Source organism: Melioribacter sulfuriphilus, assembly GCF_052656625.1.
In genome coordinates this window covers 184,174-241,844 of sequence record NZ_JBQXXK010000004.1, presented here as the reverse complement: position 1 = coordinate 241,844, position 57,671 = coordinate 184,174, and the positions used below count along the sequence as shown (strand labels likewise).

48 protein-coding genes and 1 pseudogene (1 of these 49 running past the window's edge) are annotated in these 57,671 nt (G+C 36.2%); 39 read left to right on the top strand and 10 right to left on the bottom strand.

All coding sequences use genetic code 11. From position 1 onward, the window contains the following. The 5 genes and pseudogenes from ACUN8G_RS06675 to ACUN8G_RS06655 form a co-directional block, all read left to right on the top strand. A protein-coding gene (locus tag ACUN8G_RS06675) for an AMP nucleosidase (RefSeq protein ID WP_437347644.1) crosses the window boundary here: on the top strand, nt 1-3 show its 3' portion. The gene continues 789 nt to the left of window position 1, outside the view; 3 of the gene's 792 nt are visible here — the last part of the coding sequence; its start codon lies off the left edge, out of view; its stop codon occupies nt 1-3. Between the two features lie 59 nt (nt 4-62). Continuing rightward, complete coding sequence (locus tag ACUN8G_RS06670; RefSeq protein ID WP_437347645.1) at nt 63-515, top strand: hypothetical protein; 453 nt, start codon at nt 63-65, stop codon at nt 513-515. A gap of 773 nt (nt 516-1,288) precedes the next feature. Further along, on the top strand, nt 1,289-2,356 hold the full coding sequence (speD, locus tag ACUN8G_RS06665) for an adenosylmethionine decarboxylase (protein WP_437347646.1): 1,068 nt from the start codon (nt 1,289-1,291) through the stop codon (nt 2,354-2,356). A gap of 52 nt (nt 2,357-2,408) precedes the next feature. Beyond that, nucleotides 2,409-3,712, top strand: a pseudogene (locus tag ACUN8G_RS06660) (NCS2 family permease). A 280-nt stretch (nt 3,713-3,992) separates the two neighbouring features. Continuing rightward, nucleotides 3,993-4,253: a DinB family protein gene (locus tag ACUN8G_RS06655; RefSeq protein WP_437347689.1), complete on the top strand. Its 261-nt coding sequence runs from the start codon at nt 3,993-3,995 to the stop codon at nt 4,251-4,253. A gap of 35 nt (nt 4,254-4,288) precedes the next feature. Here the strand turns inward: ACUN8G_RS06655 and ACUN8G_RS06650 are convergent, their stop codons facing one another. Beyond that, nucleotides 4,289-4,684: a phosphoribosyltransferase gene (locus tag ACUN8G_RS06650; protein ID WP_437347647.1), complete on the bottom strand. Its 396-nt coding sequence runs from the start codon at nt 4,682-4,684 to the stop codon at nt 4,289-4,291. A gap of 10 nt (nt 4,685-4,694) precedes the next feature. Continuing rightward, entirely contained in the window at nt 4,695-5,225 is a 531-nt protein-coding gene (locus ACUN8G_RS06645; protein WP_437347648.1) for a hypothetical protein, read from the bottom strand. 147 nt (nt 5,226-5,372) lie between these two features. Between ACUN8G_RS06645 and ACUN8G_RS06640 the strand changes: the two genes are divergently transcribed. Further along, nucleotides 5,373-6,266: a hypothetical protein gene (locus tag ACUN8G_RS06640; RefSeq protein ID WP_437347649.1), complete on the top strand. Its 894-nt coding sequence runs from the start codon at nt 5,373-5,375 to the stop codon at nt 6,264-6,266. Further along, nucleotides 6,256-7,161 (top strand): DNA-methyltransferase, encoded by a 906-nt coding sequence (locus ACUN8G_RS06635; protein ID WP_437347650.1) that lies wholly within the window; start codon nt 6,256-6,258, stop codon nt 7,159-7,161. Before ACUN8G_RS06640 ends, ACUN8G_RS06635 begins: the two co-directional genes overlap by 11 nt. A 3-nt stretch (nt 7,162-7,164) precedes the next feature. Here the strand turns inward: ACUN8G_RS06635 and ACUN8G_RS06630 are convergent, their stop codons facing one another. From ACUN8G_RS06630 to rfaD, 3 genes are read right to left on the bottom strand one after another with little or no spacing between them, the layout of a single operon-like run. Further along, nucleotides 7,165-7,623, bottom strand: coding sequence for an NUDIX hydrolase (locus ACUN8G_RS06630; RefSeq protein ID WP_437347690.1), 459 nt, complete (start codon nt 7,621-7,623; stop codon nt 7,165-7,167). A 16-nt stretch (nt 7,624-7,639) separates the two neighbouring features. Beyond that, nucleotides 7,640-7,990 (bottom strand): four helix bundle protein, encoded by a 351-nt coding sequence (locus tag ACUN8G_RS06625; RefSeq protein ID WP_437347651.1) that lies wholly within the window; start codon nt 7,988-7,990, stop codon nt 7,640-7,642. Between the two features lie 16 nt (nt 7,991-8,006). After that, nucleotides 8,007-8,981: an ADP-glyceromanno-heptose 6-epimerase gene (rfaD, locus tag ACUN8G_RS06620; protein ID WP_437347652.1), complete on the bottom strand. Its 975-nt coding sequence runs from the start codon at nt 8,979-8,981 to the stop codon at nt 8,007-8,009. Between the two features lie 120 nt (nt 8,982-9,101). Between rfaD and metH the strand changes: the two genes are divergently transcribed. From metH to ACUN8G_RS06590, 6 genes are read left to right on the top strand one after another with little or no spacing between them, the layout of a single operon-like run. Further along, complete coding sequence (gene metH / locus ACUN8G_RS06615; RefSeq protein ID WP_437347653.1) at nt 9,102-12,773, top strand: methionine synthase; 3,672 nt, start codon at nt 9,102-9,104, stop codon at nt 12,771-12,773. Nucleotides 12,774-12,782: 9 nt separating this feature from the next. Further along, the gene (locus ACUN8G_RS06610; RefSeq protein WP_437347654.1) at nt 12,783-14,210 is read left to right on the top strand and encodes a RapZ C-terminal domain-containing protein; all 1,428 of its coding nucleotides are present in this window, start codon (nt 12,783-12,785) and stop codon (nt 14,208-14,210) included. Then, nucleotides 14,210-14,944: a nucleotidyltransferase family protein gene (locus ACUN8G_RS06605; protein WP_437347655.1), complete on the top strand. Its 735-nt coding sequence runs from the start codon at nt 14,210-14,212 to the stop codon at nt 14,942-14,944. Before ACUN8G_RS06610 ends, ACUN8G_RS06605 begins: the two co-directional genes overlap by 1 nt. Before the next feature lie 16 nt (nt 14,945-14,960). Further along, nucleotides 14,961-16,823 carry a CocE/NonD family hydrolase gene (locus tag ACUN8G_RS06600; protein WP_437347656.1) on the top strand — a complete coding sequence of 621 codons (1,863 nt, stop codon included), beginning with the start codon at nt 14,961-14,963 and terminating at the stop codon, nt 16,821-16,823. Between the two features lie 10 nt (nt 16,824-16,833). Beyond that, on the top strand, nt 16,834-17,370 hold the full coding sequence (locus ACUN8G_RS06595; RefSeq protein ID WP_437347657.1) for an outer membrane protein: 537 nt from the start codon (nt 16,834-16,836) through the stop codon (nt 17,368-17,370). A 26-nt stretch (nt 17,371-17,396) separates the two neighbouring features. Continuing rightward, on the top strand, nt 17,397-17,852 hold the full coding sequence (locus tag ACUN8G_RS06590) for a NanQ anomerase/TabA/YiaL family protein (RefSeq protein WP_437347658.1): 456 nt from the start codon (nt 17,397-17,399) through the stop codon (nt 17,850-17,852). Between the two features lie 112 nt (nt 17,853-17,964). Here ACUN8G_RS06590 and ACUN8G_RS06585 read toward each other — a convergent pair whose 3' ends face one another. Next, nucleotides 17,965-19,011, bottom strand: coding sequence for a 1,9-bis(guanidino)-5-aza-nonane synthase (locus ACUN8G_RS06585; RefSeq protein ID WP_437347659.1), 1,047 nt, complete (start codon nt 19,009-19,011; stop codon nt 17,965-17,967). Between the two features lie 258 nt (nt 19,012-19,269). On the opposite strand from ACUN8G_RS06585, the gene rplM reads away from it, so the two are divergent. The 16 genes from rplM to ACUN8G_RS06505 all read left to right on the top strand — a co-directional run bounded on the left by rplM (nt 19,270) and on the right by ACUN8G_RS06505 (nt 36,217). Then, on the top strand, nt 19,270-19,710 hold the full coding sequence (gene rplM, locus ACUN8G_RS06580; protein ID WP_437347660.1) for a 50S ribosomal protein L13: 441 nt from the start codon (nt 19,270-19,272) through the stop codon (nt 19,708-19,710). 12 nt (nt 19,711-19,722) lie between these two features. Beyond that, nucleotides 19,723-20,109 (top strand): 30S ribosomal protein S9, encoded by a 387-nt coding sequence (gene rpsI, locus ACUN8G_RS06575; protein ID WP_437347661.1) that lies wholly within the window; start codon nt 19,723-19,725, stop codon nt 20,107-20,109. Between the two features lie 116 nt (nt 20,110-20,225). Further along, a complete protein-coding gene (gene rpsB / locus ACUN8G_RS06570) occupies nt 20,226-21,137 on the top strand; it encodes a 30S ribosomal protein S2 (RefSeq protein WP_437347662.1) in 912 nt (303 codons plus the stop codon). A gap of 60 nt (nt 21,138-21,197) precedes the next feature. Continuing rightward, entirely contained in the window at nt 21,198-22,067 is an 870-nt protein-coding gene (tsf, locus tag ACUN8G_RS06565) for a translation elongation factor Ts (protein WP_437347663.1), read from the top strand. Between the two features lie 81 nt (nt 22,068-22,148). Then, nucleotides 22,149-22,868: a UMP kinase gene (gene pyrH, locus ACUN8G_RS06560; RefSeq protein ID WP_437347664.1), complete on the top strand. Its 720-nt coding sequence runs from the start codon at nt 22,149-22,151 to the stop codon at nt 22,866-22,868. Between the two features lie 24 nt (nt 22,869-22,892). Continuing rightward, the gene (frr, locus tag ACUN8G_RS06555) at nt 22,893-23,453 is read left to right on the top strand and encodes a ribosome recycling factor (RefSeq protein ID WP_437347665.1); all 561 of its coding nucleotides are present in this window, start codon (nt 22,893-22,895) and stop codon (nt 23,451-23,453) included. 158 nt (nt 23,454-23,611) lie between these two features. After that, complete coding sequence (gene pta, locus ACUN8G_RS06550) at nt 23,612-25,864, top strand: phosphate acetyltransferase (RefSeq protein WP_437347666.1); 2,253 nt, start codon at nt 23,612-23,614, stop codon at nt 25,862-25,864. Nucleotides 25,865-25,996: 132 nt separating this feature from the next. Beyond that, the gene (locus tag ACUN8G_RS06545) at nt 25,997-26,542 is read left to right on the top strand and encodes a L,D-transpeptidase family protein (RefSeq protein WP_445480917.1); all 546 of its coding nucleotides are present in this window, start codon (nt 25,997-25,999) and stop codon (nt 26,540-26,542) included. Nucleotides 26,543-26,550: 8 nt separating this feature from the next. Continuing rightward, the gene (locus tag ACUN8G_RS06540) at nt 26,551-28,671 is read left to right on the top strand and encodes a BamA/OMP85 family outer membrane protein (protein ID WP_437347668.1); all 2,121 of its coding nucleotides are present in this window, start codon (nt 26,551-26,553) and stop codon (nt 28,669-28,671) included. A 140-nt stretch (nt 28,672-28,811) separates the two neighbouring features. Continuing rightward, nucleotides 28,812-30,983, top strand: a complete 2,172-nt coding sequence (locus ACUN8G_RS06535) for an Ig-like domain-containing protein (protein WP_437347669.1) — start codon at nt 28,812-28,814, stop codon at nt 30,981-30,983. A 366-nt stretch (nt 30,984-31,349) separates the two neighbouring features. Then, complete coding sequence (locus tag ACUN8G_RS06530) at nt 31,350-32,225, top strand: YicC/YloC family endoribonuclease (RefSeq protein ID WP_437347670.1); 876 nt, start codon at nt 31,350-31,352, stop codon at nt 32,223-32,225. A gap of 7 nt (nt 32,226-32,232) precedes the next feature. Then, nucleotides 32,233-32,823, top strand: coding sequence for a guanylate kinase (gmk, locus tag ACUN8G_RS06525; protein ID WP_437347671.1), 591 nt, complete (start codon nt 32,233-32,235; stop codon nt 32,821-32,823). Continuing rightward, nucleotides 32,804-33,094, top strand: a complete 291-nt coding sequence (gene rpoZ / locus ACUN8G_RS06520; protein ID WP_437347672.1) for a DNA-directed RNA polymerase subunit omega — start codon at nt 32,804-32,806, stop codon at nt 33,092-33,094. Before gmk ends, rpoZ begins: the two co-directional genes overlap by 20 nt. A 78-nt stretch (nt 33,095-33,172) precedes the next feature. Next, on the top strand, nt 33,173-33,898 hold the full coding sequence (locus ACUN8G_RS06515; protein WP_437347673.1) for a uracil-DNA glycosylase: 726 nt from the start codon (nt 33,173-33,175) through the stop codon (nt 33,896-33,898). 4 nt (nt 33,899-33,902) lie between these two features. Continuing rightward, nucleotides 33,903-35,345 (top strand): replicative DNA helicase, encoded by a 1,443-nt coding sequence (gene dnaB / locus ACUN8G_RS06510; protein WP_437347674.1) that lies wholly within the window; start codon nt 33,903-33,905, stop codon nt 35,343-35,345. Nucleotides 35,346-35,362: 17 nt separating this feature from the next. After that, nucleotides 35,363-36,217 (top strand): N-acetylmuramoyl-L-alanine amidase-like domain-containing protein, encoded by an 855-nt coding sequence (locus ACUN8G_RS06505; protein WP_437347675.1) that lies wholly within the window; start codon nt 35,363-35,365, stop codon nt 36,215-36,217. Between the two features lies 1 nt (nt 36,218). On the opposite strand, the gene ACUN8G_RS06500 is transcribed toward ACUN8G_RS06505, so the two are convergent. Further along, nucleotides 36,219-37,070: a deoxyribonuclease IV gene (locus tag ACUN8G_RS06500; protein ID WP_437347676.1), complete on the bottom strand. Its 852-nt coding sequence runs from the start codon at nt 37,068-37,070 to the stop codon at nt 36,219-36,221. A 74-nt stretch (nt 37,071-37,144) separates the two neighbouring features. Between ACUN8G_RS06500 and ACUN8G_RS06495 the strand changes: the two genes are divergently transcribed. After that, a complete protein-coding gene (locus ACUN8G_RS06495; RefSeq protein WP_437347677.1) occupies nt 37,145-38,026 on the top strand; it encodes an SDR family oxidoreductase in 882 nt (293 codons plus the stop codon). A gap of 6 nt (nt 38,027-38,032) precedes the next feature. Here the strand turns inward: ACUN8G_RS06495 and gatB are convergent, their stop codons facing one another. Continuing rightward, nucleotides 38,033-39,475 (bottom strand): Asp-tRNA(Asn)/Glu-tRNA(Gln) amidotransferase subunit GatB, encoded by a 1,443-nt coding sequence (gatB, locus tag ACUN8G_RS06490; RefSeq protein WP_437347678.1) that lies wholly within the window; start codon nt 39,473-39,475, stop codon nt 38,033-38,035. A gap of 114 nt (nt 39,476-39,589) precedes the next feature. Between gatB and bshB1 the strand changes: the two genes are divergently transcribed. From bshB1 to ACUN8G_RS06460, 6 genes are read left to right on the top strand one after another with little or no spacing between them, the layout of a single operon-like run. Next, nucleotides 39,590-40,291, top strand: a complete 702-nt coding sequence (bshB1, locus tag ACUN8G_RS06485) for a bacillithiol biosynthesis deacetylase BshB1 (RefSeq protein ID WP_445480916.1) — start codon at nt 39,590-39,592, stop codon at nt 40,289-40,291. An 11-nt stretch (nt 40,292-40,302) separates the two neighbouring features. Further along, nucleotides 40,303-41,163, top strand: a complete 861-nt coding sequence (locus ACUN8G_RS06480; protein ID WP_437347680.1) for an NAD(P)-dependent oxidoreductase — start codon at nt 40,303-40,305, stop codon at nt 41,161-41,163. Between the two features lie 9 nt (nt 41,164-41,172). After that, nucleotides 41,173-42,651, top strand: a complete 1,479-nt coding sequence (locus ACUN8G_RS06475) for an SLC13 family permease (RefSeq protein WP_437347681.1) — start codon at nt 41,173-41,175, stop codon at nt 42,649-42,651. Between the two features lie 11 nt (nt 42,652-42,662). Continuing rightward, nucleotides 42,663-43,049, top strand: coding sequence for a DUF302 domain-containing protein (locus tag ACUN8G_RS06470; RefSeq protein WP_437347682.1), 387 nt, complete (start codon nt 42,663-42,665; stop codon nt 43,047-43,049). Between the two features lie 59 nt (nt 43,050-43,108). Continuing rightward, nucleotides 43,109-44,113 (top strand): J domain-containing protein, encoded by a 1,005-nt coding sequence (locus ACUN8G_RS06465; protein ID WP_437347683.1) that lies wholly within the window; start codon nt 43,109-43,111, stop codon nt 44,111-44,113. A gap of 21 nt (nt 44,114-44,134) precedes the next feature. Further along, nucleotides 44,135-45,664, top strand: coding sequence for an alpha-N-arabinofuranosidase (locus ACUN8G_RS06460; RefSeq protein WP_437347684.1), 1,530 nt, complete (start codon nt 44,135-44,137; stop codon nt 45,662-45,664). A gap of 71 nt (nt 45,665-45,735) precedes the next feature. On the opposite strand, the gene ACUN8G_RS06455 is transcribed toward ACUN8G_RS06460, so the two are convergent. Beyond that, nucleotides 45,736-46,431, bottom strand: a complete 696-nt coding sequence (locus ACUN8G_RS06455) for a GW dipeptide domain-containing protein (protein ID WP_437347685.1) — start codon at nt 46,429-46,431, stop codon at nt 45,736-45,738. A 101-nt stretch (nt 46,432-46,532) separates the two neighbouring features. Here ACUN8G_RS06455 and ACUN8G_RS06450 point away from each other — a divergent pair, with 101 nt between their 5' ends. After that, nucleotides 46,533-47,702, top strand: a complete 1,170-nt coding sequence (locus tag ACUN8G_RS06450) for a class I SAM-dependent rRNA methyltransferase (RefSeq protein WP_437347686.1) — start codon at nt 46,533-46,535, stop codon at nt 47,700-47,702. Here the strand turns inward: ACUN8G_RS06450 and ACUN8G_RS06445 are convergent. Beyond that, on the bottom strand, nt 47,689-48,849 hold the full coding sequence (locus ACUN8G_RS06445; RefSeq protein ID WP_437347687.1) for an MFS transporter: 1,161 nt from the start codon (nt 48,847-48,849) through the stop codon (nt 47,689-47,691). The genes ACUN8G_RS06450 and ACUN8G_RS06445 overlap by 14 nt on opposite strands. A gap of 563 nt (nt 48,850-49,412) precedes the next feature. On the opposite strand from ACUN8G_RS06445, the gene ACUN8G_RS06440 reads away from it, so the two are divergent. Then, nucleotides 49,413-51,854, top strand: a complete 2,442-nt coding sequence (locus tag ACUN8G_RS06440) for a glycoside hydrolase family 94 protein (protein ID WP_437347688.1) — start codon at nt 49,413-49,415, stop codon at nt 51,852-51,854. A gap of 4,290 nt (nt 51,855-56,144) precedes the next feature. Continuing rightward, nucleotides 56,145-56,918 carry an ADP-ribosylglycohydrolase family protein gene (locus ACUN8G_RS06435; RefSeq protein ID WP_437347691.1) on the top strand — a complete coding sequence of 258 codons (774 nt, stop codon included), beginning with the start codon at nt 56,145-56,147 and terminating at the stop codon, nt 56,916-56,918. Nucleotides 56,919-57,671: the final 753 nt, after the last annotated feature.

The following is a 57,671-nucleotide window of genomic DNA, read 5'->3' as shown; positions in this document are numbered from 1 at the left end:
TAAGGTAAGAACACTATTTTGTCATTGATGTTTAACTTTCGTTTATAGATGTGGAGGGAAATATGAAATCGATCTATAATATTATATTGACGATTTTGTTGCTTGTTCTGATGACTGTTTTTGTTATTCCGCAAAAAAACATTGTACCACCACAGGAAGAGAATAAAATACATAACACCGTAGAAGAACTCTTTAAACTCAGTAAACAAAAAAATTATGAAAGAGCCGCCGCCTTAATTGTTTACAATGGTGAAGATTCAAACAGAAAACTCAAGTCGGTATTAAATCCAAATAATGAAGATGAATTAAACACAGCCAGAAGGATATGCAAAAAAATTTCAGCTCTTCTGAATGTAAGTGAAAAATACACAATTAAAGAAATTGTAGATGATAATATGCAGGATAACAAAATTACCAAAGTTACAGTTTCGTTTTTAAATGCTGGACAGGAGCTCCTCGTTACACTTAAATTTATAAAATTACCTTCCGGATATGCATTACTGGAAATGAATTAATCTAATCTCATACAAAATCTGTTGTATTTTTTTCAATACTCGATAACAAATCAATAATATTGATGTTAAGAAATATTTTAAAGAACAAAAAAGTAGTTAGGTGATTTTTTCGAGTATTTATACTTTAGTGACTTTGTCGATTAAGTCCGATTTTACCTTATTTGAAAAAAGCACGATTACCTAGAGATTCAACCTATCGACAATTGTGAGTTTGATTTTATGATTTAGCATTAGATTTAACGAATGTAGCTCTGCATGAAAGATTTCTAAAGATTATTAAAATGTAGTATGCCCGGTGAATGGTATTTGTTCTTGCCATCATTCGGATTCTGGGAAACTTATTTATTGTGTTTACTATCAAATCACTTCGAATTATATGGAGTGGTTAAGTACAATAACAATGGAGAGCGTTAAGTTACCAAATTAAACAATGAACTCAGAAAATTGCTCAAAGGCGAAATAATCAATTAGAGCAAGCAGTAACTTGCTTTAATTACTTCTTATCAGCTTCGTCCAATTTCAATTCTTTCGCAAGCTATCATTCTTAATTAAAATGACGAGTGTAGTTTACTCATTTTAAAAGGATTCTGATCTGCTTAAAACAACATAAGTTTTTCCTGGAGTATTACTTAAAGCGACATACAAAGCGAATTCTGCTATTATCTAGAAGCAATATGTATTCAGATGGACTATTATATACAATTCTTAACACTCGGTAATGAATTTTTTCCATAAATGTTTATATTTGCTTGAAAAAATGCGGGAGAGGTTTATTGAACCCGTTAGGAACCCAGCATATTGCGGAATTTATTGACTGCGATAAAACCTATCTCAATAACGAAAGAAAGTTAAAATCATTTCTGAAAAAAAGTATTGAAGAATCCGGTCTTCACTCTGTAGGAATAGTAAGTCACAAGCTTGAATCACTCGGCGTTCCAGTAATTGCAATTATTAATGAATCTCATATCGGTTTGCATTCTTATCCAGAAGCGGGTCATGTATCTCTCGATGTTTTTACCTGTTCAGATCCGAATAAGCATATTAAGCTAATTGACTATCTGCGAAAAGCTCTCAAACCGAAAAAAGTTCGACTTGGATATTTGAAAAGAGGAAACATAATCGAATTTCACGAGCCGGACTGGATTCCTTCTGTCTCCGGCTACGGATTCGAAGTAAGCTACCATGCCAGCAAAATTCTCTATTCCAAAAATTCGAAATATCAAATGATAGAAATAATTGAGAACGAGCATTTCGGTAGAATGCTTTTTCTCGACAATGAACTGCAGATTTCCGAATATGATGCTGATATATATAACAGAGCATTAGTCGATCCGATTAGAAAGTCGAATATTAAAATAAACAAAGCGGTGATTTTGGGCGGTGGCGATGGTGGAGTGCTCAACGAATTATTGAAAATTAAACCGCGTAAAGTTACTCTGGTAGATATCGATCCTAAAGTAATTGAAGTAAGTAGCAAGTATCTCCTCAAAATCTCTCAAAAGTCTTTTATCGATAAGAATGACGAAATAGTCTATCAGGACGCACTCCATTATTTAAAGAATAACAGCGGCTTCGATGTTGTAGTTTATGATCTGACAATGCACCCTGAGGCTTTCTCGAAAATTCCGCGTGAAAAATTTCTCGATAATTTCTTTAATGATATTTATAAAAGCATGAATCCTGGCGGAATCCTCACGCTTCAATGTTGCTCACATTTCGACTCAGAAACGCATGCTCTTGTTGATTCCATTCTGAATAAATATTACAAAGGTATAAAGTACTACACTGTTTATATTCCCTCTTTCTGCGAAAAATGGATTTTCGCTTCCGCACGTAAATGATAGAGACTGGCGGAAGTAATTTATTACTTATAATAAAAGAGAGAAAATAATTATGTCGATAGTCAAGTATTTCAACTTCGATCAACTCCACACAAATTATCGTAATGAAATAATAGGAGGACTTACAACTTTTGTAACTATGGCTTACATAGTTATCGTAAATCCTAAAATTCTTGAAGCAGCTGGAATACCGTTCGGCCCTTCAATGGTGGCAACAGTTTTGACTTCATTTTTCGGTACTTTATTATGGGTGTCTATGCCAGACGTCCATTCGCAATTGCTCCATATATGGGTGAAAATGCATTTATAGCTTATACTGTAGTGAAAGTACTCGGCTATAGCTGGCAAACAGCATTGGGTGCAATCTTTATCAGCGGTGTTTTGTTTACCATTCTGACATTAACAAAAATGAGAAGCTGGCTTGCAAATGAAATCCCCGAATCACTAAAAATTTCCTTCGCTGTGGGTATAGGTCTGTTTTTAACTTTTATTGGACTTAACGATACTGGTATTGTAAGTCTTGGAGTGCCAGAAGCTCCGGTAAAAGTAGGTAATTTATCGGATATAAAAATTCTACTGGCGGTGCTGGGTTTTATTATTATTGCTGCATTGATGATTAAAAAGGTGCATGGTGCAATAATTATAGGCATATTGAGCGTTACAGTCCTCGGATTTTTATTGGGCGCTGCACCTCTGCCAAATAAAATCATTGATATGCCACCTTCAATCGAACCGGTATTTCTAAAAATCGATTGGGTAGGAGCTCTTACGTGGGGATTTATCGCAGTGATACTCGTTATATTTATAACAGATTTAATCGATACTCTGGGAACTTTACTTGGACTGGCCTATAAAGCCGAGATGCTGGACGAAAATGGGAATTTACCAGACATCGAGAAACCGATGCTATGCGATGCATTATCGACAGTTGTAGCTTCTTTACTCGGTACTACTACAGCCGGAGTTTATATTGAATCGGCAGCAGGAATTGAAGCAGGAGGACGTTCCGGTTTTTCTGCAGTTATAACGGCGCTCCTATTTTTGGGTACATTATTCCTTTCACCTTTCTTTACATCAATTCCTCCGTTTGCATACGGCGCCGCTTTGATCATTGTAGGATTTCTTATGATGTCGCCAATTAAAAATATCAATTTTGGAAATCTCTCGGAAGCAATTCCGGCGTTCGTAACGATCGTAATGATGTGCTTCACCTATAATCTCGGCGTTGGAATGACGGCTGGTTTTGTAATCTACCCGCTTACGATGACTCTTGGTGGAAATTTCAAGAAGATCTCAACTGGTATGTGGATCTTATTCGTATTCTCTCTTTTGTTCTACATTTTTTATCCATATTGATAAGTACAAATAATTTCTAACAATTTTCGGTAGGAGATAATATCTATAGTGTAATAAACGACTTTTTCAAAGACTGAAAATAGGAAACGAAAGCAACAATTAAAGATTTTTACGACTAAGTGATGAAAGTCTTAACAAGAAATTTCATGACGATATAAGGTCTAGTGGAAGAATTGTATGGCATATGGTACTAACTATCGTTGAAATGGCTCAATTAATGGAACTAAACGTCAGAGCAATTGGAAAGGATGCTTAATTGCTGTCAAATGTTCATGAGTAAATCGATAAGTTCAAGAAAGTAGCATCTGGACTTTATAACGAAATTGAGAAACAGTGGACTGACGAGACGTTACTTCGCGAAGACATTCTATACGGAGAAACCTGGAAACGAGGCAAAAGTCTTTCTGTAATGATGGCTCATCATATTCATCATCTTGGACAGTTAACGGTTTTTATGAGACTTGCGAGACTGAAAGTCCCTGGCGTATACGGCCTTGCTAAAGAAGAATGGGTTGTTTATGGTATGGAGCCGCAGGAGTAGTTAACTGATTGATTGATGTGTCGTGTAATTTTGAATCACTTCCATGGCCAGATTACGCATGTGTCAATTTCAGGAAAGATAACGTAATCGGCTTTCCCTTTCATAACAAGTGTGTCAGCTTCGGGAAGTTTCAAATACGATTTTGCTGTAACCAGTGTTTTGCCTGTAACAGATACATCGTCTACAATCAAAATTTTTTTGCCCTCTAAATTTTTATTTATCTCAGATAATATTTTCGGTGTTTCGTAAATAGGTTGATTGTTATTGTCTCTAAAGTTGATCTTTAATGTAATCAATTCAGCATTCAACTTATAAGCAATTAAAGAGGCTGGTACAACGCCCCCTTCTCGAATACCGACGACGGTATCATAAGCCGGAAGTTTGAACAATTTTATTCTCTCAGAGATTTCACTGAAACTAAGTTCTCTCATCGAGATTTTCTTAAGCCTCTTTTCTTTTAATCAAAATAATATTCAGTATTGTAAGCATAACTATTCCTGGAATCGCTGTAGAAAATGAATTAAATAAATAACCGTTACTTAATTGCAGTCCAGAAATATTTAAAAATGCAAAGAAATAAACGAACATAACTGATATGAAGTAACTTAATGGTGCAATGACGTATTTAAAACGACTTACATGCTTGAGCAAATATGCAGCTGTAACAAATATAACTAACTCGAGAGTGATTAATTGAACAATCTCAAAAGCTGGCTTGCCAGTTATAAGATAATTAGTAACTGGAGCTAAAAGAGATGCGGCAAATGCTACATGAAATCTGAAATACAATACGGCTATTAACGGTGCATAATAAACTGGGAGAACGTATTTCCCGAGCGGTATTCCATTTATATCAGGCAGAAGATGAAAAACTATTGGAAGGATAACAGCCAGGACAAATATAGCAAGAGTTTCTCTAATTTGTAGTTTTTCTGATAATCTTGCAGCTAATAATGTACTTGAATTTCCCATGAGTGGTTTCCCCCTTTTTTAAAAATTACTGCAAATATAAGCGATTCTTATAAATATGCCAAAAAAACTGCTTAATTTTTGTTCATCAATAGAAGAAGAGTCCCAGTTATTAATCTTGATTTTTTTTATATTAAATAAAAAAAATGTGTGAATATTGTAGACATGCATTTATGGGATAAAAAATGCGAAAGAATGTTCTTTAAAAAGTTTCTTTTAGAGCATTCTCCAGATGAACTTTTTTACTATACAAAAGATAATCATTATTATGCATATTGGCCTAAATCATATAAAGGAAGGAAGTATACACTGCAATCGAGAAATGCTTTCATCGGTGATTATACAGAAAAGTTTGTTCATGATTTGTTAAGTGAATATGCAAGAAGTATTAATTGTTACGCAGTAAGAAAGGTCATATGTAAAGAAATTGAACTCAGTAAAGATTCTCCTGCAGATGTTGCTATTTGTAAAGAAAATAAACAAGAACAGAAGCCAGAGGATATTAAAATAATAATAGAAGTAAAAATGTCATTAGTTTGGAATTGGAAATTAACTACATCACAAAAAATTAGATATGTAGGCGATTACACTACACATAAAGGTACTCCGAGCTTTTTAAGATCAGATACAATGCTTAAAGCTATCGGAAAAGCAATTAACATTAGAATTTCTTCAAATAAAGCGAATTATATACCAATAATCATTATTGGTAATACACCGATAACTGAAACGTACAGGACTAAAGTTGATAATCTTCGTGAATATGGAATTGTGCAAGGTTTTTGGTCTATTAACCCATCTCCTTTGGATAACAATGGAGAGAATATTAAAGATACCATTAAAAAAGGATTTATTAGGATAGATAATTATGATGAATTAGTTGAAAATATTAATAGATTATTAAGTGAAGATAGAAAATTTTTTTCTGGCATGAAATCAAACAGGGAGTTGGGACGTTTAATCGAGAGTGCTAATAAAGAAGTTGATATCGAGAAAAAAGCCGAGCGATTTTTAGAATTACTAAGAGAGAGTCATGAGTCCTAATAATAGAAGAAACGGTACTAAAACAAGTTCATTTGGTACTCCAGGTAAAATCAATCATGATTCATCGCAATTTTACAATTCTAAGTTATACGATGGTATTAATAAAGAACAAAAAGTAAAGTATATTGAGAATAGTATTCCACAAAATGTTTTAGACAGGCATTTTTGCCATAGCAGTGAGAGTATGCATGAATTACCTGACAATTCTGTACATTTAATGATAACATCTCCTCCATATAATGCTACTAAAGAGTATGATGAAAACTTAAGTTTAGATGAATATCTTACCTTATTGAGAAGAGTATGGAAGGAAACTTACAGAGTGCTTGTTCCTGGTGGTAGAGCATGTATCAATATTGCTAATCTTGGTAGAAAACCATACATACCGTTGCACAGCTATATAATTAAAGATATGCTGGAAATAGGATACTTGATGCGTGGAGAAATTATCTGGAATAAAAGTTCAAGTGCCAGTCCTTCGACAGCTTGGGGAAGTTGGTTATCCGCTGCTAATCCTGTATTGAGAGATATTCATGAATATATATTAGTATTTAGTAAAGGTACTTTTTCGTTGAAAAGCAACGGCAAAGAAAGTACAATAACTAAAGAAGAATTTCTGGAATGGACAAAAAGTGTCTGGACGTTCCCTGCGGTATCTGCCAGAATAATTGGTCATCCAGCTCCTTTCCCCGAAGAATTACCTGAAAGATTGATAAAAATGTATTCATTTAAGAATGACGTTATTTTAGATCCATTTCTAGGAAGTGGAACAACAAGCCTTGCAGCTCTTAAAAACAATCGTCATTATATTGGCTATGATACCGACAGAAAATACATTGAACTGGCAAATCGAAGGATCAGTGAATATAAAAATCAGATGAAATTGTTCGACTAACATTTAATAAAACACAACTGAATAGTCGACAAGTTTCTTCTCTTTGTAAACGAATTTTGCGCTGAAGAATTTTTCCTGAAAAAGCCACGGTATGAAAATTTTATCTCCCTCCCATAAATTCAATTTGCCGAATTCTTCATATGGAATCCACTCTAAATTACCTTCTGATGAATTAATCAGATTGCCATTGAATTTACTTGCTGTATAGACAAATACATACCAATCTTTTTCACCGTCGAACAAAGGAAATGTTATAAAACCTCTTAATCTGGGATTAGTAATGATTAATCCCGACTCTTCTCTAACTTCTCTAATAACACACTCTTCGGGAGTTTCACCTGCCTCGAACTTCCCGCCGAGGCCATTCCATTTCCCTTCATGCATATCGTTTTCTTTTTTGACGCGATGCATCATCAATATTTTATTGTTCTCAATAACGTAACAAAGAGTTGCAAGCTGCATCAATTATTTCTTCCTTTTATTTTTTAATCGAATCTGCTAAAATTTTGGAAATATCGTCGAGCTCGTCGAGGAACCATTTCACTTTTTCTGGTTTGGCGCGTTTGCTGTCTCTAACGAGTGCTAACCATAATTTACATTCATTGGCATATTTAAGAGAGGCAATTGTATGGATATTAATTTCCTTTGTTGTAGTAGCGGCGCTGGCTTCGATATAACTACTTATAACGCTTGTGCCGCTGCCAAAGAGTTCGTCTCCAATTCTCTGGGAAACATTGTCTTTCGGTAGCTGATCGATAAATTCAATCAGTTTTAATGTAAAAAAGTAGAGACGCTTTCTAAATTCACCTCTCGATGGCTCTTTTACCAATTTTTACTCCGTTAAATTATAAAGCGAGATATTCTTTTTTCATTAAGTAATTTTGAACGTAGTCACTTACGCCTTCTTCCAGACTCATGATTTTATTTTTGTAACCGGCGGCGCGTATCTTATCGAGATTTGCCTCCGTAAAATATTGGTATTTGTCTTTGATCTCCTCGGGCATATCGATAAATTCAATATTAACTGGTTTGTCGAGGGCTTTGAATATTGCTGTTACAAGTTCAATCCATGTTTGTGCTTTTCCTGTGCCTATGTTATATATTCCATTTTTGTCTTTATGCTCAATGAAAAATAGAGTCATATCCACAGCATCTTTAACATAAACGAAGTCTCTCTTTTGTTCACCATCTTTATAGTTCGGATGATAAGATTTGAATAACTTAACTTTTCCTTCTGATTTTATTTGTTGAAATGCTTTGTGAACTACGCTTCTCATATCGCCTTTATGATATTCGTTTGGTCCGTATACATTGAAATATTTCAATCCGACTACTTTATTGAGTAAACCATTCCTTTTGACCCAGAGGTCAAAGAGATGTTTTGAATATCCGTACATGTTCAAGGGTCTCAAATCTTCCAGATGGGATTCGTCGTCGTCGTAACCTTTTGAACCATCCCCATATGTGGCTGCTGAAGATGCATAGATAAAACGAGCGTTGTTTCTAAGAGCATATTTTGCCAATTCCTGAGAGTAATGTACATTGTTGTCCATCAGATAGTCGGCGTCTTTCTCCGTTGTTGAAGAACAAGCGCCGAGATGAATAATTGTTTCCGTATCGAAGGGGAGACTGTCGTTGATGATATAACTAATGAAATCTTCTTTGTGATAGAAATCTTCAAATGAAAGTCCGTTTAAGTTTTTCCATTTGCTATCTGTGCCGAGTTCGTCGACGATAATAATATCGTCTCTTCCTAATTGATTTAGTTTCCAGACAACAGCGCTGCCTATAAAGCCCGCGCCACCAGTTACAACTATCATATTCTTCCCATTTATTTATTATATTTTGAAATAAAATTAATTATACTAAACAATAAATAAAATAAAAGCTGACATCAAAACTAAGAATTTTTCTGTTCATATTATCACGGACATAATATTATGAATAAATTTAACTTATTAAAAGAAATATTAACGCAGCGTATAATGATACTCGACGGCGCAATGGGAACAATGATTCAGCGCCATAAATTGAGTGAGGAGGATTTTAGAGGCGAAAAATTCCGTGACCATAAATCGCCTTTGAAGGGCAATAACGATATACTGGTTATAACTCAGCCGGAAATAATAAAGTCGATTCACTATCAATATCTCGATGCGGGTGCTGACATTATTGAAACCAACACTTTTAATTCTACTTCGATTTCTCAAGCTGACTACGGCACGGAAAGTTTCGTTTATGAATTAAATTATCGAGCGGCTATGATTGCAAGAGAAGTGGCCGACGACTTCACAGCAAGAACCCCTTCCAAACCGAGATTTGTTGCTGGCGCTCTGGGACCAACAAATAAAACCCTTTCCATTTCACCCGATGTAAACGATCCGGGTTTTCGTGCAATCACATTTGATGATATGAAAGTCGCTTATAAAGAACAAGCAAAGGGATTGATCGACGGTGGAGTCGATATTCTTTTGCTCGAGACGGTCTTCGATACTCTGAACGCAAAAGCTGCACTATTTGGAATTATGGAGCTTTTCGAAGAAATGGGTGTGGAATTGCCGATAATGATTTCCGGTACAATTATCGATATGAGTGGAAGAACTTTGTCCGGGCAAACTACGGAAGCATTCTGGATTTCGATTTCGCACACAAAAAATTTACTTAGTGTTGGATTAAACTGCTCACTCGGTCCTGCTCAAATGCGTCCCTTCATTTCTGAGTTATCCGAAATTGCCGACGTTTTTGTAAGTCTTTATCCAAATGCGGGTTTGCCAAATGAATTCGGTGGATACGACGAATCGCCAGAAGCAATGCTGAAAATCTTAGAAGAGTACGCAGCCGAAGGATTTTTAAACATAGTGGGCGGATGTTGTGGCACTACTCCAGAACATATAAAATCATTTGCAACGATCGCCGAACGGTATCAACCACGAAAAATACCCAGAGTGGAACCCTTTCTTCGCTTAAGTGGTCTGGAACCGCTAATATTCAGACCCGATACAAATTTTGTCAATATTGGTGAAAGAACAAATGTTGCCGGCTCTAAAAAATTTGCACGTTTAATAAAAGAAGGAAAATATGAAGAGGCATTATCGGTAGCCAGAGAACAGGTGGAAAACGGTGCACAGATTATCGACGTGAATATGGACGAGGCGATGATCAATTCTGAAGAAGCAATGACTAAGTTTTTGAATTTAATCTCTTCAGAGCCGGATATAGCACGCGTGCCCATTATGGTCGACTCCTCTAAATGGAGCGTTATTGAAGCAGGGCTCAAATGCTTGCAGGGGAAAGGTATTATCAATTCGATTTCGCTCAAGGAAGGCGAGGATAAATTTAAAGAGCAAGCAAAAAAAATTATGAAATACGGTGCCGCCGTTGTTGTTATGGCTTTCGACGAAGAAGGTCAGGCAGATACATACGAAAGGAAAATAGCTATTTGCAAAAGGGCTTATGATATATTGACCAAAGAAGTAGGATTCCCACCACAGGATATTATACTTGACCCGAATATTTTTGCAATTGCTACGGGAATTGAAGAACACAATCAATATGCACTGGCGTATATTGAAGCCGTAAGGTGGATTAAAAATAACCTGCCACTGGCTAAAGTGAGCGGAGGAGTTAGCAATGTTTCGTTTTCATTCCGCGGCAATGATATGGTAAGAGAAGCTATGCACTCGGTTTTCCTTTATCACGCTATTGAAGCCGGTATGGACATGGGAATAGTTAACGCAGGACAGCTTGCAGTTTATGAAGAAATTGAACCTCAGTTGCTTAAGCTCGTCGAAGACGTCGTGTTGAACAGAAGACCCGATGCTACTGAAAGGTTAATCGAGTATGCAAACAGTATCGATAAAACCAGGCAAAAAGAAGTTAAAGACGAACAGTGGCGAAAGGAATCTGTAGAAGAAAGATTGAAGCACTCCTTAATCAAAGGGATTGTCGATTATATTGAAGAAGATATAAATGAAGCACTGAAAATTTATAAAAATCCTCTTTCTATTATCGAAGGCCCTTTGATGGAAGGGATGAGCGTTGTAGGCGATCTTTTCGGTGCGGGCAAGATGTTCTTACCTCAGGTGGTAAAAAGCGCAAGGGTGATGAAAAAAGCTGTTGCAGTTTTAATCCCTTATATCGAAGCCGACAAAAAAAATACTGATTCGAGCAAATCGGGCACGATATTGCTCGCCACAGTAAAAGGAGACGTTCACGACATCGGCAAAAATATAGTTGGCGTTGTTCTCGGCTGTAATAATTTCAAGATAATCGACCTCGGCGTAATGGTACCGGCAGATAAAATTATTCAAACTGCAATCGATCAAAATGTAGATATAATTGGACTGAGCGGATTGATTACACCTTCACTTGACGAAATGGTGCATGTTGCAAAAGAAATGGAAAGAAGAAAGATGAGGTTACCACTTTTGATAGGAGGAGCTACAACATCAAGAATTCATACTGCGGTTAAAATCGATCCCGAGTATAGTGGTTCGGTAATTCATGTGCTCGATGCTTCCAAAAGTGTTCAGGTGGTAAATAATCTTCTTATGGACAAAAATTACGTCGCTCAAGTAAAAAATGAATATGAAGAATTAAGAAAAAATCACGTTAAAAAAATATCCGAGAAAAACTTTGTTACTCTAATAGAAGCCCGCAACAACAAATTTCATTCAGACTGGAAAAGCTACCAGCCGATAAAACCGAATAAGTTGGGACTGACGGTTTATAATGATTATCCGCTTGAAGAAATTAGCCGCTTTATTGACTGGACACCCTTTTTTCAAGCCTGGGAAATGAAAGGAAAATATCCTGATATTTTAAAGAACGAATCTTATGGCAAAGAAGCCCAGAAATTATATGATGACGCATTGTCAATGTTAAAAGAAATTATTAGCAACAAACTACTGAAAGCATATGCTGTCGTCGGTTTATTCCCGGCTAATTCTACAGGTGACGATATCGAACTTTATTGCGATGAATCATCTACAGGATTGCTGGCTGTAATGCATACATTGAGACAGCAAATCAAGAAAGTTAAAGGACAGCCCAATTACGCACTGGCTGACTTTATTATGCCTAAAGAATACGGTGTGAACGACTATGTAGGCCTCTTTGCCGTTACGGCGGGAATAGGAATCGACGAGGTTGTAAGATATTACGAATCAAAACATGACGACTATAATGCTATTATGGTAAAAGCCCTTGCAGATAGACTTGCCGAAGCTTTTGCTGAATTGCTTCATCTTAAAGTGAGAAAAGAATTGTGGGGCTATGCCGCAGATGAAAATCTTACGAATGAAGAATTAATCTCTGAAAAATATATTGGAATTCGCCCGGCACCAGGATATCCTGCTTTGCCAGATCATACGGAAAAAATTACAATCTGGAAAGTCCTTAATCCCACAGAAAATGCTGGCATCATATTGACCGAGAGCATGGCTATGTTACCGGCTGCTTCCGTTTCAGGTTGGTATATTGCACACCCCGAAGCCAAATATTTCAACGTGGGCAAAATTGGCTTTGACCAGCTCGAAGATTATAGAAAAAGAAAGGGAATGAGCAAGTCGGAAGCAGAAAAATGGTTACGCACTATACTGAATTACGATTGAGGATTAATTATGATTATAGAAAAAATATTGAAAGAGTTATATCGAAAAGAATTCAAAGTGAAACTTGTGAAAATTTCTCCCTTGCCGCCTTCCGGTTCAGCAAGAAAATATTACAGACTGCACTCAGGAAATAATACTGTAATTGGCGCTTATAACGAAGATACTCTGGAAAATGATGCCTTTTTTTATTTGACTGGCATATTTAAAAAGCTCGGTCTAAATGTACCTGAAATTTATTCTATTGATCACATTAATAAATGTTATCTTTTGGAAGACCTTGGCGACGTAACCTTGTTTTCTTTATTAAGAAAAAAAAGAAAAGGTAAAATTCTTCCTGCCGATATTGTCAATTTATATAAGAAAGCTTTAGAAGAACTCTCAAGGTTTCAGTTAGATACTATGGGAAAAATTGATTTCCGAAAATGTTACCCCCGCAAATCGTTCGACGAATTGTCGATGAAATGGGACCTGAATTATTTCAAATATTATTTTCTGAAGCCAAGCGGTATTCCATTTGACGAAGATAAACTCGAAAAAGATTTTAACAAATTTATTGAATATCTATCTAAGGCAGACGGCAATCATTTCATGTACAGGGACTTTAATTCGCGCAATATCTTGGTAAAGAACAACGACCTCTATTTCATCGATTATCAAGGAGGTAGACGGGGTCCTTTACAATACGACATTGCTTCTTTTCTATACGATTCGAAAGCTGATCTGAGTGACGAACTGAGGATGGAATTATTAAACCATTATCTGAACATCGTGAGTAAATTCCATAAAGTCAGGCACACGGATTTCATGAAATATTATTATGAGATCGTGCTTTTAAGACTTATACAGATGTTCGGAGCGTATGGTAATCGCGGGCTATTTGAGGGCAAAGCTCACTTTTTACAGAGCATCCCTTATGCTGTTAAGAACCTCGAATCGATTCTCAATAAAATTAAAATCTCTCGTAAAATTCCTGAATTATTTCGGGTTCTCAACGAAATAACACACAATAAGAAACTCGATGTTTATAAGTGGAATCCAAACCACAAACGTTTAATTGTGCGTGTATACAGTTTCTCTTACAGAAATAAAATACCAAACGACATAAGCGGTAACGGTGGAGGTTTTGTATTCGATTGCAGAGCCATACCGAATCCAGGCAAAATTGAAAAGTATAAACACCTGACGGGTCGTAATAAAAAGGTTGCAGAATTTTTGAAAGCTCAGCCAGCTGCAATTAAATTTCTCAACGAATCGATTAGCATGGTAGATCAGGTCGTGGAGAGTTACCTCGAACGTGGCTGGCGCGATTTGATGGTTTGTTACGGTTGTACCGGCGGTCAGCACCGCTCTGTATTTTGTGCAGAGAATCTTGCCCGCCATCTCAAAGAAAAATATAATGTAAAAGTTATACTTCAACATACAGGGCTAACTTCATAATGGAAGCGTTTATCCTTTCTGCTGGACTCGGTACGAGACTGCGCCCGATTACAGACACAAAGCCGAAAGCACTCGTTAGCATTAAAGGAACGCCTCTCCTTGAAATTATTATTCAGAAATTGATCGACGCTGGCTTTAGGCGAATTGTTATTAATGTACACCATTTTGCAGAACAAATAATAAACTTTCTCAATTCGAAAAAGAATTACGGAATAGAAATTATAATTTCCGACGAATCAAGTAAATTGCTCGATACGGGTGGTGGTTTGAAAAAAGCTGCCCCTCTTTTCACTGGTAAAAATCCTGTCATGGTTCACAACGTCGATGTTCTTTCCGACATTAATCTTAAAGCATTTTATCGACTTCACATCGAGAATGGTAATTTAATCACTCTTGCAGTGCAAAAAAGAAAATCGTTAAGGTATTTTCTTTTCGACGAAAAGAAAAACTTATGTGGCTGGATGAATGAAAAGACAGGTGAAACAAAAATAGTGCGTGAGTATGAAGGAAATATCGAGCGCCTTGCTTTCTGCGGTATACAAATTATCCAGCCTGAGGTATTTCATTATTTCCCCGAAAGGGAGGTCTTCTCGCTGGTTGAATTTTATCTGGAACTTGCATCACAAAAAAATTTATCTGAAAAAAATAAAATTAGCTATATTGAATACACCGATTCTCTTTTCATAGATTTGGGCAAAATTGACAATTTGAGAAAAGCAGAACAATATTTATAAAAATCGAGATTATATTATGAAGAGACTCACTCTCATTTTATTGCTTGTTATTTACAGTTGTAACTTTATTGCTGCGCAGGGTAAAGATTGGATTAAAGAACACTATACAAAAAAAGAATATCAAATACCGATGCGCGATGGGGTTAAATTGTTTACAGCAGTTTACACGCCTAAAGACACTTCGAAAAAATATCCAATTCTTATGGTGCGCACACCTTACAGGGCAGCACCTTATGGAGAGGATAACTATCCGAATTCGCTTGGACCTAACGAAGCATTTGCTAAAGATGGATATATATTTGTTTTTCAAGATGTTCGTGGAAAATTTATGAGCGAGGGCGAATTTGTAAATATGCGTCCGTATATCCCGCATAAAAAAAGTAATAATGATGTTGATGAAACCACAGATACTTACGACACTATTGAATGGTTAATAAATAATATAAAGCACAATAACGGCAGAGTAGGAATCTGGGGAATTTCATATCCAGGATTTTATGCTGCAATGAGCCTTATTGATTCCCACCCAGCTTTGAAAGCTGTATCTCCCCAAGCTCCTATTGCGGATTGGTTCATCGGCGACGACATGCATCACAACGGCGCATTTTCACTCTCAATGTCGTTTAATTTCTTTAAATCATTTGACCAGCCAAGAGATTCTCTTACTACTGAATGGAAAACAATCGAACCGTACGATTCTCCAGATATGTACACGTTCTTTCTTAATTTAGGTCCCTTGAAGAATATAAATCAAAAATATTTCCACGAAGCCTTGCCTTTCTGGAATCAGATAATGGAGCATGGTACCTATGATGAATTCTGGAAAGCACGCAACAATTTGCCCCACTTTAATAATACTAAGCCGGCTGTTTTAATTGTTGGAGGCTGGTACGATTCCGAAGATTTATATGGTCCAGTAAATATTTATCGCTCCATCGAAGAAAAAAATTCTTCGAATGATTGTCGCCTTGTAATGGGGCCATGGAGTCACGGCGCATGGGCACGCTCTGACGGAAATTCGTTTGGCGATTTCATCTTCCCGGATAGTACAAGTAAATACTATAACGATTCGATAATATTTCCATTCTTTAATTATTATTTAAAAGGCGAAGGTAAAATTGAATTACCAGAAGTATTAACTTATAGAACTGGAAGCAATAGATGGATAAGGTATAAAGAATTTCCACCGAAAGAATCAATAATTGGCGAACTGCATCTTGGAGAAAACGGTACTTTGTTATGGGAAAAGCCGGTTTACTCAGATGTTCGCTATGATGAATTTATTAGTGATCCTGATAATCCAGTCCCTTATACCGCCACATTCTATGATTCGCGCAGGATGTATAATAGAACTTATATGAGTGAAGATCAGAGATTTGCAGACGCACGCCCCGATGTACTCTCATATTCAACCGCTCCACTCGAAGAAGACTACACAATTTCAGGACCAATCGACGTCAATATTTACGTTTCGACAAGCGGCACAGATGCTGACTGGGTTGTAAAAGTAATAGATGTCTACCCATACAACGAAGAAGACATGAATAATTCAGAAGTGGAATACGGAGGCTATCAGCGGCTTATACGTTATGAAATAATGAGAGGGAAATTTAGAAACAGCTACGAGAAACCTGAACCCTTTGTCCCCAATCAAATAACAAATATTAAATTCCGCTTGAATGATATTGACCATACGTTCTTAAAAGGTCATAGAATAATGATACAAATTCAGAGTAGCTTTTTCCCATTTTTCGATCGAAATCCTCAAAAATTCGTCGACATTTATAAAGCGTCTGAAGAAGATTTTCATAAAGCGGTCCACAGAGTATATTTCAATAGTCAATATCCTTCGCATATTAAATTTCTTACAAATAAATAACGGAGGCACTATGCTACGAAAATTGGTCGTACTATTTTTTGCCGTTGTTATAGCATCCGGAGTCAATGCTCAGACAATTGCAATTGGACCGCAGCTTGGTTATCACAAGTCGGAAGACGCAGATGGAGCAATTATGCTTGGAGCCGCTGGCAGATTTTATCTTGCTCGCTCACTAGCTCTCGAAGCCTCTATTAATTACCGTACAGAAGAATACGAAGGCGGAACTTTGAAAACAACTATGTATCCTGTAATGGTTAGCGGTATGCTCTATTTCTTTCCACTTTTGTATGGTACGGTTGGAGCCGGCTGGTACAATACTAAAATCGATTTTGCCGAAGAATTTAATTTATTGGGGCTCAAAGACGAAACTAAGAGTGAATTCGGTTATCATATCGGTCTTGGCGCCGAATTGGGCGTGGGAAATTTGATCCTTACAGGTGATATTAGATATGTCTTCCTCGATTTGAAGCTCGATCGACTGCCTGGTATTAACGAATTTAAAAATAATTTTTATATTATAACCGCTGGAGTTCTTTTCGAACTCTGATCCGATATTACTAAAACGGGAGGAATATGATACTCGATCAAATTAAGCACGCAGAATACTATTACCCACTGGGAGAGAATTTTCGAAAAGCATTTGAATTTTTAAAAAACAACGACCTGGAAAATATTGGCGAAGGAAAATATGAAATCGATGGTGAAAATGTTTTTGCGATAGTTCAAAATTATGACACCAAACCTCGAACAGCAGGTAAATGGGAAGCGCATAAAAAATACGCAGATATACAATTTATAGTATCAGGAAAGGAAAAAATTGGATTTTCTTTCCCAACCAAAATGATTGTTACAGAAGAATACAATCCAGATAAAGATATTATGTTTCTTAAAGGAGAGGGTGAGTTTTTGATTCTCGAAAGTGGTTGCTTTGCTATCTTTTTCCCTACAGACATTCATATGCCGGGTATAGCTGTAAATCTTTCAACTCCGGTTAAAAAAGTTGTGATAAAAGTAAAAGTGAATGATTAAAAAAAACGGGCTATCTAAAAGTTATCTCTTTAAAGAGAACACTAATTTTACCAATTTTCATGAGTAATTATTCGAGCTCTTTGCTTTTAGATAGCCCCTTTTGCAATCTTATTTATTTGACCGATACATTGTCTTTGAGGAATAACTTCTGCAATTCTTTTTTTTCTCTGTTTTTCCAGATGCCTTTGTGGTAAGCGTAACCAGCAATCAGCGGCATGGCAAGAGTAGCTTCCGAATAAACCATTTGTTCGTAGGTAGTTTCAACTTTGCCCCACGAGCTTGCCTCTTTGAGAGTCGAACTCGAAAGAGCTCCGTCGCGTACATCGGCAACTGTAATTTGGATTGCATATTTATGCATCGGAGCATTTTCCGTAAGAATATCTGCAGCGACAACGATATCCTGCGTAAAGTTTTTTGGTACTCCACCGCCGACCATAAAAATTCCAGTTTCTTTGCTATTTAATTTAATCTGGGTCAATTCATAAAAATCTTTTCCCGAATCGAAGGAAACATGTCTTTCTGGGTTATTATGTTGATGCATTACTATTCCAAAACCAGCAGAACAATCCGAAAATGCAGGTACGAAAATTGGCACGTTGTTTTTGTAAGCCGCATAGACTACACTGTCGTCTACTTTGGGTCCACCAATCTCATCTAAATATTTTCCGAAATGCCACAGTAATTCCCTCGACGAATAAGGACGTGGTTCAAGACTATCGAAAATTTTGGCCGTTGTATCGTCGCATATTCTGAGTTCGTCTTCGTCGATGAATGTATCGTAGATTCTGTCGATATGGAGTTCTCGTAATTCGTTGTCGTCGACGTAAGGTGAACCGATATAATGCTTGAAGCCAAGCGCCTCGAAAAAGTCCTGGTCTACCATTATTGCTCCAGTCGAAACGATTACATCCACCATGTTGTTTGTGACCAGGTCGTAAACCACTTTCTTTAGACCAGCGCTGAATAAACTACCTGCAAGCGTCAAGATTACAGTGCACTCCTTATCAGAAAGCATCTTTTCGTAAATTTTCGCTGCACGATTTAAGTCGCGGGCGCTGAATGCCATCGATGACATTGCATCTACTAATGGTACTACATTATGTTGTTTGATATCAATGTGTTTGATTATTTCCTTTAAATAATCTTTTTTCTGTCTCATTATTTCCCTTTCCTTTTTAAATTCGAAGCGGAAATATAATAAATAATTTTCTCGATTAAATATGAAAAATGTACGGAAACAAGGTAAATTCCCTTCCCCCGTTATCCATAAAACAGGTCAAAATCGGATAGAATCAAGCCAATCATTAAGGAAAGCATGCCAGAACTGAAAATTTCAACTGACCTTTCTTGACATTCTTAGAATATAGAAATATATTTGAAACCTTTGAAAAATAGCATTTTATGTTTGGAGGATATTTTGAAGCAGGAGAAAATTACAAAATTTATTAAATCCGAGGATGCTGACAAAAAATGGTACTTAATCGATGCCAAAGACCAGGTGCTGGGTAGATTGGCAGCCCGAGTTGCAAGTATTATCCGCGGTAAGCACAAGCCAATATTTACACCTAATACTGATACTGGCGATTTTGTGATTGTTATTAATGCCGATAAGATCAAGGTAACCGGTAAAAGGGAGCAACTCAAAACATATTTCCATCACTCGTTATATCCAGGCGGTGTCAAAATAACAAGCTTTTCTGATTTACTTGCCAAAAAACCGGAATATGTTATTGAGTTAGCAGTTAAAGGAATGCTTCCGAAAAACCGATTGGGCAGAAAACTATTTAGAAAATTAAAAGTTTATGCCGGCGAAGAGCATCCTCACAAAGCACAAAAACCAGAAGTAATAAGTTTATAGTGGAGAGATTTGATGGCAGATAAAATATTCGTTGGACGCAGAAAAAATTCAGTTGCCAGAGTATTTCTGAGAAGCGGCTCCGGTAAAGTAACGGTAAACGACAGGGAATTTGAAAACTATTTCCCACAAAAAGTACACAGAGACAATATCCTCCTGCCGTTTGTTGTAACTGAAACGCTCGGTAGATACGACGTTTTTGTTAATACTAACGGAGGTGGCATTTCGGGACAATCCGAAGCAATCCGATTAGGAATTGCTCGCGCTCTTGAAGCCATTAATCCCAATTTTAGGTCGTTACTAAAAGCCGAAGGTCTTCTCAAAAGAGACCCCAGAATGGTCGAGCGCAAGAAATACGGTCAGAAAAAAGCTCGTAAAAGATTTCAATTTTCTAAGAGATAATTTATTAACATTCATACTCTCGTTTTGCTTCCTGTGTCCCGCACGTATCGGGATGAAGAGCAAACTTTCCACACAAAAAGGAAAGATGAGAGTAGAAGAAAAACAGGAGAATCATTATGTCTAAGATAGGTCTTAACGAATTAATTGAAGCTGGTGCCCATTTCGGACACTTAACCCGCCGCTGGAATCCCAAAATGAAACCCTACATCTTCATGGAGAAGAACGGGATTCATATTATCGACTTGAAAAAAACTCAGGAAGCAATTGAACAAGCCAAACAGGCCATGCTTGAGCTTGTATCGCAAGGTAAAAAGGTTCTTTTTGTAGGTACGAAAAAACAAGCAAAAGGAATAATTGCAGAAGAAGCTAAAAGATGCGATTCAAACTGGGTCAGCGAGAGATGGTTGGGCGGTATGCTCACAAACTTTTCTACAATTCGCAAGAGTGTTAAACGCCTTCAAAATATCGATAAAATGGAAAGCGATGGCACATTTGACAAAATTACCAAGAAAGAGCGTCTGAAATTAACACGCGAGCGTGACAAGCTCCGTAAAGTTCTTGACGGCGTTGAAATGATGACACGACTGCCCGGTGCTCTCTTTATTGTTGATATTAAAAAAGAAGAGATAGCAGTAAAAGAAGCAAACAGACTCAATATCCCGGTTTTTGCAATTGTCGATACAAATTGTGATCCTGACCCGATCGATTATGTAATTCCTGCAAACGACGACGCTTCTCGGGCTATCGAGATTATAACCAGGGCAATTGCAGATGCAGTTATTGAAGGCAATGCAAAAGCAAAAGAACTAAAAGCTCACGAAGTCGCCGAAAAAGAAAGAGAAAAGAAAGTAACCGAAACAGAGGAAGAAAAAGAAGAGAAGCCGAAAAAACCACGCATCAGGAAAGTAAAATTCGATAATAAAAGCGAGAAGAAATCCGATACAAGAAAAACTTCTGATACTCAGAATGAGGATAACTCCAAAGAAGAGAAAGCAGAAGAACCACCAAGCGAAGGAACCCAAAATTAATACTCGACCTTTTTCAGGTCGATCTTTTGTGTTAAATGTAAATATGGAGGAATGTTTATAATGGCTATAAGTGCTGCACAAGTTAAAGAGTTAAGAGAAAAGACAGGCGCCGGTATGCTCGATTGCAAAAAGGCTCTTGAAGAATCCAACGGCGATTTTGAAAAAGCAATCGAAATATTGCGTAAAAAAGGAGCCGCTGTTGCCGCTAAACGAGCAGAAAGAACCGCAAGCGAAGGTTTGATTCTTACAAAAGTATTTGATAACGGTAAATCGGCTGCAATTCTTGAAGTTAATTGCGAAACAGATTTTGTTGCCAAAAGTGATGACTTTGTTAAATTCGCAGAAACTGCTCTTGAACTATTGCTCAAACACAAACCGGAAAATGTAGAAATGCTTTTGAATCTGTCGATTAACGGTAACACTCTCAAGGATGCTCTAAATGAGATTACCGGTAAAATCGGCGAAAAAATCGAAATTTCTAGGTTTGATATTGTCAATGTTGAAAATGGCTTGATTGTTGATTATGTACATCATGGCTCTAAATTGGGTGTATTGCTTGCTGCCGAATATGCACCACATGACAAGAAAGACGAACTTGCAGTAATTCTGAAAGATATTGCAATGCAGATTGCTGCTATGAAACCGCTGACTATCTATCGTGAAGAAGTAGACAAAGGACTGATCGAAAAAGAACTCGAAATTTATAAGGAAGTTGCACGTAAAGAAGGAAAACCTGAACAGGTGCTCGAAAAAATTGCTACAGGTAAACTGAATAAATTTTTCGAAGAAAATTGCCTTGTTGAACAGGTCTTTGTTAAAGACAATACGAAAAAAGTAGGTGCTTTAATTGATGAATTCAACAAAGCTAACGGTGCCCAGGTAAAATTAAAAACCTTTAGAAGGTACCATACGAGCGACGAAAAAAAATAATCGTGTAAGAAAAGGTCTTATTTCCAAATAAGACCTTTTTTTTTATATTGACTTACCCCTTAAAATTAATTCGAGTTTTTGATGGCGGAATTGAAATACAAAAGAATTCTACTCAAACTCAGCGGCGAATCTCTAATGGGCGATCAGTCATACGGGATCGATCCCCAGGTACTTAATTATTTTGCAGACGAAATAATCAAAGTGCACAACCTCGGTGTACAGATCGGACTGGTAATCGGAGGTGGAAATATTTATCGAGGTTTAAATGCCTCGTCGCAGGGAATTGATCGTGTCACGGGCGACCAGATGGGAATGCTTGCAACTATAATAAACTCCCTGGCTCTTCAGAATACACTCGAAAAAAAGGGTGTCTTTACGCGTTTGATGAGTGCGATAAAAATGGAAGAAATTGCAGAACCATACATAAGACGACGCGCAATCAGGCATCTCGAAAAAGGGAGAATCGTAATTTTTGGAGCTGGCACAGGGCATCCTTATTTTAGCACTGATACTGCTGCAACTCTTCGTGCAGTTGAAATTGAAGCCGATGCAATCTTTAAAGGCACACGAGTCGACGGGGTTTTCGATTCCGATCCAGAAAAGAATCCAAACGCCAGTATGTTCGATAAAATCTCTTACATGGATGTTTTACAGAATAATCTAAGAGTAATGGACCTTACTGCAATTAGTTTGTGCAGGGAAAATAATTTACCCATCATTGTCTTTAATATGGACAAGGCTGATAATCTTTATAAGATTATTACAGGTGAGCAAATAGGCACCTCAGTAGGAAATTATTAATCGTAAAATAAAAACGGGGCTGTTATGACTACAAATACTGTTATTAAAGATGCCAAAAACAGAATGGATAAAAGCTTAGAAGCATTTAGAAACGAGATAGCTAAAATTCGAACAGGTAAAGCTACAACTGCACTCCTTGACGGAATTAAAATTGAATATTACGGTTCAATGTCGCCGCTAAATCAAGTTGCAAACGTTACTGTCTTAGATGCTCATACACTTTCGATTACGCCCTGGGATAAATCCGTCATTGGAGCAATTGAAAAAGCAATAATGACTGCGGATCTCGGTTTGAATCCCATAAATGACGGAACGAATATTAAGGTTCCTATTCCACCTCTAACCGAGGAGAGAAGAAAAGAATTGGTCAAACTTGTAAAAAAATTTGGTGAGGATGCAAAAATTGCCCTCCGCAATATAAGACGCGATGCAAACGACCATCTCAAAAAAATGGAAAAGAATAAAGAAATTACGGAAGACCAATTAAAAGATCTCGAAAAAGAGGTACAGAAAGTTACCGACGAACATATAGCCCGAGTCGACGAAATGATTAAGCATAAAGAAGAAGAAATTATGAAGGTTTAATGAAATTACTGGTTGCCTCAAAAATTTTAATGGGGCAACCTTATTCCTCACTTTAAACATTTCCTCAATTAAAACCGTCAAAACTCCGAGCAGATTATAACTATAATCCATATTTTAGTATACAAATAAAAAAATCAAACAAATTTTTTGAGGTATTTATGTCAACCCTTAAAGAAGAAGCTCTTCGTTATCATAGCGAGGGCAGAAAAGGCAAGATCGAAGTTGTACCTACAAAACCGTGTTATACTGCACGTGAATTATCGCTTGCTTATACCCCTGGCGTTGCCGAGCCGTGTAGGGAAATAGCCCGCAACGACGACGACGTTTACAATTACACTGCAAAAGGAAACCTCGTGGCTGTTGTATCGAATGGCACCGCAGTTCTGGGATTAGGTGATATTGGTCCACATGCCGGTAAACCAGTAATGGAAGGGAAAGGAGTATTATTCAAAAGATTTGCTGATATCGACGTTTTCGATATCGAACTTAATACTAAAGATCCAAAAGAAATTATAAGAGCTGTACAATTGCTCGAACCAACGTTTGGCGGAATTAATCTTGAGGACATTAAAGCGCCTGAATGTTTTGAAATCGAAGAAGAATTAATCCGTACAATGAATATTCCGGTATTTCACGATGATCAACACGGTACGGCAATAATATCGTGTGCTGCATTAATTAATGCCTGCGAAATAGCAGGAAAGGAATTGAAAGATCTGAAAATTGTTGTATCAGGGGCGGGAGCTTCGGCAATTGCATGTTGCAATATGTATGTTGCCGCAGGCGTTACAATTGAAAATATCTCGATGTTCGATTCCAAGGGCCACATTAATAAGAAAAGAAACGACTTAAATAAATACAAGGAGCAGTTTGCACAAGATGTCGTTTACAAAGATCTTGCCGATGCAATGAAAGGCGCAGATGTTTTTATTGGACTTTCGAAAGGAAATATAGTTAGCAAAGAGATGGTACGGTCGATGGCAAAGAATCCAATTGTGCTTGCCATGGCAAATCCAGACCCCGAGATTACTTATGAAGATGCAATTGATGCAAGAAGTGATATTATAATGGCAACTGGAAGAAGCGACTATCCAAATCAGGTTAATAATGTACTGGGATTTCCATTTATCTTCAGGGGAGCTCTCGATGTAAGAGCGCGTAAAATTAATCAGGAAATGAAAATGGCTGCAGTTAATGCTCTAGCTAAATTAGCAAAAGAAAAAGTACCTGAAGTCGTACTGCACGCTTATGGCGGAAAGGAATTTTCATTCGGTCCCGAGTATATTATTCCCAAGCCTTTCGATCCTCGCGTTTTATGGTATGTGGCTCCTGCAGTTGCAAAAGCAGCAATGGATACAGGAGTAGCTCGCAAGCCGATCGAAGATTTTGAAGTCTACAAAGAACAACTGCAAGAAAGGCTTGGATTTTCTACTGAAATAGTAAGAGTTATGCATCATAAAGCAAGGAAGAGTCCTAAGAAAATTGTCTATGCCGAAGGTGAGGAAGAAAAAATTATTCGTGCTGCACACTCAATTTATGAAGAAAATATCGGATTGCCGGTTCTACTGGGAGATGATACGATAATAAAAAATAAAATAAAAGAACTCGAATACGATGAGAAAATATTCGAAATAATTAATCCCGAAAAATCAGACAAACTCAATATATACGCTGAAGCTTTCTATCGAAAACGTCAACGTAAAGGAATTACGCCACGAGACGCCAGACAAATGATGAAACAACCTAATTATTTCGGAGCAATGATGGTCGAGAAGGGCGATGCCGACGCACTTCTGAGTGGATTAACTTCTCACTATCCACAAACTATTCGACCTGCTCTTCAATGTATTGGTGTTAAAGAGGGATTTAAGATTGTTTCAGGGATGTATATAGTGATTATTAAAAGAAAAATCTATTTCTTTGCCGATACTACCGTCAATGTGGATCCTACTGCAGAGCAACTTGCAGAAATTGCAATTAGTGCCGCAGAAACCGTGAAGGTATTCGATATCGTGCCGAAAATTGCCATGTTATCTTTTAGTAATTTTGGGAGTGCTCCGAGTCCGCAATCACGCAAAGTTGCCGAAGCGGTTCGTATAGTTAAAGAGAGAAGACCGGATTTAATAATCGACGGCGAAATGCAGGCAGATACGGCTGTAGTGCCAGAACGTCTCGAATCAGAATTTCCTTTCAGCGCTTTGAAAGGAGGCGCTAATGTGCTGATATTCCCGAACCTCGATGCGGGCAATATTTCTTATAAATTATTACAACGGCTTACAGACGCCACAGTTATAGGCCCGATTTTGATGGGTATGAAAAAACCCGTTCATGTCTTACAAAGAGGAGATACTGTCAGAGACATAATCAATATGACGGCTATTGCAGCTGTCGAAGCAGAAAATAAAAAATAAACAGCGCGGAGCGGTTTTATACCGCTCCTTTTATCACCTTAATATTAATCGATGTTACGAAATATTTTTTATATATCAGCTAGTATTGTAGTATTTTTTTTGGGACTTGTTCTCTATGGGATGTTTTTGAATATGAAGCAAGAGAGTCTTGATAGTATTATGTCCCGTAAAGGAGTGAAAAGTTTAGGTAATGTCTCGATATTAATAGACAGAAAAAATTATAGACTGGAATTATATTCGGAAAATGAATTAATAAAAAATTATAAAGTGGTGTTTGGACAGAATAACGGAAGCATTAAAACATCTGCACACGATCTAATTACACCTACTGGGAAGTATTTTGTTTGTGGCATCGATACTGTGCATCGATATCATAAATTTATTCATATTAATTATCCCAATGCACACGACGCAACAGAAGCTCTTCGAAGAGGATATATCGATGAAACAGATTGTGCCAGAATTATTGAAGCTTCCGAGAAAAAAATTTGTCCGCCGTGCGATACTCCATTAGGTTCAGATATCGGTATACATGGAATCGGTAAATACGATTATATTTTTAGAAATCTCCCTTTTGCTTTTAACTGGACGAATGGCTCGGCCGCCGTAAGCAACAGAGACATCGACGAACTCTGCAATGTAGTTAAAATCGGTACTCCTGTAACTATTATTCATTAACGGTAAAAGTGAAAATATTAATTATCATACTAAATCTGATTTTTTTGGTACCAACCATTAATGCGCAGGAAGAGAAATACGAGCTCGCCAAAATTAATTTTGAAGGAAATAATTCGATCTCAGAAGGGGAATTAAGACAGGTGATAATTTCAAGAGAAACCCCGGGTTGGTTATCGCAATTCCTGAATTCCATTTCCAATTTCGGCAAATCGCCCGTCTATTTCGATTCTTCGCTTATTGCTGCCGATCTGAATTCAATTAAGGACTATTATCATTCCAATGGTTTTTTCAAGGTAAGTGTATCGTACGATTATCAAATTTCTGATGGTGAAATTATACTAAATTACTATATAAGAGAATCTGAACCTGCAATTATAAAAGAACTTAATCTCAAGGGTCTGGAATCAATACCTGAATCGTTCAGAGAGATGTTATTTAATCGTGTAGCAAAAGATACGGGTCGCGTTTATAAAGATGATATAATTGAGAATAATAAAAATTATGTCATTGGCTTTTTAAGGGATAACGGTTATATGCTGGCTTCTTATGAGCCGCCAGAAATACTTGTTGATACTGTCAAAGACGAGGTCGTAGCAAATATTACTTTTTCACCTGGCGATAGATACCGTATTAGTGAAGTGCGTACTTCTATAACAAGCGTAGGTGAGGATAACATAACCGATGAACTTTTAAGACAGATCGTTGGAATTAAACCGGGCGAATATTACAGCAACTATCAAATTCAAAGAGGACAGGTCCGACTTTACAGAACCGACCTTTTTACCTCTGCAATAATTAACAGTGTAATTTCAGATACTTCGAATAATTATGTGCCGCTGGTTATCAGCGCCGATGTGGGAAAATTAAATGAACTCTCTCCCGAACTAATTATGAACAACGAGGATAACACGTTCAATATGGGTCTGGGACTCAGCTTTACAAAGAAAAATTTTCTCGGTGATGCTCGAAAGTTTACGGTGTCCTCGTCAGCTGCGGCACAGAACTTTACGGAATTAATAAAACATCCTACCTTTGCGGACTCTTCCATTTTTGGTTATTTCGACACGCGTATTGTTATCGAGCAACCTTTTCTATTTGGAAAGCCGATAAATACTAAATACGAAACTTACTTTACAACTCAGAAAAGAAAAGAGGAATATAATTCTTTTATTTACGGCGCAAAGCTGAGTTTCGATTTTGAATTGCCCCAGTATACCTATTTCAATTCGTTGAATGCATATTTGAATATAGAAAGGGCGGAGTATAAATACAAAGACGTCTATTTAATAAACCTCCTGAGCCTGGACTATCAACGACTCAATTATTCTAAGGAAGAAGCAGATTCGCTTTCAGAATTCTATATCTACAATGCTTTAGGCGGCGAATTGGTGCGCACCGGTACGAACGCATTAATTGGCGTTTCATTCGGTACAAATCAAACTAACGATATTTTTTTCCCGACCGAAGGATATACTCTCAGCCTCCTCCTTGAAGAAGGCAATTCGATACCATATTTAATTAGTCGCACTTTCGGGAGTAGTTTCGACAGACCTCTTTTCTTTAAGACATCTTTAACTTCAACTTTTTTTATACCTGTCTATAATTCCCCTGGAAATTCACTTGGAATTAAATTCAAAGCGGGCAACATTTTTAATTATTATGGAGATAAAGCAGGCATTTCGATTAACCAGCGTTTTTATTCTGGAGGAAGTAATTCGATCAGGGGGTGGAGTACAAGGCAATTGGTGCCGCCACAAATTTTATTGCCTTTTGAAAAATTAAATCAACTAACGTTTGAAGATTTAGAAGCCATTTTGGCAAAAGGAGCTCCTTCGGGAGGATTTTTTCTACTGGAAGGTTCTCTTGAAACCAGGAACAGAATAATCGGAGATTTTGGCGGTGTCGCATTTATTGATTTCGGAAATACATTAAACGGTGCTGCAGATTTTCGATTCGATCGCCTTGCAGTTGCCGCAGGTTTTGGATTCCGCTACTATTCCGAATTTGCTCCTTTAAGAATCGACTTTGGTTTTAAAATTTATGACCCGTACGACAAACGCAATTTCTTCCATAAACAATTATGGAATGAATTATTACAATTTCATATTGGCATTGGCGAAGCTTTCTGATATTAATAATATTTATTAAAATGATAATTCCCTCATGATCAATTCCACTCCTATCTTCATTTTTTTTCTAAAATATGCAGTTGCTTTTTGTTGGCACTTTATATGTTATTGTGTAAAGTAAACTAAAACAGAGGAAATAGATGAAAAGTTGGTCTATGATATTGTCGGTTTTAATTTATTTTCATGCAACAATATTTCCGCAATCAAACAGAATTCAATACAATAATCAAAGTTTGTTTTTAAATGGGACAAATTTAGCCTGGCTCAATTTTGCAAACGACGTAGGGCCGGGTGAGACAGATTTCAAAACATTTGGTAATATACTGCTGAAACTTCACGATAACGGTGGAAACGCTCTTAGATGGTGGATCCATACAAATGGCACAAATACGCCGGAGTTTGATCAAAATGGATTTGTCGTAGGACCTGGTAATGGAACTATTGAGGATTTAAAACAGGCTCTGGATATCGCGTGGGAACATGAAATCGGGGTAATACTTTGCCTCTGGTCTTTCGATATGCTGCGTATTAATAATGGCACTTCAGTTGTCAATAGAAATAAAATGCTACTCACTGATACAACTTATACTAAAGCTTATATTTCAAATGCATTGATTCCGATGGTTGACTCATTAAAAGGTCATCCTGCAATTATTGCCTGGGAAATTTTTAACGAGCCGGAGGGAATGAGTAACGAATTTGGATGGTCTGAAATTGACCATGTACCAATGTCTGCAATCCAGAGATTTGTTAATCTTTGCGCGGGAGCAATTCACAGAACCGATTCGACTACACAAGTAACAAATGGAACGTGGCATATAAAAGCTCTAACTGACGTACCTACGGCAAAAATGGTTAAAATCGATTATAGACAATTACCAGAAAATCGATTAAATGAAATTACAAATGAATTTAACTCTTCTCATAATTTGTCGTTGACTTCTGAAGAGATGGCCGACTATCTCAATCGAATTTCAAGCGTTATGAATTATAATTATTACAGTGACGAAAGATTAATCGAAGCTGGTGGCGACCCCGACGGTACTCTCGATTTTTATTCCGTTCACTACTATGATCACGGAGAAGGTACATCAGTTTCGCCTTTTCATAATTCAGTGTCGAAGTGGGGATTGTCCAAGCCGCTGGTCGTTGCCGAGTTTCATATGAAAAATACTTTAGGTGTGGCAACAGCTGACCTCTATAAAACACTTTTTTTTAACGGCTATGCTGGTGCGCTTGCCTGGTCGTGGACAGACAATCAGGTCACAAAGCCAGAACAAATTCTTGCAGGCATCAAATCTTTATGGGATTCTTATAAAGCAGAAGTTGACCTGAATGGAATAAGTGGCGATTGGCCATTGATAAAAATTATTTCTCCATTGGATAAAACCGTTTTCGAAGAAGGTTCAGATGTAACTATCGAAGCCGATGCGAGTGACCCAGACGGCGAAGTGGTAAAAGTGGAATTTTTTGCTAACGATACAATTAAAATAGGCGAAGTAAATCAAGCTCCTTATAAAATCGTATGGACAAATATTGCCCCGAACAATTATAAATTAACCGCTGTGGCAACCGACAACAAAGGATTGAAAAGAGAATCGGAACCGGTTGCAATTACTGTAGGAGAACCACCGTTTATTCGCATCGAAGCCGAGAGAGCACAACGCTTCGGTTCTGGTATGAATATCGTCAGCGATCCGAACGCCAGTGGATTTGCGTACGTCGATATTAAAACAAACAACACGAATGCAAAAATTATCTGGACATTCGTGAATTACCTTCAGGAAGGCGACTACGAAATTCGTTTCGCTGCACGACTGGCTTACGATACACCGAAAAGCCAGTTTATATATGTAAATGACGAGCTTGTTACCCAATACGAATTTACAGGCAGTACTTCTGAGTGGAAGGAATTTCCTCTTATGGTACACCTTAAAGAAGGGGAAAATAAAGTGGAAATGAGAATGTCGTGGGGATGGATGCAGGTGGATTATCTCGCAGTGCCTCGCGATGTTGCAACAGATATCAATACGACTGCTAAAATTCCATCAGAGTTTGCTCTTCTTCAAAACTATCCAAATCCTTTTAATCCTTCAACAAAAATAATTTACAAAATATCGAAAACTTCAAAAGTAGAAATAACAGTATACGATCTACTCGGGAGGACAGTAAAAAAATTGGTAAATGAAATTAAAACTCCTGGTAACTATACAGTCGAATTTGATGGCACCGGACTTACAAGCGGTATCTATTTTTACAGAATAGAAACTGAGTACTGGAGTGATGTAAAAACTATGCTTTTGATGAAGTAAAATATTTTTTGCACTTTCTTCTTAAATAAAAAAAATCGGTTCCTGACTTATTAAATCAACTTGATATTGAGGGAACCGATTTAGCTATCTCAGGAATGAATTTAATGAAGATAAATTAATAAAAGATATTTTTGAATTTACAAACTGGATAATATAACTCGTAAATAACTGCAACCGAGTTGCTTGCAATTAAATTTATCTGCGACTAAATCTGCTAATAATTGTTTCTAACTTAACACTCATTAGAGAACCTGTCTGATTTGCAAAACTGTAAATGAAGAGGTCTATACTTCAGAACAGGCTCCGTTATTTTGTAAAGAGCCAATTTTTATCTAAATTTAGAGTCAATTTTTTCGGAGATTTTAAATGCTCGTTAGTATGACCGGATACGGGAAAAATGAAACCCATTTCGGAAATTATACTATTGAAACCGAGATAAAAAGTCTGAATAGCAGGTTTCTTGACTTATCGGTAAAGCTGCCCAAAGCACTCTCGAGTAAAGAATTCGAAATACGTGAAAAAATTAAAAAAAGTATTAAACGAGGGAAAGTTTATTTGAGCATTTCTCTGAAAAAAGACGGTCTGGAAGATAAATATGGCGAATTAAATACAGAAGCAGTTAGGGATGCATATAAAGTATTATTAAAAATAAAAGACACATTAGGTCTTAAAGATGAAATCAAATTGACGGATCTGTTTGTATTTCAGGATGCCTTTTTCGACGGAAGTAATGACCAAATTGAAGAGGAAATGAAATTTGTTCTTGCTTCAATTGAAGCAGCAATTGAAGAAATGAATAAAATGAAATGTGCAGAAGGCAAGGAATTAGAAAAGGACATTCTTCTTAGAATAAATAAGATTGATGAATCTTTAACGAAAATAGAAAAAAGTAAAGAGTTTTATCTCAAAGAGTATTACGAAAAGTTTAAGGAAAAAGCGGCTCAACTGGTAAGTGAATTGGTTGATGACCAGCAAAGATTAATTAATGAACTTGCGATAATATCCGAAAGATACGATATTACTGAAGAGTGCATTCGACTCAGAAGCCATCTTAAATTATTTCTCGATACAATGAAAAATACAGACGATGCGGGCAGAAAGCTCAATTTTATTCTTCAGGAAATGAATCGTGAAGCAAATACTATAAACAGTAAATCGATTTCCGAACATATATCGCACTTAGGTATCGAAATAAAAGAAGAAATTGAAAAGATAAGAGAACAAATTCAAAACATTGAGTGAGATAAGAGTGACCAAGCCCAAGCTTTTTGTGTTTTCTGCTCCGAGTGGTGCAGGTAAAACTACGATCCTTAAGGAATTACTAAAAACTTTTCCCGAACTTAAATATTCGGTTTCTGCCACTACGCGTAAAAAACGTCCTGGTGAAATCGAAGGGGTTGATTATTACTTTCTTACCGAAGAAGAATTCAAAAAGAAAATTGAAAATAATGAATTTGTTGAATGGGAAAAATTTTACGACTGCTATTACGGTACTTTGAAAAATGCCGTTGAAGATAATCTGGCAAATGGATATAATACAGTATTCGAAGTGGATGTTAAGGGCGCATTAAATATTAAGAAGTTTTTTCCAGATGCAGTTCTGATTTTTATTGTGCCACCAGATATCGAAGCGTTGAAAAAAAGATTGCTAAATCGCAAGACAGAAACAGAAGAGGATATTAAAAAGAGAATCGAACGCGCAGAAATGGAACTCGGTTATAAAGATAAGTTCGATTATGTCGTTGAAAACAGCGATTTAGAACGAGCAATTGAAGAAGTAAAAAAAATAATAAATAAAGAAATATCGGAGGTAAATTATCATGACACTCAGACCGGTTGATTTAAGAAAAATAAAGTCGAGAATTCCGAATCTCTATGAAGCTGTTGTCGTAGCTGCACGCAGAGCCCGTCAGATTAACGACGACTATAAACTCGAATTCAATACTCTTCTCAATACCGTTGTAACGAACAACGACGATGAATTTGAAGACAAAGAAAATCCCGAACAACTTAAACTTGCTCTAGAGTTCGATAAAAGGGAAAAGCCGCAGATTCGTGCTATCAATGAATTGTTAAATGAAGGCATCGAATACCGTTATAAAGAAAGGTAGAAAATTACTTAGCTGATCTATTAGTTTTAAGACTGTCTTTTCGACTGTCTAAATTATTTAATTGAGAAAGGTAGGTTAATGTCGTCGCTGGGGAAAAAATTAATAGAAGCCTTGCAACTTCAAAGAGAAATTTTCGGCGACGACCTTTTTGTTTTAAAGGAAGAAGAAATTCTGGAATCCGAAATTAAAACAACAGAAAAGATAGAAAAAAACCTGAACAACAGTCTGTTTGATGAACCATTTCAAAAAGCTGAAAGCCTCGAAGAACTCGACAGTTTGATAAACACTTGCACAAAGTGCGAATTGTCAAAATCGCGTACGAAATTTGTTTTCGGAGTCGGCAATCCACACGCGCGTGCGATGTTAATTGGAGAAGCCCCTGGTGCGGATGAAGATAAACAGGGCGAACCGTTTGTCGGAAAGGCCGGTAAATTGTTGAACGACATTTTGAAAGCAATCGACTTAACCAGAGACGACGTATTCATTGCAAATATTTTGAAATGCCGACCACCCGGCAATAGGGACCCGCTGCCCTCAGAAATGGAAACCTGCATACCGTACTTATATAAACAGATTGAATTGATTAATCCCAAAATTATTTTATGCCTTGGTAGAATAGCAGCGAACGGTTTGTTGAATAAAAAACTTTCGCTTTCCGCATTGAGAGGAAATATTTACGAATTCAATGGAATTAAAGTTGTCGTTACCTATCATCCCGCAGCTTTACTCAGAAATCCGGGCTGGAAAAAAGGCTGCTGGGAAGATGTAAAGAAATTCAAAAAATTGTACGACGAATTGAACTGAAAATATGGCCAGAACTAAAAAAGACAACAAAGATTCGACACGACTTCCAAAAGATGAAGGTGTACGTCAACCACCATCTGCAATAGAAGTGGAACGTGCTGTTCTGGGTGCAATGCTATTGGACAATAATGCTGTTCCCAAAGCAGTCGAAGTACTGAAACCCGATGCTTTTTATGATCCGCGTAACAGAACGATATTCGAGGTAATGCTATCGCTTTATGAATCCGACGAGCCTATTGATCTTGTAACTCTTTATGAAGAACTGAAAAAGTCGGGTAAATTCGAAAAAGCTGGCGGCGCCGCATATATCAGTCAATTAACAGAAGATACAACATCGGCAGCCAATATCGATTATCATTCGCGTATTGTGCTCGAAAAATGGATTTTACGCCAATTAATTTCAACTTCCAGCGAAATTGCTGAAATGGCATTCCAGGGTAAAGAAGATGTATTCGATTTACTCGATGCGGCAGAATCAAAAATATTCAGAATTTCAGAAGAAGGAATCAAAGAATCTTTTACGTCAATGGACAGAGCGGTAAAGGAATCGCTCGAACTGATCGAAGCAATTCACTCAAAAAAAACGTCGTTCAATGCAGTACCATCAGGATACTATGAACTCGATGCATTACTGGGTGGCTTCCAGAAGTCTGACCTGATTATAATTGCTGCGCGTCCTTCGATGGGCAAAACGGCTTTTGCAATGTCGATTGCCCGTAATGCTGCAGTTAATAATCAGGTCCCGATAGCAGTTTTTTCACTCGAAATGTCCACCATACAATTAGCCACACGCTTGATTTCTGCTGAGGCGAAAATAAATGCTCATAGCCTGCGAACAGGTAAATTCAAAGCCGAAGATTATGCACGCATTAGCAGAACAGTACATAAGTTAAGTAAAGCTCCAATTTATATCGATGATACACCAGGTATTACTGTCCTGGAGCTCAGGGCTAAAGCCAGGCGGCTAAAAAATGAAAAGAATATCGGGATGATCATTGTAGATTATCTTCAATTAGTCAATCCCTCCGCCACACTCGAAAGTCGTGAAAGAGAAATATCGACGATATCCCGCTCATTGAAAGCACTTGCTAAAGAATTGAATGTGCCGGTTATTGCTCTCTCGCAGCTTAATCGTGCTGTAGAGCAGAGGTCAGATAAAAAACCGATGCTTTCCGACCTGCGTGAATCCGGCTCCATTGAACAAGATGCCGACGTGGTAATTTTTTTGTATCGCCCCGAAGTTTATAATATTACTACTTATACAAATGGTGAAGCTGGTGGCGAAAGTACAGAAGGAATTGCCGAAATTATTATCGGCAAACAACGTAATGGTCCGATAGGCGAAATTAAATTGAAATTTATCAAGGAATACGCCCGATTCGAAAATTTAGAAAAATTTAGACAAGAAATAACTCAAGGCGATACCGAATCTGAAGAACCGTTCTGATTAACGTAAGAGCAATTATGAATAAACTTAATTTCCTTTTACTTTTTTTACTGCTGATGTTAATAACATTTATTACAAATGCACAGGTTTACAGTCCTGAAGATGTTGCTGTGTGCCGTAATAAATTTGAGCTGGCATACAAAATGGAATTAAGTGGAAGACCAATTAATGAAATAATAGAGCAAATCGGATTAAGTTTTATCGGGACAGATTATCAAGCGCATACTCTCGAAGCAGCAGATAGAGAATCATTGATTATTAATCTAAAAGGTCTTGATTGCTATACATTTGTCGAAGCCACAGTTGCTCTGGCAAGGTGTATCAAAAATAATGATACCTCCTTCAATGCATTTCTTAAAGAAATTGAAAAAATAAGATATAGAAATGGAATTATGAATGGTTATGCCTCGCGTCTCCATTATTTTTCAGACTGGATTTATGAAATGGAAAAAAGAGGAATTGGTAAAGATATAACAAGAGAAATTGGTGGAATTCCCTACAATAAAAAAATTAATTTTATGTCGACTCATACGAAAAGCTATAAACAGTTAGCAGGTAACAAGGAATTGACGGATTCTATTGCTATTATTGAGAATGAGATTTCATCAAGAGAATACTTTTACATTCCTCAAAATATGATAGGGCAAATAGAAGATAAAATTAAAAGTGGCGATATAATCGGCATAACTACCAATATCCCGGGACTCGATATCTCTCATACAGGGATTGCACTTAAAGGGAATGATGGAAGAATATATTTGCTACATGCTCCAGACATAGGAAAAAAAGTTGAGATTTCAAAACTCCCTCTCTCTGAATATATCAAATCACATTCAAAACAAACCGGAATAATGGTGCTGCGTATAAACTAATCTATTTAATTAAGCTCAATAATACTTTAATATTTTCCAAATCTTCTTTTTGATCCTTGCCCTTGGGAGTTTCGAGAATTTTTGGCACATGTTCAATCTTTTTATCGTTCATGATGTTCGAAAAACCTTCGAGTCCGATGAATCCTTTTCCAATGTGTTCGTGCCTATCTATCTTACTGCCCAATTCTTTCTTGCTGTCGTTCATGTGAATACATTTCAATAAATCGAGCCCGATAATATCGTCGAATTCCTTCATTACTTTTTTATATTCTTTTGCGTCGCGAATGTTGTAACCTGCAGCAAAAATATGGCAGGTGTCGATACAAACCGTTATTCTCTCCGGTTCATCTACCATATCGATAATTTTACGGAGGTGCTCAAATTTATAACCAAGTGCTGTCCCCTGCCCGGCTGTTGCTTCGAGCATACTTTTTACTTTAAATCCTTTAGTTTTTTCGTGAACATAATTGAGCGATTCAGCAATTAATTTAAGGCCGTCTTCTTCTCCCTGTCCTCCGTGGGCTCCGGGGTGAAAATTCAAATAAGGTATGCCGAGCTGCTCGCATCTTTCAAGCTCTTTTATAAAAGCTGCTCGCGACTTTTTTAAACCTTCTGGATCTTTTGAACAAAGATTTATCAAATATGAATCGTGCGAAACAACGAACTTAATTCCCGAATTTTTAAGTTTCTCTTTATAGTCGTTAATTTCGTCTTCAGTTAAATCGCGTTCAAAATATCTATTGTTGTTTTTGGTGAAAATCTGGATTGCTGTAAATCCAAGTTTCTCGGCCGTTTCGATAGCCGATGCAGGTCCGCCTTTGACAAATGTATGTGCGCCTAATAATTGTTTCATTTAGAGTTCTTCTTTATTGTAAAATAATATTAAATTGTTATCTAAGTTTAATAATAAATGATATAAAAGAAAATATGAAAATATTCATTACAGGAGGTAGTGGATTACTCGGGCAATATCTCAATTATCATCTTTCGGAAAAACACATCATCTTAACTCAATACTATAAAAATATCGGCAATTGCAACCAGTACAATTCCATTCAGCTTCAACTGGATAATTATATTAAACTTGAGGAAGTATTTGAGAATTTTAGACCTGAAATAGTTATTCATACCGCAGCAGTATCGAACAACGAAAAAGCAGATTCATTGCCGCGTAAATATGTCTATGATATTAATGTAAATGTTACGAAGAAAATTGCAGAATTATGCGAACGTTATAATGCCAGGATTATTTATTTGTCAACCGACCTCGTCTATGCTGGATACAGAGGTTCTTACCTTGACGAAAACGCAAAACTAATACCAGTATCATTGTACGCTGAAACGAAGTTGATGGGAGAACAGAAAATAAAGGAAGTTACAGGTAATTATATTATTCTTCGAGAAGCATTACTCTTTGGTTTCGGCCTGAATCATTCGACTAATTTTTTTCAGGAAACTCTGAAAAAATTAAAAAATCACGAGACAGTTAGGTTATTCACCGATCAATTCCGCACACCCCTTTCTTTGATTGAAGCAGCAAGAATGATTAAGAAGTTAATAGAGATTGAAGATATTAGAGGCGATACCATAAACTTTGGTGGAAATGAAAGGTTATCGAGATACGATTTAATTAAGCTGGCGTCTAAGCAGGCAGGAATCGATGAAAATTTGTTGATCAAAACAACGATGGATGAGATTGGCTATCCGTATAAAGTTTATGACGTTTCTCTAAATATTGACAAACTCAAATCATACGGACTTTCGCCGGCTCCGATTGAAGAATCAATTGCCGAAGTATTCAATAAATAACCCTCTTTATTTTAAGGAGCTCAGCTTATCCTTCAAAATATCATTGACAATTTGTGGATTGGCTTTTCCTTTTGTCTCGCGCATTATTTGGCCTACTAAAAAGCCGAGCACTTTTTCTTTGCCAGCCAGGAATTCTTCCACCTGCTTTTGATTTTCGGATAGAACTTTTTCTACAATTGACTCGATTTCGGAAAAGTCGGTTATCTGTACAAGATTTTTTTCTTTGACGATAGTTTCAGGGTCTTTATTGGATTTAAGCATTTCTGAAAAAACATCTTTGGCAATTTTGCCGCTAATTGTTTTGTTGTTTATCAATTCAATCAACTTGCCAAGGTTTTCTGGACTTACGGGGAATCTGGAAATATCAATTTTTTCTTCGTTGATAACTTTCAAAACTTCGGTCATGACCCAATTGCTGGCGGATTTAAAATCGTTTGTTACGGTAAGAATTTTTTCGTAGTAATCTGCAAGTTCTCGTGAAGATGTAAGAATTTCTGCATCGTAGGGAGGTAGCGCATATTTTTCGATAAAACGATTTTTCTTAGCGTCGGGAAGTTCTGGCATGTGGCTTTTTAATTCGCCGAGCATTTTATCTTCAATTACTACCGGCATAAGATCGGGATCGGGGAAATAGCGATAGTCGTGAGCCTCTTCTTTGGAACGCATTGGCTGGGCGACATTGGCATCGGCATCCCACAATAGTGTCTGCTGAATGATTTCTTTCCCATCTTCAAGCAAATCGATTTGACGTTCAATTTCGAATGCCAGAGCGCGTTCCACGTTACGGAACGAGTTCATGTTTTTTACTTCTGTTTTTGTCCCAAATTTTGTTTCTCCTTTAAGACGTACCGATATGTTGGCATCGCACCGTAGAGACCCTTCTTCCATATTACCATCGCAAATGCCGAGATAAGTAAGAATCTGTTTTAACTTGTTCAGATATAAATATGCTTCTTCCGGAGTTCTGATATCGGGTTCGCTGACAATTTCCATTAAAGGAGTACCGGTTCTGTTCAAATCAATCAATGTATCGAAATCCTGATCGTGAATCGATTTACCTGCATCTTCTTCCATATGAATTCTAGTTATCCCAATTTTTTTCTTTGTTCCATCTTTTAGTTCAATAGTTATATATCCGTGTTCGCATATCGGTTCTTCGTATTGTGAAATCTGGTAATTCTTCGGCAGGTCGGGATAGAAGTAATGTTTTCTGGCAAAAATTGATTTACGATTAATTGTGCAATTTGTTGCAAGTCCCATTAATACTGTATATTCAACAACTTTTTTGTTCAACACAGGCAGAACACCCGGCTGTCCAAGGCAAACGGGACACACATTTGTATTCGGTGCAGAGCCGAACTTTGTCGAACATCCGCAAAAAATTTTTGTGTCGGTTAATAATTGTGCGTGGACTTCGAGTCCAATAACCGCTTCATATTTTTCGTTCATAATTTAGATTAGAAAAATTTGTCTCACGAATATAATTATTTTCTCGCATAATGAACTATTTTGCACTCACAAAAATTTTATACATATTAATAAATAAAAATATGAATGGATACTATGGAGCTCGATATACTTATATTTGCTGCTCATCCTGATGATGCTGAATTATCGATGGGTGGTACAATTGCAAAATTAACCGGCGAAGGATACAAAGTCGGTATTGTGGATTTGTCTCAAGGAGAGCTCGGAACGCGTGGCACACCAGAACTCAGGTTAAAAGAAGCTGAGGAAGCCTCCCAAATACTTAAACTGACACACAGGGAAAATCTCGGATTTAAAGATGGTAATCTTAAACACTCCGAAGATTATCTGCGTACATTAATTCGTAAAATACGGGAATACAAACCGAAAATAATTTTTGCGCCCTACTTCAACGACCGCCATCCCGACCATATTGGTGTTGGAAATCTTGTCAAAGAAGCATTCTTCTTTTCGGGATTGCCTAAAATCTCAACAGAGCAGAAAGCTTATCGACCCAAACGACTTTTTTATTATATGCAAACTTATGAATTCAAACCTTCTTTTGTAATTGATATAAGTAAAACGTTCGAAACAAAAATGAATGCCGTGCGTGCATATAAATCTCAGTTCTACAATCCCGACAGTCATGAGCCCGAGACGTTCATAAGTCAGCCGAATTTTCTCAAGTATATCGAAGCACGTGCAAAAGTTTTCGGTTTCAAAATCGGGAAGGATTATGGAGAGCCGTTCTTTTGCGAAGAAGAAATTGAACTTGATATAGTCCAATTAATTAAATAAGGAGTAAGTTAATGAAGGTAGCTTTTATCGGTACCGGATTAATGGGAGAACCAATGGCTTTCAGATTGTTGAAAGCGGGCTACAATTTATTTGTATTTAATAGAACAAAATCCAAAACTGAACGCCTGAAAAAACATCAGGCAAAAGTATTTGATTTGCCTGCTGATGCAATAAGGGAAACATCGGTGATAATTACAATGCTCACGGATTTTAACGCAATAAACGAAACGTTGTTTGCTGAAAGAATTCCCTTCAAAGGAAAAACTTTAATTCAGATGAGTACCATTTCACCAAAGGAGAGTCTTTTACTGAAAAACAGGATCGAGGAATACGAAGGTGAATACATCGAAGCCCCGGTTCTGGGTAGCATCCCGCAAGTCGAAGAAGGGCAGTTAATTGTGATGGTTGGCGCTTCGAAAGATAATTACAATAAGTGGAAAAAGTTATTGAAGAACTTTGGTGACGGGGTTTATCACATCGGTGAGGTAGGAAGTGCTTCGGCGATGAAGCTCGCATTAAATCAAATGATCGCATCGCTTACTTCGGTCTTTTCGATGAGTCTTGGTTATGTCCTTTCGAGTAATGTGGACGTAAATCAATTTATGGAAATTCTTAGAAAGAGTTCGCTATATGCTCCTACATTCGATAAAAAGTTGAATGGGATGCTGAAGAGAGATTTCGATAAAGCGAATTTCCCTTTAAAGCACATGCTAAAGGACATTAATCTTATTAACGAAGAATTTTCAGAAAAAAAAGTAAATACAGAGATTATTGAAAAAGTCAAAAACATACTTCTGCAAGGAATTGATATGAATTTGGCGGATAAAGATTATTCAGCTTTGTTCAATGTGATTTATCCAAAACAAGAATAAATAAAATAAATGAAAAGGGTTTTCCAAGTAAAACAGATTACGATTATAGTTAGTATAGTCTTATCGATGGCAGTTTACTTACTGCTGGAACTTGGTGCTGGAAATGAAAAAGCCGAAATTGTTGCTGCCACGGCTACTTTGATGGCACTACTTTGGATTACCGAATCGATACCACTGGCTGCAACTTCGCTAATCCCGCTTGTAATTTTTCCATTGACTGGTGTAATCTCCGCTAAATCAATTTCCCAGGCTTACATTAATTCGACAATTTTTTTGTTCATAGGTGGGTTTATTATTGCTATAGCAATGGAAAAATGGAAACTGCATAAAAGAATAGCAGTGAACATAATTTATTTGCTGGGGAATTCGCCGGGCAAAATAATTCTCGGTTTTATGCTGGCTTCTGCTTTTATTTCTATGTGGATTTCAAATACTGCTACTGCTGTAATGCTACTACCAATCGGATTGTCAGTAATAAAAAAAGTTGAAGAGGAAAATAAAAACAACGATGTAAAAAATTTTTCAATTGCATTAATGCTCGCAATAGCGTATTCCTGTTCGATTGGAGGGCTTACTACGCCTATCGGGACTCCCCCTAATCTTGTTTTTCAACGTGTCTTCAAGATCAACTTTCCTGAGTATGAGCAAATTACTTTTGCCCGCTGGATGATGCTTGCTCTGCCAATTACAATTACATTGCTTGCGTTTGTGTGGTTTCTATTGAATAGAATAATTTATAGAACTACGGATGAAATTAGTATTGACAGGTTAATTATTAAAGAAGAGAAAAGTACACTCGGTAAATTAAAGGGTGGTGAGAAATCGGTACTGATTATATTTGTCGCCACTTCGCTTCTCTGGATTTTCCGTAGTGATATCAATACCGGTTTGTTTGTAATTCCAGGTTGGACAAAATTGATGCCTAATAGTGAATTTATAGATGATGGCACTATCGCAATTGCAATGGCTCTTCTTCTATTTATGATACCCGTAAGTTATTCTAACAGTGATATAGGATTCGTACTCGAAAGGGATGCTATTAATAAAATTCCGTGGGATATTGTACTTCTATTTGGAGGTGGATTTGGCCTGGCATACGCTTTCGTTGATTCGGGGTTATCTGAAATTATAGGTAAACAATTTATTACTTTAAAAGGACTTCATCCTTATTACTTGATTTTTTCAATTTGTTTGATCGTAACTTTTTTGACAGAACTGACATCCAACACAGCAACGGCGCAAATTTTATTGCCAATTCTTGCATCTCTGGCTTACGAATTAGATATTAATCCAATGTTGTTGATGCTGCCGGCTACGTTTTCTGTCTCGTGCGCATTTATGTTGCCAGTAGCCACGCCCCCTAATGCAATTGTATTCAGCAGCAGAAAATTGGAAATTAAAAATATGGCTTTGCCAGGAGTCATCATAAATTTAATCGGAGCTGTTATTATTACTATAGTTGTGATAATGAATTTTAAAATTAATTAAAGGAGGGGAAAATGACTTATTATAATTCCAAGGTCGTAAATTATTCATTTGACGAAGCAGAGAATAGAATTAAAGGTGCTTTACCAAAGGAAGGATTTGGTGTATTAACTGAAATTGATGTAAAAGATATTCTTAAAAAAAAGATCGACGTTGATTTCAGAAATTATAAGATATTTGGTGCCTGCAATCCACCACTTGCATATAAGGCTCTTTTGATGGAAGAAAATATTGGGGTTTTGCTTCCATGCAATATAATACTTCAAGAAAAACATGATGGCACAGTTCAGGTAAGTGTTGTTAATCCACTGGAATCGATGCAGGCAGTTAAAAATTCTGCTCTGGCAGAATTAGCTTCGGAAGTATCAAAAAAGCTGGAAAGATTTCTTGCTACTTTATAATTAAAATATTGGCAGGTTTTTTTTATACTTGTAATATAGATTATGAAAAAAATTGTATTATGAACATACGTAAATTAAGAGAAGCTGCAGATTTTGTATTTGAACAGAAAAGATACGACGAGGCGTTTTACATCTATGATGCAATTTACAAGAGTATATGGACTGCAATAGGTACAACTCATTCGGCTCTTGCAGGTTTTTCGCAAAACTTTTTGAACTCTAGCTTTAAAGCCTCATATGAATTTAAGAGTATGTTTGTGCCTCAAGCTGTAGAAAGCACTTGTAAGAAGTGGTTCGATATGGATACTGACCAGACACTCAATGAACTGATGTTTACGACATACGGCCACCTTCAATGCATCAGTTATTCGCCTGAACTTTCTGTTACAGTTCCTTCAGACGAAGTTTATAACGAATTCCTTGTGCTCCATACATTAATCCTTGAAATGAGTTCGGACAGATGGGTCAACTCGCTTCTGAAAATAGTTACTCCAGTCGTTGAAAATAATATTTTGATTAAATTAAGACCCAATTTGAAAATTGATACTGTTAAACAGAATCTAATTGAGAACTCCGCAAAAATTAAAGATACCGATTGGTATAATGTTAATTTGTTTATGCTCGATTACCTGTTCAATATTGGTGATAACAGTTCGGAACTTTTCACTTCTGTCAACGACATTGTTGGATTCTATTTCAGACAAAAGACTCACAGAAAGTCTTCCCGAAAAGAGGAGAAAACTTATACACAATATGAGAAATACGAAAAGTACGAGAAATACGAACGCTTTGAAAAGTTTGAAAAAAGAACTTCTTCGGATGATGAGGAATTCGATCCTACAAAAGCAACCGACTTCGAAAAAGCAAAATACTACGGTAAATTGCTGGGCTTATCGGGAAAAGTTACTAAATCATACATACGCAAGCGTTACCTCGACTTAATTTCGAAATATCATCCGGACAGAGTTAGCGATCTTGGAGATGAACTTAAGGTATTGGCAGAGAAAAAAACGAAACAGATCAATGCAGCATACGAATGGTTCAAGCAAAAATATAAACTATAACTAAAAAATAAGGGGGAATTAATGCAACGGCTTGTAATCTTCTTGTTTCTACTTTTCGTCACTCTTAACGCTCAAAACAAAATTATAATCAACGCCGATTTGGGCAAGTACAAAATCGACAAAAATATTTACGGACATTTTTCTGAACATCTGGGCAGATGTATTTATGATGGGTTTTACGTCGGGGACACAAACAAAATTATTCCTAATACCAGAGGCATAAGAAACGATATAGTAAAAGCCCTCAGAAAAATGAAAGTACCTGTACTGAGATGGCCGGGTGGATGCTTTGCCGATACGTATCACTGGAAAGATGGAATTGGACCTAAATCCGAGAGACCGACAATTGTTAATACTTGGTGGGGCGGCGTAACTGAGGATAACAGTTTTGGCACTCATGAATTCATGGATCTGTGTGAGCAACTGGGAGCTGAACCGTATATATCGGGCAACGTTGGCAGCGGAACCGTCCGAGAAATGGCAGAATGGGTACAATACATGAACTTCGACGGCAGAAGTCCAATGAGCGACCTACGCAAAAAAAACGGGAGGGAAAAACCCTGGAACGTTAAATACTGGGGAGTTGGAAACGAAACGTGGGGCTGCGGCGGTCATATGAGACCAGAACATTATGCAGATGTTTACAGAACCTATGCAACTTATTTGCCCGGCAGCTCAAATATTAAATTATTCAGAATTGCCTCGGGTGCCGCTGGCGATGATTACAATTGGACTGAAGTGTTGCTTAAAAATATTCCACTGAATCTTATCGAGGGGATAGGAGTTCATCACTATGCTGTAATTGATTGGAACGCAAAAGGTTCAGCCACCGATTTTACTGAAGACCAATACTTCAGAACAATGCAAGAAGCACTCAAAATGGAAAAGATTGTCGAAGGACATATAAATATTATGGATAAATATGACCCACAAAATCGTGTGGCTCTGGCTGTTGATGAATGGGGTGGCTGGTACGACGTAGAACCCGGTACAAATCCAGGCTTTTTATATCAACAGAATACAATGAGAGATGCGATACTTGCAGGTGCAACTTTGAACATTTTCAACAATCATTGCCGCCGGGTTAAAATGGCTAATCTGGCTCAAACAGTAAACGTACTACAGGCAGTAATTTTGACTAATGAGGAAAAAATAATTCTTACTCCCACCTATCATGTAATGGAAATGTACAACGTTCATCACGACGCAACAATGTTGCCAGTTAATGTAACTTCAGAAAAATATACGGTCAACGGTAAATCCCTTGATGCAATTTCTTGCTCTGCTTCGAAAGATGAAAATGGTAAAATTCATATATCGCTTGTAAATATCGACATTCGCAATAAACACAATGTCGAAATCGACCTGAGAGGTACGAATGTAAGCAAATGCATAGGCAGAATACTTACATCGGAAAAAGTTCAGGATCATAATACTTTTGAAAATCCGGAAAGAATTAAACCCGCTTCATTCAAGGGGTTTAAACTAAGTGGAAATAAACTCCAGGTAGAACTGCCTGCTACATCGGTTGTTGTACTTGAACTGGAATAATTATTTGATATACTCACACCCTTTTTCGAGGGTGTGAGTATTTCTCTAAAAGTTTGCTCTGATTTGAAAATCTATAATGTTTTGTATGTCCTGGCTTCTTCCATCAGAACTTTATATGAATAGCCGTAGCCGAAATCTTTATCGAGTGTAATTTTCCCTTCAAAAGTTAACACCTCGCCTGGATTAACATTTTCATTTGTTGTAATCGTTAAATCGTAGTTACCGTCTTTGCTTGTCCCATCTTGGATATGAACCCAATTTTTGCCCATTATTCCGGAATTAACTTTTATAACTTTGCCTCTAATTTTTACGACCTTATTCTTGTAGGCATCGGATTTAGCATAAAGTTCTGCTATTGTTATTCCGCCAGGAAGTGGTTCCACCTTAATTTCGAGCTTGTCAATTTTAGGTTTTTGGGGTGTTGTAAGTGTCCCCGTCCCGAGTTGCTTTTCTACATAATCGACGAAAAATAGCGAATCAAATACTTTATTCAATTCAGTACTTTTGAAGTTCTTCATCTCCATATAATTGTTGAAATAAATAACTTCACCTTTGTTGAATTCAGCTTTTGGTACTGCTATCCAATATTTATTGCCTTTTTCGTCCACGTTTAGATAAGTGTAATTTTTCACCTGAATAACGTCTTCAACTTTGACAGTATGGGCAAATTCATTTGACTTTTTTGTTGTTTGTTCGGACTGGTCGTTTTTTTGACATCCGAATGCAATGAATAAAAACAATACAATTAATAATTTATATGTTTTCATAATAGACTTCTGTTTATTGATACGAATATATGAAATCTTACGATAAATTTTGCTTATCTTCCTGTATAAAAAAATATGTTTAAAAAAATTTTCATAAAAATATGAACAGTGTCATTCTCGGAAAAAACGAAGAAAGAAGGATTAAAAAAGGACACCTCTGGATTTTTAGCAATGAAATAAGGTTTATCGAAGGCAGTCCTGAAAATGGTGAACTAGTTCAAGTACTGGACAACAGCAGGAAGTTTTTGGGATTGGGTTTCTACAACAAAAACTCGCTGATAAGTGTAAGAATTATAAGCAAGCTGAAGGAAGTTAATTTACATGAGCTATTAAAGGAAAGAATATTGAACGCTTATGCTTACAGGAAAAAAGTATACCCTGAAAGGAATTCTTTCAGACTGATTTACAGCGAAGGCGATTTGATACCGGGATTGATAATTGATAAGTACAATGATACATATGTCTTGCAGGTATATTCGATCGGTATCGAAAAAATTATTAGTATTATAACTGAAATATTGAAGAACGAATTTGGTGCAAAAAATATATTTACTAAAAACGAAGAGTATTTCAGAAAGCTTGAAGGCTTGCCAGTTGAGGATTACGTTTATGAAGGAAGGATGGAAAGGGAAATTATTGATGACGGTTTTGTAAAGTATGAAATTGATTTTTCGGATAGTCATAAAACGGGTTTTTATTTTGATCAATGTGATAACAGACAATATGCGGGACAGTTTTGCAGAGGAATGGATGTGCTCGACTGTTTTTGTAATTCGGGCGGTTTCGGTTTACAAGCGGCTTTTAACAATTGCAACAGTATAACGTTTGTGGATTCTTCAGCAAAGGAAATTCAAAGGGCGGAACACAATTTCAAATTAAATTCTTTTTCTGTCGATGCTTCCTTTGTAGTTGACGATGCTTTCGATTTTCTGAATAAAAAGATTAATGAAGGCAGAAAGTACGACGTGGTAATAATCGATCCGCCAGCTTTTGCAAAAAACAAGAAAAGTCTTCCCACTGCAATTAAAGGCTACGAAAAATTGAACCGATTGGCAATGAGTGTAATAAAAAAAGGTGGCATTCTGTTTACTTCTTCATGCTCTCATCATTTAAAGGACAATGAATTTATTAACGTACTTAACAATGCGGCAAATAAAGTTGGCCATTATGCAAGAATAATTTATTTCAATCACGCATCTCTTGACCATCCGCGTCTTACAGCAATGGAAGAAACCGTCTATCTTAAATTTGCAGGCGTTATACTCGATTGACTTTTATCAACGAGATCGGTATCAGTGCCAGGAAAGCAAGGAATGCACCAGCATAAAAAACGGCCTGAAGTTCGCCTAAACTAAATGCAATTCCCATCAATGCCGGCCCTATCGTTTGTCCGGCTCTTAGAACCATACCATTGACCGACATAAATACCGCTCGGTATTCAAATGGTGCAATACTGCTCAGCAGAGTCTGTATTGTAGGTAAATTCAATCCCTGTCCTACGCCGTAAATGATAATTGATAATATGAGAAGTGATATTGTATGGCTCAGTGACAGAGTAATCAACGCCGTACCGTAAAATAGGAAAGAAATAAACATTATTTTTTTATAAGATAAGATCGTGGATAGTTTACCCAAACGTGAAGAAACTATTGCCGTAGTAAATGACATAATTGACATTATTGTACCGATGTGTGCAGAATTAAACTTATAAGTTTTATTCAATAAAAACGGAAGGTATGTCAAATATGAACCATATAAGAGTATAAAAGTCACAAGACTAATGGAAAAGAGAATTATTGCATCCAGAGATTTAATTGTTCTCAACGCATTGGAAAGATATTCTCTCAATGTCTGTGTGTGGGGAGTTTCTGAGCTGTCAAGATTAGTTATCACAATAAAAGCAACCGGGATTGCAAAGGCTGGCAGAATAAAGACGTAACTCCATCTGATACTGGCAAGCAAACCACCAATTAATGGGTATGCCGAAGTAGCAATACTTAATACGCTTGCATTATACCCCATAGCCGCTGCTCGCTGGCTGCCTTTAAATAAATCCCCTATTAATGTTACATTTAAAGAGCCTAACGAAGCTGCACCAGCTCCTTGTATAAATCTTAGTATTAGGAGGTATTCGAATTTGCCAGCGAAGAAACATGCAATGCCGGCAAATCCAAACAAAAGCAGCGAAGGGACGAGAACATTCTTTCTGCCATATCTGTCTGCGAGTATTCCAAGTATTGGAGTTAATATTACTCCTGGCAGTGTAAAGAAGACGATTAACAAACCGATTTCTTTGCCACTTAAATTGAAATACGCAGCAATATCGGGAAAAGCAGGGGTTATACTCGCTACTCCCATTACTGAGATTAGCGTAATGGCATAAATTATACGCAGGTTTTTATTAACACACAACTTCATCAAATAACCAAGAAATGGATTACAAACATAATAAAACTGACGGATTACGAAATGCTACTCGTCATTGAACGAGCGGCACAAATTAAAATTAGAGAGTTTTCTTCTTAATAAGAAATTGATTTTGTATCGTAAATTTCATTCTTGCTTTTTACACCTCATAATTTACTCACCGTAATATGTTTGATTGGATTTGTCTTAAATATATTCCGATTGAGCGTTGCACACCGACCAATATAAATATCATTGTGTTTAGATAAAAAAGCTTGAGTCGGAGATCGATGAAATTACGCTGATATAATTATTAAGCCCTTAAAATAGATGAAACGATTTTGGAAAATACATAATAACTTGTTTATATCATCAATACGAATCAAATTAAATAACTGGCGTCCTATTATTTAATAAAGAAATTCTGATGGAAAGTACAATTAAGAAAAGAGACCTGAAGATTAATTGTAAAAAAAATAATGATTTATCAAAATGATAAAAGCAATAATGAAAATTATTTTTATTTTTTGTGGGTGTAAATAATCAAATTAAAAGGGCAACAATCAGGGAATAAAATGAAATACGGACATTTCGAAGATCAAAAGAGAGAATATGTAATAACAAAACCAGATACGCCATTGCCATGGATTAATTATCTCGGAACAGAAAGTTTCTTCGGTATAATATCAAATACTGCGGGCGGTTACAGCTTTTATCAGGATGCGCGTTTGAGAAGATTGACAAGATACCGATATAATAATATACCCATGGACAGCAATGGCAGGTATATTTATATCAAAGATGGCGACATGGTTTGGAATCCAATGTGGAAACCGATGAGAGTAACTCTGGATAAATATGAATGCCGCCACGGACTCGGTTATACAAAAATAACCGGTCAAAAGAATGGACTTGAAGTATCCATTCTTTATTTTGTTCCAATCGGTGCGCGCAATGAAGTTTGGCATGTGGAATTAAAAAATATGTCAAACGAAAAAAAGAATATCAGAATGTGGAGCTTTATCGAATGGTGTTTGTGGGAAGCATATGACGATATGACAAACTTCCAGAGAAATTATTCTACGGGACAGGTAGAAGTTGAAGACGGCACAATTTTTCATATAACTGAATACAGGGAAAGACGCAATCATTACGGATATTTTGCCTGTAGCGAAACAGTTTCGGGATATGACACGAGCAGAGATGCATTCGTTGGGCTTCATTACGGACTCGATGCACCCATTGCAGTAATCGAAGGCAAATGCAGAAACAGTATTGCTTATGGATGGCTCCCTATAGGTGTTCATCAAATTGATATTGAATTGAAGTCAAGCGAGTCGAAAAAAATCAATTTCATACTTGGTTATGCCGAAAATCCACCAGAGGAAAAATATTTACCCGACGGAAAAATTAGAAAAGACGAGTTTCTAAAAGTAAAAGAGAAATACCTCGTGTCGGAAAATGTAGAAAAATCATTTTATGAACTGAGGTCTTATTGGGATAGACTTCTTTCGATTTATAACGTAGAGACGGATAACGAGCATGTTAATAGAATGGTAAATATCTGGAATCAGTACCAGTGTATGGTAACGTTCAATATGTCGAGGTCAGCATCGCTTTATGAATCGGGGATTGGAAGAGGTATGGGTTATCGAGATAGTAATCAAGATATTCTGGGATTTGTACATATGATACCCGAACGTGCGCGTCAGCGAATTCTCGATATTGCATCGACTCAACTTTCAGATGGAACATGTTATCACCAATATCAACCTTTGACCAAAAAAGGGAATACCGATATAGGCGGTGGATTCAACGACGATCCTCTCTGGCTTATTTTGTCCACTTCGGCATATATTAAAGAAACAGGCGATATTTCAATACTCGATGAAAAAATCGGATACGCTGATAAACCTGACTCCAGCGCAACATTGATAGACCATCTTCACCTTTCATTGAATTATACTTTGAACAACAGAGGTCCGCACGGCTTACCACTTATTGGGCACGCTGACTGGAACGATTGCCTCAACTTGAATTGTTTCTCGACTACACCGGGTGAAAGTTTCCAATTGGCGGGACACATCGAAAATGATCGTATAGCTGAATCGGTTATGATAGCCGGCTTATTTTGCCGGGCATGTGACGAGATGGCTGCCATTCTTAATTTTATCGGTAAAAATCAGGATGCGGACAATTATAGAAACAAAGCTGCTGAAATGAGAAAAGTAATATACAAGCACGGTTGGGATGGAGAATGGTTCCTTCGAGCTTACGATTCATACGGAGAAAAAGTTGGTTCAAAAGAAAATAAAGAAGGCAAAATCTTTATTGAAAGTCAGGGCTGGTGTGTACTGGGTGGAGCCGGTCTTGATAATGGTTACGCACTCAAAGCGCTCGACAGCGTTAAAAAATACCTTGCTACTCCGAACGGAATAATTCTTCAACAACCCGCTTATTCAATTTACTATCCGCATCTTGGAGAAATTAGTTCGTATCCACCGGGTTATAAAGAAAATGCAGGAATCTTTACTCATAACAATACCTGGATCCAAATTGCTGAAACAATTGTCGGACGGGGCGAACGCGCATTTGAATATTATCTCAGTATTTGTCCTTCAAAAAAGGAAGAACAAATAGATACATATCGCTCTGAGCCATATGTATATAGTCAGATGACAGCCGGTAGAGATGCACCTACTTACGGCGAAGCAAAAAATTCATGGCTTACAGGCACCGCCGCCTGGTCCTTTGTCTCAATTTCACAATATATTCTGGGCATTCGTCCCGACTTCAATGGCCTTATCGTCGATCCGTGTATTCCTTCTCAATGGAAACTGTTAAAAGTAAAAAGAAAATTTAGAAATGCTGTTTACAATATTACAATAAAAAATCCATCGGGTATCAACAAGGGTGTTAAAAAAATTACTCTGGACGGAAATGAGATAGATGATAACAAATTGCCAATTTTAAATGATGGTCAAAATCATGAAGTATTGGTTATATTGGGGATGTGATTTTATTATGGGTATAAATCATCTATTACATTCTTGAACCGTGCGGGGAAATAAAAAAAGTCCGATTAGCTAGGGCGAACTAATCGGACTTGGTGTGTTTATGAGGGGTGTGTTGTGTAATTTCTATGCGTTTGACTCTCTTAAAACGAAATAAGTTTCATAGGGATTAATTTTTCTCCTTATTCGGAGCGCAATTCTCTAAAAATTCCAATAGCTTTCCGAAGAGTTAGCACGATAAACAGAAACATTAATGCCAGTATAACTATAAATAAATTCATCTTATTGCCTTTTTTGATTTCAAAATATCACCATTTTTATAAAGAATTTGTGCCGCTAAGCAACAGAGTGATTTGTATCAACAATAAAATGAATTTTTTCTCACTCTATTATCGTACTTTTTTATTATCAGTTTAGATCTAATCTCTAAAATTCAGGAAGCCTTAGTGTTTTTCAGGAAAGGCGGTACATCAATATTTGTCGAGCTTGCAAAACTAACATAAATTACGTGTTCTAAGTTCAATAATAAATTTAAATATGTTACACGTACCAGAATTATATTTAGGAATATTGGAGCTAATAAAGATTACTCAAAATCAGAGTTTATCAAATCAGATTTTAGTAAAGTAAGTTCGGGATTGCAGGTCAATTTAATTCGATTTAAATTTATTTTTAGTTATAATTTAATGACAAAGCTCCTCTTTTTTGCATTTCCAATCTATGGTGATCAACACGTATTGTAGTTAAAATTATTGTAATTATTATCTCTCATTAATAATATAATTGACTATCTCATTTCAAAATAAAAGTCTCAGTGATTTAACTGAGGCTTATTTTATTTGTAGCGGGGACAGTCCGCACATTTGGGAGGCGGTGAGAAAATATTTAGAAAAAAGATTTAAACTTGATAATGTGCTATAGATTACCCTTCAGTTCTGACAGGGCTTATAATTTCTCCATAGTAAAAATCATTTTTAATAATGAATTATTTTTTCTTAGTCTCGTATACTCGCTTTGCCAATTTTTTCACTAATAAAGTTTAAGATGATTTAAGAGGGAAGCTGAATCTATTCCCTATTCACTCGGTGTCCTCAGAGTTTTCCAATTTTGCTAACGCTCATCGGTTTTAACTACTAGCAAGTCTATTAGAACAAATCGTAAAATACCGTTTTAAGAGATACTACAAACTCTCTCAAGTATTTGCGTTAATGGAATAAAAATATACTCCTTAACGGCGTAGGCAGGCTTGTTAAGCAAAGTTAGAACTGGTATAAAAATTTCACATTATTAAGTATAAGTTTTTTTTACAAAATTATTTTTGAGTTATAATAAAGACTTACACTAAAGTTGCTATCAAAAATATCTAAACAAAAACGATAAAGTATGATTGATGTCTATGTAAAGAAATTTTAAGAAAAATGGCTATAACAGGATAATATTGTAAAGAAAGGTCGGTAATTTTTATATTACCATATCTATAGTTAGAATCAAGTGTTGCTAAATTTTTTGCCTTTAGAATAAAGGTAAAGATTGTAAGTGTGCTATCTATAATTTAAGTCGGGATTGATAAAGTGAACTTATGGTAAGTATATGAATCAATAAAGATGTATCGAAATTGAAAAAAGTGAGTAAACATTGCATAAAATGGTAAAATAAAAGATGCCCTGTATTGATACAAAACGCTATGTGATTATAAAAACACATAAAAATGTCGGAGAATCTTCTTACAATTTTTAAATAGGTCTAATTTGGAGCATTCAAAAAAAATTAGAGAGTTTATCTACTTAATAACAGATTGTTAGTATAACCGAACTGAAAATACCAAATTACATAAGCATGGTAGAGAAGATTTTGCTAAATGAAAGTTAATAAGTAATTTTCTCTTAACATTTAACCTTTCACTCTTTACGTTATAGTAATTAAGTCCATCTTTAAGATAATTATGAAGTATAGATTAAAGGCATGATAAAGAGTTATTTTGGGGTATAAGGGTTCGGAACTATGAAAATCTATGTTCAAATTATCCAGCGAGATATTTTACGTATTAAAAGTCCTTTTGATATAGTGTAGGTATTATGTTAGCAAAATTACAATTATGGACATCATATAGTCGTAAATAAACGAAGCTCTTCTAAAAAATGCTCCTTGAAGGGCATAGACGAAATAATTATTAAATTAACACTTATATTAGAGTCATTCAAAATATTGAATAAAAACTAGAGATAATAAAATATTTGATTCATAAAAAATAGAGTTAAAGCAAAATTAGATTTAGAATATTCTTGATAAGAATACTCTAATGACTAATAGAGTAAAGTGATTAAGAGATATAAAAGCAGATAATATTATCAACCAACGTGAAAAACAATATCAATGGATGTAAAAAGCTAAAGGTATTTATGTATAAAAGTCATGATAAATTTATAAAAGTAATACTTGAAAAGCTCAAAAGAAATTTTACCAGATTTTTGCTACTGTTTCTTCTTTATGTATCGCCTGAAAGACAATAAAGGTATACATTAACTTATGAAAAAATACATTATAAAAAATCGGAAGTAGCTGATTAATTTATTCAAACTAGTTACTTACTTTGAACTAAGTAAAATTTGAAAAAGTTACTTTCAACATGAGTAAAAAAATATTACGAGATCCATCAAAACATGGCGTGTACACTTAGGGTTAGCACCTTTAGCTTAGAGAACATTGTTTCATTCGTATGAAAGATCTTGCATGGAATGAACATAATGCAACTTTTTGTTCAGAATTCTCTATCTATATGGAAGGTTTGCTATAAAATTTTTTAGAGTTGAACAAGTAAATCATTAGACATACAATAGGTCGTCATTACAGAATGAGATATAAAATTCAGTAAATAAATTATATAAAAATAAGTTTATGCAAAGTTAGAGAGGTGCTTGGCTTTATGTTTGTATACGAGATAATAAATCAACAAAAATTATTGGACTAAAACTTAAACTAAAGAAAATTCTCTTGAATCGAATTAATAAAGAAAAGATGTTAAAAAAAAAAATTAGATCAGGAACTTCAAAGTTTTGTCAGGTTCCTCCAAAAAACTAAAAGATAAAAATCGGTGTATATAACATATTTTGTGCTATACATACAAAGCTATTTACCCAAAACAATTTTTCATTATGAATAATATAAGGAACAATACTCTATATGGTCTCACTCTGATCTTTTATGTTTCCTTTTCAAAAGAAGACTGGCAAAATAAAATTCTTGTTATACCAAAAAAATAGGAAGCATCGGTATTAAAGTGTTTACATAAGAAATTCAAATAGAATGCTATTTTTACAAAGTATCAAATTATTAATTAGCAAATCAATAATATTTTGTAGAAGCTGATGTTGAGCTGATGAAAAAACTTTTTTAAGAATTTTTTAAGAAATCAAAATACTTATAAAGTCATTAGGTATTTGTAGCCTTAAAAATCGATGTTGATGATTCTGATTTCTCTGAAATATTATATTGCTAAATTATAGGATTTTTTGGAAATTTAAATTATTAAAAAATATTATGAGTTTATACAAAACTTAAAGATTTCTTGAAGTGTGTCAAAGCTGATAAACAAACAGGAATTATAAAAAGAAAGATATGACAAGATTTTTAATATAGACGAGTTAAATGATAAAGTATAAATTTCTAATAAATATTGCTTAACTTGGTTAGTAATCAAAAAAAAGTATAACCGAAAAAGGTTATGAGTTATAAAAATAAATGGAAAAAAATATGAAAAAATATTCTGGACATAACACAAAAAGGAAAAGACTACTCATAAATGACTTGTACAGGTCAAAACATTCAAATACCCTTTATGTGTCCCACTACTATTTTGCTTTAAATGACGGGAAAGATTTGATTTTTTATTATAATCCTTTCTATTATTGGGATGAATTACCGGTTGAGAAAGTGGATGATACTGTTTGGGAAAATTTGGAAAAAGAATGTGCTGTATTCAGAAATTTTAATCCTGAAAAAGAAAAAAAAGGCAAAGTTTTAAATAAAAGAACACCGCACCCCCGATTTTTCCCTGAAACTCCAAGGATTGGCAACCATTACTCTCTTTTAGGCAATAGAATAGTTTCACACCATCAGCATTTTTATTTCCTTGATGATTATGGTGGCTGCTTTAAAGTCAATACCAAAGACCTGACCCATTATGATATAATAGTTATGCTAAATTGTAATGTGATGACGAGAACACCAAAATATATAAAATCAATTTTTGACCTCGAATGTTTTCGAAAACCTCTAACTTCAAATTCAAATACTATTATTGGTGCAATTATTGGTGATGTAATTGGTTCTGTCTTTGAATGGAGTAACCTAAAAACTACCGAATTTGATTTGTTTAGCCCAAAGTGTGATTTTACAGATGACACGGTATTAACAATTGCCATAGCTGATTGTATACTGAATAAGAAAGATTTTGCCAAGACTATTTGGGAATATGGTAGAAAATACCCTCGACGTGGTTATGGCGGTTACTTCAGAAAATGGTTAAGCCAGGATACATTAAAACCTTACGGTAGTTTTGGTAATGGGTCAGCAATGAGAGTAAGTGCTGTCGGTTTTGCATATGATGACATTGCAACCGTTATGAAAGTAGCTAAAGAGTCAGCGGAAGTAACACATAACCATCCTGAAGGAATCAAGGGAGCACAAGCAACAGCGACGGCAATATTTCTTGCACGACAAGCCAAATCAAAAAACGAAATAAAGGATTTTATATCATCTACTTTTAATTACAATCTCAATTTTACGTTAGATGAAATTCGTCATTCTTACAAGTTTGACGCCACTTGTCAGGGTTCTGTACCTCAAGCAATCGTAGCTTTTCTTGAAAGCTCAGACTTTGAAAGTGCAATTAGACTTGCTATATCTATAGGCGGGGACAGTGATACAATCGCTTGCATAACAGGCGGAATAGCTTCAGCTTATTATAAACAAATTCCTAAAGAAATAATTGATTTTGTAGTTGGCAAACTACCAAACGAATTTATCAAAATAATTAACAAATTTGACGAACAATATTCTGGAAAATAAAATCGCAAATGCAAAATTCATTTATGAAAACTTCTGAAAGCCAATTTATATAACATTACTAGGTTTATTAGTAATTCTTTTTTTAACTATATAGAGAAATACTTCCAAATACTAAATGTTTCATACATGCAATGTTTAGAACAGGTTGAAATTTTTAAATAATTTGACTTTTTCATACTACGTGAAATTAGCAAATTTAGCTCCTACCAGTGCTTACACGAACTCTAAAAAAAGCAAATAAAAAAAGTATTTTTTTCTTCGCTATTTCGCTCAAAAGTGGAGTGCTACTTAAAGTTAGAACGGTTGGTGCACCATAGTTACTGCTTTCTACTTTGTTGAAACTGTTATTTAATTTGTTTTAAGACCAGGATGTAATACTTTGGGAGAGCTTTCATTCCGAAACGCAGGATTTAGTTTTGTGGATGAATTTAAAAAGGTATTAGCAATGCGTTTATAAATCCATTAGCCAACGGATTGAACCTGCAACCTTCGTACAAAAAAAATTCAAAAAGAAAAAGCCTCAGTATTTACCGAGGCTTATTTGTTTGTAGCGGGGACAGTCCGTTAGCCAACGGATTGAACCTGTAACCTTCGCACAAAAATATTAAAAAAGAAAAAGCCTCAGTTATTTACCGAGGCTTATTTGTTTGTAGCGGGGACAGTCCGTTAGCCAACGGATTGAACCTGCAACCTTCGCACAAAAATATTAAAAAAGAAAAAGCCTCAGTATTTACCGAGGCTTATTTTATTTGT

What these genes read in the sequence shown, in the direction of transcription:
- metH (WP_437347653.1), top strand. Translation starts at nt 9,102, where the DNA reads ATGAATAAATTTAACTTATTAAAAGAAATATTAACGCAGCGTATAATG.
- ACUN8G_RS06440 (WP_437347688.1), top strand. Translation starts at nt 49,413, where the DNA reads ATGAAATACGGACATTTCGAAGATCAAAAGAGAGAATATGTAATAACA.
- ACUN8G_RS06605 (WP_437347655.1), top strand. Translation starts at nt 14,210, where the DNA reads ATGGAAGCGTTTATCCTTTCTGCTGGACTCGGTACGAGACTGCGCCCG.
- ACUN8G_RS06465 (WP_437347683.1), top strand. Translation starts at nt 43,109, where the DNA reads ATGAACATACGTAAATTAAGAGAAGCTGCAGATTTTGTATTTGAACAG.
- ACUN8G_RS06650 (WP_437347647.1), bottom strand. Translation starts at nt 4,684, where the DNA reads ATGAGAGAACTTAGTTTCAGTGAAATCTCTGAGAGAATAAAATTGTTC.
- ACUN8G_RS06455 (WP_437347685.1), bottom strand. Translation starts at nt 46,431, where the DNA reads ATGAAAACATATAAATTATTAATTGTATTGTTTTTATTCATTGCATTC.
- rpsB (WP_437347662.1), top strand. Translation starts at nt 20,226, where the DNA reads ATGTCTAAGATAGGTCTTAACGAATTAATTGAAGCTGGTGCCCATTTC.
- ACUN8G_RS06445 (WP_437347687.1), bottom strand. Translation starts at nt 48,849, where the DNA reads ATGAAGTTGTGTGTTAATAAAAACCTGCGTATAATTTATGCCATTACG.
- bshB1 (WP_445480916.1), top strand. Translation starts at nt 39,590, where the DNA reads ATGGAGCTCGATATACTTATATTTGCTGCTCATCCTGATGATGCTGAA.
- ACUN8G_RS06475 (WP_437347681.1), top strand. Translation starts at nt 41,173, where the DNA reads ATGAAAAGGGTTTTCCAAGTAAAACAGATTACGATTATAGTTAGTATA.
- ACUN8G_RS06505 (WP_437347675.1), top strand. Translation starts at nt 35,363, where the DNA reads ATGAATAAACTTAATTTCCTTTTACTTTTTTTACTGCTGATGTTAATA.
- ACUN8G_RS06610 (WP_437347654.1), top strand. Translation starts at nt 12,783, where the DNA reads ATGATTATAGAAAAAATATTGAAAGAGTTATATCGAAAAGAATTCAAA.
- ACUN8G_RS06600 (WP_437347656.1), top strand. Translation starts at nt 14,961, where the DNA reads ATGAAGAGACTCACTCTCATTTTATTGCTTGTTATTTACAGTTGTAAC.
- ACUN8G_RS06645 (WP_437347648.1), bottom strand. Translation starts at nt 5,225, where the DNA reads ATGGGAAATTCAAGTACATTATTAGCTGCAAGATTATCAGAAAAACTA.
- ACUN8G_RS06590 (WP_437347658.1), top strand. Translation starts at nt 17,397, where the DNA reads ATGATACTCGATCAAATTAAGCACGCAGAATACTATTACCCACTGGGA.
- pyrH (WP_437347664.1), top strand. Translation starts at nt 22,149, where the DNA reads ATGGCGGAATTGAAATACAAAAGAATTCTACTCAAACTCAGCGGCGAA.
- dnaB (WP_437347674.1), top strand. Translation starts at nt 33,903, where the DNA reads ATGGCCAGAACTAAAAAAGACAACAAAGATTCGACACGACTTCCAAAA.
- ACUN8G_RS06670 (WP_437347645.1), top strand. Translation starts at nt 63, where the DNA reads ATGAAATCGATCTATAATATTATATTGACGATTTTGTTGCTTGTTCTG.
- ACUN8G_RS06460 (WP_437347684.1), top strand. Translation starts at nt 44,135, where the DNA reads ATGCAACGGCTTGTAATCTTCTTGTTTCTACTTTTCGTCACTCTTAAC.
- ACUN8G_RS06545 (WP_445480917.1), top strand. Translation starts at nt 25,997, where the DNA reads ATGAAGCAAGAGAGTCTTGATAGTATTATGTCCCGTAAAGGAGTGAAA.
- ACUN8G_RS06450 (WP_437347686.1), top strand. Translation starts at nt 46,533, where the DNA reads ATGAACAGTGTCATTCTCGGAAAAAACGAAGAAAGAAGGATTAAAAAA.
- pta (WP_437347666.1), top strand. Translation starts at nt 23,612, where the DNA reads ATGTCAACCCTTAAAGAAGAAGCTCTTCGTTATCATAGCGAGGGCAGA.
- ACUN8G_RS06495 (WP_437347677.1), top strand. Translation starts at nt 37,145, where the DNA reads ATGAAAATATTCATTACAGGAGGTAGTGGATTACTCGGGCAATATCTC.
- ACUN8G_RS06585 (WP_437347659.1), bottom strand. Translation starts at nt 19,011, where the DNA reads ATGAGACAGAAAAAAGATTATTTAAAGGAAATAATCAAACACATTGAT.
- ACUN8G_RS06470 (WP_437347682.1), top strand. Translation starts at nt 42,663, where the DNA reads ATGACTTATTATAATTCCAAGGTCGTAAATTATTCATTTGACGAAGCA.
- ACUN8G_RS06515 (WP_437347673.1), top strand. Translation starts at nt 33,173, where the DNA reads ATGTCGTCGCTGGGGAAAAAATTAATAGAAGCCTTGCAACTTCAAAGA.
- rfaD (WP_437347652.1), bottom strand. Translation starts at nt 8,981, where the DNA reads ATGATAGTTGTAACTGGTGGCGCGGGCTTTATAGGCAGCGCTGTTGTC.
- ACUN8G_RS06480 (WP_437347680.1), top strand. Translation starts at nt 40,303, where the DNA reads ATGAAGGTAGCTTTTATCGGTACCGGATTAATGGGAGAACCAATGGCT.
- ACUN8G_RS06530 (WP_437347670.1), top strand. Translation starts at nt 31,350, where the DNA reads ATGCTCGTTAGTATGACCGGATACGGGAAAAATGAAACCCATTTCGGA.
- rpoZ (WP_437347672.1), top strand. Translation starts at nt 32,804, where the DNA reads ATGACACTCAGACCGGTTGATTTAAGAAAAATAAAGTCGAGAATTCCG.
- ACUN8G_RS06595 (WP_437347657.1), top strand. Translation starts at nt 16,834, where the DNA reads ATGCTACGAAAATTGGTCGTACTATTTTTTGCCGTTGTTATAGCATCC.
- tsf (WP_437347663.1), top strand. Translation starts at nt 21,198, where the DNA reads ATGGCTATAAGTGCTGCACAAGTTAAAGAGTTAAGAGAAAAGACAGGC.
- gatB (WP_437347678.1), bottom strand. Translation starts at nt 39,475, where the DNA reads ATGAACGAAAAATATGAAGCGGTTATTGGACTCGAAGTCCACGCACAA.
- ACUN8G_RS06635 (WP_437347650.1), top strand. Translation starts at nt 6,256, where the DNA reads ATGAGTCCTAATAATAGAAGAAACGGTACTAAAACAAGTTCATTTGGT.
- ACUN8G_RS06535 (WP_437347669.1), top strand. Translation starts at nt 28,812, where the DNA reads ATGAAAAGTTGGTCTATGATATTGTCGGTTTTAATTTATTTTCATGCA.
- ACUN8G_RS06500 (WP_437347676.1), bottom strand. Translation starts at nt 37,070, where the DNA reads ATGAAACAATTATTAGGCGCACATACATTTGTCAAAGGCGGACCTGCA.
- ACUN8G_RS06630 (WP_437347690.1), bottom strand. Translation starts at nt 7,623, where the DNA reads ATGCAGCTTGCAACTCTTTGTTACGTTATTGAGAACAATAAAATATTG.
- frr (WP_437347665.1), top strand. Translation starts at nt 22,893, where the DNA reads ATGACTACAAATACTGTTATTAAAGATGCCAAAAACAGAATGGATAAA.
- rpsI (WP_437347661.1), top strand. Translation starts at nt 19,723, where the DNA reads ATGGCAGATAAAATATTCGTTGGACGCAGAAAAAATTCAGTTGCCAGA.